Source organism: Ruegeria sp. CDSA141 (assembly GCF_059612005.1).
The window spans coordinates 1-56053 of record NZ_JBXWPT010000018.1 but is presented as its reverse complement, the minus strand read 5'-3'; the positions used below and the strand labels follow the sequence as shown (position 1 = coordinate 56053).

At 54.9% G+C, this 56053-nt stretch carries 55 protein-coding genes and 1 tRNA gene (1 of these 56 cut by a window edge); 32 read left to right on the top strand and 24 right to left on the bottom strand.

Annotated elements, in window-relative coordinates:
- The 4 genes from AC2FLP_RS18865 to AC2FLP_RS18850 all read left to right on the top strand — a co-directional run.
- Positions 1-1153, top strand: partial view of an NAD(P)/FAD-dependent oxidoreductase gene (locus tag AC2FLP_RS18865; RefSeq protein WP_117869612.1) — the 3' portion only. 110 nt of this gene lie to the left of the window's left edge; 1153 of the gene's 1263 nt are visible here — the last part of the coding sequence; its start codon lies off the left edge, out of view; it ends in the stop codon at positions 1151-1153.
- 81 nt (positions 1154-1234) lie between these two features.
- Positions 1235-1669, top strand: coding sequence for a DUF302 domain-containing protein (locus AC2FLP_RS18860; protein ID WP_117869611.1), 435 nt, complete (start codon positions 1235-1237; stop codon positions 1667-1669).
- Position 1670: 1 nt separating this feature from the next.
- Entirely contained in the window at positions 1671-2894 is a 1224-nt protein-coding gene (gene hemA, locus AC2FLP_RS18855; RefSeq protein WP_117869610.1) for a 5-aminolevulinate synthase, read from the top strand.
- 58 nt (positions 2895-2952) lie between these two features.
- The gene (locus tag AC2FLP_RS18850) at positions 2953-4011 is read left to right on the top strand and encodes a YeeE/YedE family protein (RefSeq protein ID WP_496685463.1); all 1059 of its coding nucleotides are present in this window, start codon (positions 2953-2955) and stop codon (positions 4009-4011) included.
- 1 nt (position 4012) lies between these two features.
- On the opposite strand, the gene AC2FLP_RS18845 is transcribed toward AC2FLP_RS18850, so the two are convergent.
- Together AC2FLP_RS18845 and AC2FLP_RS18840 are read right to left on the bottom strand one after the other, a co-directional pair.
- A complete protein-coding gene (locus tag AC2FLP_RS18845) occupies positions 4013-4957 on the bottom strand; it encodes an MBL fold metallo-hydrolase (protein ID WP_496685465.1) in 945 nt (314 codons plus the stop codon).
- Positions 4954-5880: an MBL fold metallo-hydrolase gene (locus tag AC2FLP_RS18840; protein WP_299898778.1), complete on the bottom strand. Its 927-nt coding sequence runs from the start codon at positions 5878-5880 to the stop codon at positions 4954-4956. The genes AC2FLP_RS18845 and AC2FLP_RS18840 overlap by 4 nt, the downstream gene beginning before the upstream one ends.
- A 581-nt stretch (positions 5881-6461) precedes the next feature.
- Here AC2FLP_RS18840 and AC2FLP_RS18835 point away from each other — a divergent pair.
- Positions 6462-6547: transfer RNA gene (locus tag AC2FLP_RS18835), tRNA-Leu, on the top strand.
- Positions 6548-6872: 325 nt separating this feature from the next.
- Here the strand turns inward: AC2FLP_RS18835 and AC2FLP_RS18830 are convergent.
- The gene (locus tag AC2FLP_RS18830) at positions 6873-7097 is read right to left on the bottom strand and encodes a helix-turn-helix domain-containing protein (protein ID WP_496685467.1); all 225 of its coding nucleotides are present in this window, start codon (positions 7095-7097) and stop codon (positions 6873-6875) included.
- A gap of 516 nt (positions 7098-7613) precedes the next feature.
- Here AC2FLP_RS18830 and AC2FLP_RS18825 point away from each other — a divergent pair.
- From AC2FLP_RS18825 to AC2FLP_RS18780, 10 genes are all read left to right on the top strand, one after another.
- On the top strand, positions 7614-7805 hold the full coding sequence (locus AC2FLP_RS18825) for a terminase small subunit (protein ID WP_299898782.1): 192 nt from the start codon (positions 7614-7616) through the stop codon (positions 7803-7805).
- Positions 7806-7853: 48 nt separating this feature from the next.
- Positions 7854-8351: a hypothetical protein gene (locus AC2FLP_RS18820; RefSeq protein WP_299898783.1), complete on the top strand. Its 498-nt coding sequence runs from the start codon at positions 7854-7856 to the stop codon at positions 8349-8351.
- Between the two features lie 144 nt (positions 8352-8495).
- Complete coding sequence (locus AC2FLP_RS18815) at positions 8496-10055, top strand: acetolactate synthase large subunit (RefSeq protein WP_496674067.1); 1560 nt, start codon at positions 8496-8498, stop codon at positions 10053-10055.
- 383 nt (positions 10056-10438) lie between these two features.
- Positions 10439-11560: an aromatic ring-hydroxylating oxygenase subunit alpha gene (locus AC2FLP_RS18810; protein ID WP_299898787.1), complete on the top strand. Its 1122-nt coding sequence runs from the start codon at positions 10439-10441 to the stop codon at positions 11558-11560.
- Entirely contained in the window at positions 11557-13083 is a 1527-nt protein-coding gene (gene betC, locus AC2FLP_RS18805; RefSeq protein ID WP_496685473.1) for a choline-sulfatase, read from the top strand. Before AC2FLP_RS18810 ends, betC begins: the two co-directional genes overlap by 4 nt.
- A 5-nt stretch (positions 13084-13088) precedes the next feature.
- Positions 13089-13883 (top strand): SDR family NAD(P)-dependent oxidoreductase, encoded by a 795-nt coding sequence (locus AC2FLP_RS18800; protein WP_496685476.1) that lies wholly within the window; start codon positions 13089-13091, stop codon positions 13881-13883.
- Positions 13883-14815 carry a 3,5-dioxohexanoate:acetyl-CoA acetone transferase gene (gene kce / locus AC2FLP_RS18795; protein ID WP_109312331.1) on the top strand — a complete coding sequence of 311 codons (933 nt, stop codon included), beginning with the start codon at positions 13883-13885 and terminating at the stop codon, positions 14813-14815. The genes AC2FLP_RS18800 and kce overlap by 1 nt, the downstream gene beginning before the upstream one ends.
- 10 nt (positions 14816-14825) lie before the next feature.
- Positions 14826-16244: a gamma-aminobutyraldehyde dehydrogenase gene (locus AC2FLP_RS18790; RefSeq protein ID WP_299898797.1), complete on the top strand. Its 1419-nt coding sequence runs from the start codon at positions 14826-14828 to the stop codon at positions 16242-16244.
- Positions 16244-16984 carry an SDR family NAD(P)-dependent oxidoreductase gene (locus AC2FLP_RS18785; protein ID WP_058273722.1) on the top strand — a complete coding sequence of 247 codons (741 nt, stop codon included), beginning with the start codon at positions 16244-16246 and terminating at the stop codon, positions 16982-16984. Before AC2FLP_RS18790 ends, AC2FLP_RS18785 begins: the two co-directional genes overlap by 1 nt.
- The gene (locus tag AC2FLP_RS18780) at positions 16981-17916 is read left to right on the top strand and encodes a 3-hydroxyacyl-CoA dehydrogenase NAD-binding domain-containing protein (protein WP_496710068.1); all 936 of its coding nucleotides are present in this window, start codon (positions 16981-16983) and stop codon (positions 17914-17916) included. Before AC2FLP_RS18785 ends, AC2FLP_RS18780 begins: the two co-directional genes overlap by 4 nt.
- Here the strand turns inward: AC2FLP_RS18780 and AC2FLP_RS18775 are convergent.
- The 10 genes from AC2FLP_RS18775 to AC2FLP_RS18730 all read right to left on the bottom strand — a co-directional run bounded on the left by AC2FLP_RS18775 (position 17894) and on the right by AC2FLP_RS18730 (position 24864).
- Positions 17894-18925 carry a GlxA family transcriptional regulator gene (locus AC2FLP_RS18775; protein WP_117869596.1) on the bottom strand — a complete coding sequence of 344 codons (1032 nt, stop codon included), beginning with the start codon at positions 18923-18925 and terminating at the stop codon, positions 17894-17896. The genes AC2FLP_RS18780 and AC2FLP_RS18775 overlap by 23 nt on opposite strands.
- A 485-nt stretch (positions 18926-19410) precedes the next feature.
- The gene (ureG, locus tag AC2FLP_RS18770) at positions 19411-20040 is read right to left on the bottom strand and encodes an urease accessory protein UreG (protein WP_299898805.1); all 630 of its coding nucleotides are present in this window, start codon (positions 20038-20040) and stop codon (positions 19411-19413) included.
- Positions 20037-20702 (bottom strand): urease accessory protein UreF, encoded by a 666-nt coding sequence (locus AC2FLP_RS18765; RefSeq protein ID WP_299898807.1) that lies wholly within the window; start codon positions 20700-20702, stop codon positions 20037-20039. The genes ureG and AC2FLP_RS18765 overlap by 4 nt, the downstream gene beginning before the upstream one ends.
- On the bottom strand, positions 20674-21126 hold the full coding sequence (locus AC2FLP_RS18760) for an urease accessory protein UreE (RefSeq protein WP_299898809.1): 453 nt from the start codon (positions 21124-21126) through the stop codon (positions 20674-20676). Before AC2FLP_RS18760 ends, AC2FLP_RS18765 begins: the two co-directional genes overlap by 29 nt.
- A gap of 28 nt (positions 21127-21154) precedes the next feature.
- Positions 21155-21379 carry a DUF1127 domain-containing protein gene (locus tag AC2FLP_RS18755; protein WP_117869592.1) on the bottom strand — a complete coding sequence of 75 codons (225 nt, stop codon included), beginning with the start codon at positions 21377-21379 and terminating at the stop codon, positions 21155-21157.
- Between the two features lie 121 nt (positions 21380-21500).
- Complete coding sequence (ureC, locus tag AC2FLP_RS18750; RefSeq protein ID WP_117869591.1) at positions 21501-23261, bottom strand: urease subunit alpha; 1761 nt, start codon at positions 23259-23261, stop codon at positions 21501-21503.
- The gene (locus tag AC2FLP_RS18745; RefSeq protein ID WP_299898812.1) at positions 23236-23568 is read right to left on the bottom strand and encodes an urease subunit beta; all 333 of its coding nucleotides are present in this window, start codon (positions 23566-23568) and stop codon (positions 23236-23238) included. Before AC2FLP_RS18745 ends, ureC begins: the two co-directional genes overlap by 26 nt.
- Positions 23565-23726 (bottom strand): hypothetical protein, encoded by a 162-nt coding sequence (locus AC2FLP_RS18740; protein WP_299898814.1) that lies wholly within the window; start codon positions 23724-23726, stop codon positions 23565-23567. The genes AC2FLP_RS18745 and AC2FLP_RS18740 overlap by 4 nt, the downstream gene beginning before the upstream one ends.
- 18 nt (positions 23727-23744) lie before the next feature.
- Positions 23745-24047, bottom strand: a complete 303-nt coding sequence (locus AC2FLP_RS18735; protein WP_299898816.1) for an urease subunit gamma — start codon at positions 24045-24047, stop codon at positions 23745-23747.
- Between the two features lies 1 nt (position 24048).
- Positions 24049-24864, bottom strand: a complete 816-nt coding sequence (locus tag AC2FLP_RS18730; RefSeq protein WP_496685490.1) for an urease accessory protein UreD — start codon at positions 24862-24864, stop codon at positions 24049-24051.
- Between the two features lie 395 nt (positions 24865-25259).
- On the opposite strand from AC2FLP_RS18730, the gene urtA reads away from it, so the two are divergent.
- The 5 genes from urtA to urtE are packed head-to-tail and all read left to right on the top strand — an operon-like array spanning position 25260 to position 31221.
- Positions 25260-26540 carry an urea ABC transporter substrate-binding protein gene (gene urtA / locus AC2FLP_RS18725; protein ID WP_496685493.1) on the top strand — a complete coding sequence of 427 codons (1281 nt, stop codon included), beginning with the start codon at positions 25260-25262 and terminating at the stop codon, positions 26538-26540.
- Positions 26541-26599: 59 nt separating this feature from the next.
- Entirely contained in the window at positions 26600-28552 is a 1953-nt protein-coding gene (gene urtB / locus AC2FLP_RS18720; RefSeq protein WP_496685495.1) for an urea ABC transporter permease subunit UrtB, read from the top strand.
- Positions 28553-28555: 3 nt separating this feature from the next.
- Complete coding sequence (urtC, locus tag AC2FLP_RS18715) at positions 28556-29785, top strand: urea ABC transporter permease subunit UrtC (protein ID WP_496674101.1); 1230 nt, start codon at positions 28556-28558, stop codon at positions 29783-29785.
- Positions 29782-30522, top strand: coding sequence for an urea ABC transporter ATP-binding protein UrtD (gene urtD, locus AC2FLP_RS18710; RefSeq protein WP_496674104.1), 741 nt, complete (start codon positions 29782-29784; stop codon positions 30520-30522). The genes urtC and urtD overlap by 4 nt, the downstream gene beginning before the upstream one ends.
- Before the next feature lie 3 nt (positions 30523-30525).
- Complete coding sequence (urtE, locus tag AC2FLP_RS18705) at positions 30526-31221, top strand: urea ABC transporter ATP-binding subunit UrtE (RefSeq protein WP_299898827.1); 696 nt, start codon at positions 30526-30528, stop codon at positions 31219-31221.
- 801 nt (positions 31222-32022) lie between these two features.
- Here urtE and AC2FLP_RS18700 read toward each other — a convergent pair.
- The 4 genes from AC2FLP_RS18700 to AC2FLP_RS18685 all read right to left on the bottom strand — a co-directional run bounded on the left by AC2FLP_RS18700 (position 32023) and on the right by AC2FLP_RS18685 (position 35881).
- On the bottom strand, positions 32023-32403 hold the full coding sequence (locus AC2FLP_RS18700) for a hypothetical protein (RefSeq protein ID WP_170337130.1): 381 nt from the start codon (positions 32401-32403) through the stop codon (positions 32023-32025).
- A 114-nt stretch (positions 32404-32517) separates the two neighbouring features.
- The gene (locus tag AC2FLP_RS18695; protein WP_496685498.1) at positions 32518-33696 is read right to left on the bottom strand and encodes a carbohydrate porin; all 1179 of its coding nucleotides are present in this window, start codon (positions 33694-33696) and stop codon (positions 32518-32520) included.
- Positions 33693-34457, bottom strand: coding sequence for a DUF3299 domain-containing protein (locus tag AC2FLP_RS18690; protein ID WP_170337125.1), 765 nt, complete (start codon positions 34455-34457; stop codon positions 33693-33695). Before AC2FLP_RS18690 ends, AC2FLP_RS18695 begins: the two co-directional genes overlap by 4 nt.
- 26 nt (positions 34458-34483) lie before the next feature.
- Positions 34484-35881, bottom strand: coding sequence for an amidohydrolase family protein (locus tag AC2FLP_RS18685; RefSeq protein WP_170337131.1), 1398 nt, complete (start codon positions 35879-35881; stop codon positions 34484-34486).
- 132 nt (positions 35882-36013) lie between these two features.
- Here AC2FLP_RS18685 and AC2FLP_RS18680 point away from each other — a divergent pair, with 132 nt between their 5' ends.
- A complete protein-coding gene (locus AC2FLP_RS18680) occupies positions 36014-37021 on the top strand; it encodes a helix-turn-helix domain-containing protein (RefSeq protein ID WP_496685500.1) in 1008 nt (335 codons plus the stop codon).
- Positions 37022-37506: 485 nt separating this feature from the next.
- Here AC2FLP_RS18680 and AC2FLP_RS18675 read toward each other — a convergent pair whose 3' ends face one another.
- Both AC2FLP_RS18675 and AC2FLP_RS18670 read right to left on the bottom strand, forming a co-directional pair.
- Complete coding sequence (locus AC2FLP_RS18675; protein ID WP_496685502.1) at positions 37507-38610, bottom strand: linear amide C-N hydrolase; 1104 nt, start codon at positions 38608-38610, stop codon at positions 37507-37509.
- Positions 38611-38925: 315 nt separating this feature from the next.
- Positions 38926-40128 (bottom strand): alpha/beta hydrolase, encoded by a 1203-nt coding sequence (locus AC2FLP_RS18670; protein WP_299898835.1) that lies wholly within the window; start codon positions 40126-40128, stop codon positions 38926-38928.
- Between the two features lie 135 nt (positions 40129-40263).
- Between AC2FLP_RS18670 and AC2FLP_RS18665 the strand changes: the two genes are divergently transcribed.
- Positions 40264-40653: a nuclear transport factor 2 family protein gene (locus AC2FLP_RS18665; RefSeq protein WP_299898837.1), complete on the top strand. Its 390-nt coding sequence runs from the start codon at positions 40264-40266 to the stop codon at positions 40651-40653.
- A gap of 189 nt (positions 40654-40842) precedes the next feature.
- On the opposite strand, the gene AC2FLP_RS18660 is transcribed toward AC2FLP_RS18665, so the two are convergent.
- From AC2FLP_RS18660 to AC2FLP_RS18645, 4 genes are all read right to left on the bottom strand, one after another.
- Positions 40843-41244 (bottom strand): tyrosine-type recombinase/integrase, encoded by a 402-nt coding sequence (locus AC2FLP_RS18660; RefSeq protein WP_299898839.1) that lies wholly within the window; start codon positions 41242-41244, stop codon positions 40843-40845.
- Positions 41245-41262: 18 nt separating this feature from the next.
- A complete protein-coding gene (locus tag AC2FLP_RS18655) occupies positions 41263-42039 on the bottom strand; it encodes an integrase arm-type DNA-binding domain-containing protein (protein ID WP_496685505.1) in 777 nt (258 codons plus the stop codon).
- Between the two features lie 268 nt (positions 42040-42307).
- A complete protein-coding gene (locus AC2FLP_RS18650) occupies positions 42308-42805 on the bottom strand; it encodes a hypothetical protein (protein WP_299640899.1) in 498 nt (165 codons plus the stop codon).
- Entirely contained in the window at positions 42798-43388 is a 591-nt protein-coding gene (locus tag AC2FLP_RS18645) for a helix-turn-helix transcriptional regulator (protein ID WP_299898843.1), read from the bottom strand. Before AC2FLP_RS18645 ends, AC2FLP_RS18650 begins: the two co-directional genes overlap by 8 nt.
- Positions 43389-44151: 763 nt before the next feature.
- On the opposite strand from AC2FLP_RS18645, the gene AC2FLP_RS18640 reads away from it, so the two are divergent.
- From AC2FLP_RS18640 to AC2FLP_RS18615, 6 genes are all read left to right on the top strand, one after another.
- The gene (locus tag AC2FLP_RS18640) at positions 44152-46434 is read left to right on the top strand and encodes a hypothetical protein (protein WP_496685509.1); all 2283 of its coding nucleotides are present in this window, start codon (positions 44152-44154) and stop codon (positions 46432-46434) included.
- A 130-nt stretch (positions 46435-46564) separates the two neighbouring features.
- The gene (locus AC2FLP_RS18635; RefSeq protein ID WP_496685512.1) at positions 46565-48505 is read left to right on the top strand and encodes a type I secretion protein; all 1941 of its coding nucleotides are present in this window, start codon (positions 46565-46567) and stop codon (positions 48503-48505) included.
- A 39-nt stretch (positions 48506-48544) separates the two neighbouring features.
- Positions 48545-50767 (top strand): type I secretion system permease/ATPase, encoded by a 2223-nt coding sequence (locus tag AC2FLP_RS18630; protein WP_496685515.1) that lies wholly within the window; start codon positions 48545-48547, stop codon positions 50765-50767.
- A 2-nt stretch (positions 50768-50769) separates the two neighbouring features.
- Positions 50770-52122, top strand: a complete 1353-nt coding sequence (locus AC2FLP_RS18625) for an HlyD family type I secretion periplasmic adaptor subunit (protein ID WP_298855778.1) — start codon at positions 50770-50772, stop codon at positions 52120-52122.
- Between the two features lie 79 nt (positions 52123-52201).
- The gene (locus AC2FLP_RS18620) at positions 52202-52579 is read left to right on the top strand and encodes a rhodanese-like domain-containing protein (protein ID WP_496685518.1); all 378 of its coding nucleotides are present in this window, start codon (positions 52202-52204) and stop codon (positions 52577-52579) included.
- A 93-nt stretch (positions 52580-52672) separates the two neighbouring features.
- The gene (locus AC2FLP_RS18615; protein WP_117869568.1) at positions 52673-52858 is read left to right on the top strand and encodes a hypothetical protein; all 186 of its coding nucleotides are present in this window, start codon (positions 52673-52675) and stop codon (positions 52856-52858) included.
- Here the strand turns inward: AC2FLP_RS18615 and AC2FLP_RS18610 are convergent, their stop codons facing one another.
- Positions 52859-53617 carry an alpha/beta fold hydrolase gene (locus AC2FLP_RS18610; RefSeq protein WP_496685521.1) on the bottom strand — a complete coding sequence of 253 codons (759 nt, stop codon included), beginning with the start codon at positions 53615-53617 and terminating at the stop codon, positions 52859-52861.
- 91 nt (positions 53618-53708) lie between these two features.
- Here AC2FLP_RS18610 and AC2FLP_RS18605 point away from each other — a divergent pair, with 91 nt between their 5' ends.
- The 4 genes from AC2FLP_RS18605 to AC2FLP_RS18590 all read left to right on the top strand — a co-directional run bounded on the left by AC2FLP_RS18605 (position 53709) and on the right by AC2FLP_RS18590 (position 55835).
- Positions 53709-54083, top strand: coding sequence for a hypothetical protein (locus AC2FLP_RS18605; protein WP_299898859.1), 375 nt, complete (start codon positions 53709-53711; stop codon positions 54081-54083).
- Positions 54084-54139: 56 nt separating this feature from the next.
- Positions 54140-54730: a TetR/AcrR family transcriptional regulator gene (locus tag AC2FLP_RS18600; RefSeq protein WP_496685523.1), complete on the top strand. Its 591-nt coding sequence runs from the start codon at positions 54140-54142 to the stop codon at positions 54728-54730.
- Positions 54731-54822: 92 nt separating this feature from the next.
- Positions 54823-55506, top strand: coding sequence for a PspA/IM30 family protein (locus AC2FLP_RS18595; RefSeq protein ID WP_299898863.1), 684 nt, complete (start codon positions 54823-54825; stop codon positions 55504-55506).
- Between the two features lie 44 nt (positions 55507-55550).
- A complete protein-coding gene (locus tag AC2FLP_RS18590) occupies positions 55551-55835 on the top strand; it encodes a YiaA/YiaB family inner membrane protein (protein WP_299898865.1) in 285 nt (94 codons plus the stop codon).
- The last annotated feature ends 218 nt before the right edge of the window (positions 55836-56053 follow it).

Sequence of the window (56053 nt, the reverse complement as noted above, 5' to 3'; positions counted from 1 at the left end):
CGGCGCAGGCGGCGCTACTGCAGCCCGCTATATCGCCAAGGACAGCAAAGGTGAGATCGACGTGACGCTGATCGAGCCGTCACGGACCTACTACACCTGCTTCTTCTCAAACCTGTATCTGGGAGGGTTTCAGGAACTTTCGGATATCGCCCACAGCTATGGCACGCTTGCAGCTGAATACGGGATCAACGTGGTCCACGATTGGGCCGTCGGCGTGAATCGCGATGCCAAGACTGTTTCGCTGGCGGGTGGTGGCTCAGTTCCGTACGACAAGCTAATCCTGAGCCCTGGTATCGATTTTGTCGACGGGTCAGTTGAAGGCTGGGATGTCTCGGCGCAGAACAAGATGCCGCATGCGTACAAGGCGGGCTCTCAGACGGAACTTCTGAAGGCACAGATCATGGCGATGCCGGAAGGCGGTACCTTTGCGATGGTTGCTCCACCAAACCCGTACCGGTGCCCGCCCGGGCCCTATGAACGGGTCTCGATGGTTGCGCATGTTCTGAAAGCAAACAACCCAACTGCGAAAATCATCGTGGCAGATCCGAAGCCGAAGTTTTCGAAGATGGCATTGTTCCAGGAAGGCTGGGCGAACCACTATGAAGGCATGGTCGACTGGATCGGCGAAGACTTCGGTGGCGGCAATGTCTCGGTAAACCCGGACGCGATGACGGTGACCATCGACGGAGAAGAGACCAAAGTCGACGTCTGCAACGTGATCCCGGCGATGAAAGCCGGACTTATTGCGGAAATGGCCGGAGTGACCGACGGCAATTGGGCGCCGGTGAACGCCGCGGACATGTCCTCCAAGGCTGATCCGGACATCTATGTCCTTGGCGATGCCAGCCAGCAGGGTGACATGCCGAAATCCGGTTTCTCGGCCAACAGCCAGGCGAAAGTCTGTGCGAATGCAGTGCGGGGCGCGTTGACCGGATCCAAGGTGTTCCCGGCCAAGTTTTCCAACACCTGCTGGTCGCTGATCGACACAGATGATGGCGTCAAGGTTGGTGCAACCTACGAGGCGACGCCCGAAAAGATCGCCAAAGTCGACGGCTTCATCAGCCAGACCGGCGAAGATGCCGATCTGAGAAAAGCAACGTACGAAGAGTCGCTGGGTTGGTATGCCGGTATCACCTCGGACATGTTCGGATAGAAGTTTTCGGGGGTTTTGACACTGGTCAAAGCCCCTGAAGTTCAATCTGAGAAAATGCGGCTCAGGAGGAGGATCAAAACCATGAAGCATTTTATCGTTACGGCCGCTTTTTTTGCAGTCTCCGCAAGTCAGGGACTCGCGGAAGAGATCATCACTGCTCCCTTTGACGGAAGTTTTGATGATGCCACCTTTGCCGTCGAATCCGCCATTGTCGGGCAGGGGCTGGTCATCGACTATGTGAGCCACGTTGGGGAAATGTTGAACCGAACGGGCGCTGATGTCGGCAGCGACAAACAGATATTCGCGGCAGCGGACATCTTTATTTTTTGCTCGGCAAAGATTTCGCGTGAGGTGATGGAAGCTGATCCGATGAATATCGGCTATTGCCCATACGGGATTTTCGTGACCGAGGGCGATGACGGGGTGAAGGTAGGATACCGAAGCTATCCGGACGGCCCAATGCAAAAGGTCCAGACCCTGTTGTCCGAGATCGTTGAAGAGGCTGTTGGGGACTGAAATGAACTACCGGCAGTATTTTCGTGATCAACTTGGTCACCTGAAAGAAGAAGGAAACTACCGGGTTTTCGCGGACCTCGAACGTCAGTGCGGCGCGTTTCCAAAGGCGCGCAGTTACACAGGGGATGGTCCCGAAAAAGTCACTGTCTGGTGTTCGAACGACTATCTGGGAATGGGTCAGCACCCAAAAGTCCTCGCAGCCATGCACGGGGCGATTGACAAAAGTGGTGCTGGGGCAGGGGGAACGCGGAATATCTCGGGAACCACGCACGAACATGTGCTGTTGGAGCAGGAGCTTGCGGACCTTCACGGCAAGGACGCGGCATTGCTGTTCACGTCCGGTTACGTATCCAACTGGGCCGCCTTGGGAACCCTGGCGTCCCGCATTCCTGGCATCACGGTTTTGTCCGACGAATTGAATCATGCCTCGATGATCGAGGGGATTCGTCACAGTCGTTGCCAAAAGCGGATCTGGAAGCACAACGATCTTGCGGACCTTGAAAGACACCTTGCGGACTTGCCTGCAAATGCGCCCAAGCTCATTGCGTTTGAAAGCGTCTATTCCATGGACGGCGACATTGCACCGATTGCCGGGATCTGTGATCTGGCGGACCGATATGGCGCGATGACTTATCTGGATGAAGTTCACGCGGTCGGGCTTTACGGTCCGCGCGGCGGAGGCATTGCCGAGCGCGAGGGCCTGATGGACCGCCTGACCGTGATTGAAGGTACGTTGGGCAAGGCGTTCGGCGTGGTCGGAGGATACATCGCGGCGTCGAAGGAACTTGTCGACTTTGTCCGATCTTTTGCCAGCGGCTTTATTTTCACCACTGCTTTGCCTCCGGCCGTGGCAGCAGGTGCTGCGGCTTCGGTTAAGCACCTGAAGCAAAGCAATGCAGAGCGACAACAGCACAAAAAGCGGGTGCGCGAAGTCCGGGACAGGCTGGACGATCAGGGTATTCCCCATACTCCAAACCCAAGCCATATCATTCCGGTCATGGTCGGCGATCCGGTCAAGTGTCGCTTCATCTCTGATATACTGATGCGTGACTATGGGATTTACATCCAGCCCATCAATTATCCAACTGTTCCCAAAGGAACGGAGCGTCTGCGGATTACGCCGTCGCCGGTGCACACCTCTGAAGACGTCGACCGTCTGGTATCCGCATTGGGTGAGTTATGGACGCAATGCCAATTGGCGCGCAGGCCGATGGCCGCGCAATGACGAGGATAACTTGACCGAAGACAAGGACGCACACGCAACCAAGTGAGAATTTCTGTTCATGGAGAGGCTCATCGATCTACTGGGAGACCCGGGCGCCTTGGCATTTGCCGGAGTGCTCGTCGGTATCTTGTTCGGCGTGACGACTCAGATATCTCACTTTTGTTTGCGAGCGTCGACTGTCGAAGTCGCCGAAGGTAAGTTTGGTCCCCGTTTGGCGGTTTGGCTGATCGCCTTTACCGCAGCACTAACGCTGGTACAGGCGCTTGTCTCGCTTGAATTGCTGGACCTTTCAGTAGCACGCGCCATCGCGTCAACCGGAAGCCTTAGCGGCGCGGTAATTGGTGGGGCGATGTTTGGCATAGGCATGGTTCTTGCGCGCGGATGCGCATCTCGCCTGCTGGTCTTGGCCTCCTGCGGCAATCTGCGTGCCCTCGTGACAGGACTGGTTTTGACCTTGGTGGCCCAGGCGGCCTACACAGGTGTTCTCAGCCCGGTCCGTGAAGCGATTTCCGGTCTGTGGACCATCTCAGGAGGCGCACAGCGCGATCTTTCAGAAATAATCGGACTTTCGCCACCGACCTATGCAGCCGTTGCCGCAATTGGATTTGTTCTGGCAATTGTTTTTGCATTTCATAGGAATGTCGCACCTGCAAAGATCGTGACAGCCGCAGGAGTTGGCGGGGCAGTGGCGCTTGGGTGGTTTATGACATATTCCATCGCGCAAGCTTCTTTCGAACTCGTACCTGTGTCTTCAGTGACGTTTACCGGCCCTGCCACAGACACGCTGATGGCGTTGGTTTCAGAGCGAAATGTCGTGCTGTCTTTCGGTATCGGCCTTGTTCCCGGCGTGGCCATTGGCGCAGCAGGATCTGCTATTGTTACTGGCGAGTGGAGGATTGAACGCTTTGGCTCGGATACCCCGATGGAACGGTACCTGGTCGGAGCTGTCCTCATGGGGTTCGGAGCGATGCTGGCCGGAGGCTGCGCCGTGGGCGCCGGACTTTCAGGCGGGTCCGCCCTGTCATTGACAGCCTGGCTTGCCGTTTTCTTCATGTGGGTTGGGGCGATAGGCACGCACAGGTTTTTGATGCGGCTACCGGTACTGCAGCATTCCTGAGTTACTCGAACTCCATCTGCTCGAAAACGTGCCCGGCATTCTTTGTTGCCAGCTCCTCGTACGTGTCCAGATGGGCATAGGGGGACTGATCGACATAGTAGGCTTCAGTCAAATCGCCGCCCGCGTCCATATGCTCCTGGATTTTGGTTCGCAGGTATAACAGGTAATCCCGTGTATAGCGGCGCACCTGATCCATGTTCGTAGGATGACCGTGTCCGGGTACGACATATGTGGCATTCAAAGCCTCGAACTCGTTGTCCCATGTTTCAAGCCAATCCGCGGTATAGGTATTCTGAAAGATCGGCAGCATGCGCTCGTGGAACGCCATGTCACCCGCGATGACAAGGCTTTGGTTTGGCAACCAGATCGAGATATCGCCGGGACTGTGGGCCGGTCCGAGGTATTTGGCTTCGATCCGGAAGTCGCCCATCTCAACCACGTATTCATCATCGAATGTCTCGGTTGGGCCTGCCAGAAACGTTCCCTCTGCCTTGTCCTGATTGTATCGTTTCATTCCCTCCAGAATTTGAGGGCCATACTCCTCGAACTCAGCTGCTGCATCCGAATGGGCGACGATTGGAACGCCGTTTTCTGACCAGTAGGCATTGCCAAGCATCGCGTGCCCCTGACCGTTCTCGTTGAAGACAAGCGTGACCGGCTGATCCGTAATCGCCTGAATTTCCTTGTGAAGCGCTTCGGCAAGGACATAGGCCGCGCCGCCGTTGACAACGACCACGCCCTCACCGGTCACGATGAAGCTCAGGTTGTTGTTGTGACCAGAGTTTTCGTAGGTCGGTGGAGCGGTTGCGCCAATGGCGGAATAGACGCCAGGGATGAATTCGACCGGCTTGGAATACAGAACACTTTGCGGATACTGGTCTGCAATATCCTCGCTTGCCCAAGCTGGTGTGACGAAAGCAACCGCAATCACGAGTGATCGAATCATGACGCCTCTCCAATGAATCTGTAGGCCGAGCCGGTCTTTTCGACGCGGCCAATTCCACCGTTCGGCAGGTGGAAGCCAACTATTCTCATTTTCTCTTCCGAAACCTGATCCAGCAATGAGTAACGCGCAGCTGCGGCGATCTGGGGATCCTGATCCGTTCCACTGTGCCAATCGGGGTGTTCAAAAGCCACGTGAGGATTTCCGAGCGCGTCGCCGACAACCATCACCGACTCATTCCCATTTCGAAGCTCAAAGGCCATGTGACCGGGCGTGTGCCCAAAGCTTGCCCGTGCAGCAATACCCGGAAGTATTTCATGCCCATCCTCAAAGAACGCGACCTGATCCTCAATTGCTTCCAATCGCCGCTTGGCACCGGCCGCGAACGCGGTGCGATCTTCGCCAATCGTGTCCACCGTTGAGGGGTTCCACCAATAATCCCATTCTTTACGCCCAATGTGGTGCGTCGCATTTGGGAAAAGAAGGTCGTCGAAATCATCCAGAACACCCCAGATATGATCAGGGTGTGCGTGGGTGAAAACCACATGCGTGACACTTTCGGGTGACAGGTCGATTTTTTCAAAAGTTTCCGCCAGTTTGCCGGACGTGGGCATGAAGTCTGGCCCCGCTCCAGCATCGAAAAGCACGGTGTTTTCATCATCTCGATAGAGCGTGAGGTTGCACTCTGGCTCGTACTTGGTGGCGTCCGCTTGACTGCGGATCAGGATTTGTTCGAGCTCTTCTTTGGGCATGGCTCCGAAAACAACATCAGGTGGCAATGACAGGTGTCCGTCTGACAGGGTTGTAATTCGGGCTGAAGGACCGAGCTGCAACTCTGCCTGTACGATCCTGGCTTGAGCTCCAAGTGCCGCGAGGCACGTGGCATTGAACATGAAACTGCGTCGAGAAAAAGAAATTCGATCCATTCACAATCATTAAAATGAATGTTATTATTTGTAAACGATGAAAGTTGTGAAATGGATGTCATTCTTCGACCCTATGGAATGTAGAATGCCTGGGTAATTTGAAGCGATTTGCAGTTGTCTCGCAGATCGTTTTTACCTGTGAGACCGCAATTGCAGAGGGCGTTTGGAAGACATATTGCAGGCGCTCATCTCCTGATCAGCCTCATTCGAATGATTCAGTTTGGTTGTTGCTTCGTGACCTTGGTCGGTCGACACGAAGGTTTCCTACGCTGGCGGGCGGTGCCCCATTGCACCGTCCGTGCGTCTTGTGTTGCTGTGTTTCCTCCGTTCTTCGATCCTGTTTCGTGCCCGGTCTGGATTGTAGAAGATTCCGCTGAGGAAAAGACGGTGTCGGATAGATCCATGAATCGCTTGGTATGTGACTTCTGATCAGAGGAGGGGCTCTGCCGCTCATTGACGGCGGCGTCAGACAGGGGGCACGGCTTTCCACCAAAAAATCCTGCCCCATCTGTGTCAAAGCGCATTGTTCTCATCCCGCTGTGCTAGTAAGGAAATTGCACGTTCTTTGGGGACTGCGCCGTGCGGGCGTGATGGAATGGTAGACATATCAGACTTAAAATCTGAAGGGCGTATGCCCGTGTGGGTTCGAGTCCCACCGCCCGCACCAAAACTTTATTTTAAACGCCTGTAAAATAAGGAAATTAAAAAGGGAAACCTAAGCTGCCCCACATTCTGCCCCACATCTGGGTTTTCATACCCGCCGATTATGCGGCCTTTCCTTCGATCTGGTTTTCCAGATCTTCGACCTTCACCTTCTTGCAGTCCGTGCCCCGGTGAATCTTTAATTTGCAGTTTTTCTCGGTGCACAAGATCGGTTGGTCCAGTTGGCATTGCGTATAGAATATTCACTCTTTTTCCAGGGCGGACCCCTTAGCTATATTCGCCCATTCGAGCCAAGCTTTTCGCTGTTCGGGGGAAAGGGCACGGAACGCCTAGAGAAAAAGCGCCTCGTCGTCTTTGTCGGGTGCGCTGAAATCTACGATCTCAGTTGGCTCCACATCAAGGGCTGCGGCAATAATAGGCTGCTTCTTGGTGGAGAGTTGACGTGTCCCCTTATCTAATTGCGCCAAATAAGATCGAGATAAATCAACTTTCACTGAAAGTTCGTCCTGAGTAAGCCCTTTGGCTTGCCGGATTTCTTTAATGCGTATCTTCATGATCGATCTTTGGAGCCATTGTGGAGCCCGCATTGGCGGTTTCTACGGGATTTGCTGTGCGGTGAGCCGTATCTGCATTGGAGCCTGTCAATTGGGCCTTGTGGGAGATTGCGTAGCATCGGTTGAGAGCTGCAGGTTCGACGAACCTTGTTGGGGGTTGATCCGTTTGATGAGTGCCATTTCCACGCTTTGTTGCATTGGTGGATCGTAAGCTCAGGGCTAGACACTTTCTCGACCAATGGCCTTTCTCATGTGCCGTTCTCCTTTGTCTCATTCAAAAAGTAAACGTGTCGCAATATGCAGCAACGAAGTGAACATGACGCAAATAAAAACGCACCATCCGAGTATTCGGTCGGGAAGTCAGGTCGGAAGTCAGTCGGAAGTCATTAATGAAAGAGCTAGACAAATACATTGGTGGTGGTGCTAAGGTTTTTGCGTTTACATTTTGTTGCTTAATGCAGATTTTTTGGCCTGTTTTGCGGGCGGTTTTGAGGCGCAAGAGGCACCACCCCCGGGATGAGCAGCCCAACAGGCAATCCAGCACTGGCAGACACCGCCTGGCTCGACAAATTCGGCCTGAACCCGCGTCAGCGGGCCTTTGTGCTTGCCTACATCGCTGATCCAAACGCGAAACAGGCCGCAACCGACGCCGGATATGCAGAGGGATCAGCAGAGGCCCAAGGTTCGCGATTGTTAAGCAATATTTAGGTTGCCCGCGCCATCGCTGAGGGCCGCAAACAGGTCGAGAGCAAGGCCATGCTGGATGCAGAGGGCATTGTGAACCTCTGGGCCCAAATCGCCCTCGCAGACCCCAACGAGCTTACACAGCACATCATCGCGCCTTGCCGCTACTGCTACGGCAGCGACCATCAGTACCAGTGGAAAACAGAACGGGAGTTCACGGAGCGCAAGGCCGAAGTGATCTTCTCGATGTTCTCGGACGGCGACCTGCGAGACGCCGCCACGTCAGGTACAATCGCAGATCCGCGCATCCCTGACGACGCTGGCGGCTACGGTTATCGCCTCACAGATCCACCAAACCCGGCCTGTCCCGAGTGTTCCGGCATGGGGATGGAAATCACCCGCATGGCCGACACCCGCAAGTTCAGCCCTGCTGCGCGCCTCCTGTTCGATGGCGTGAAGGAAACCAAGCCGGGCGTTGAGATCAAGATGCAGGACCGTGCCGTGCCTATCTCACCTCAAGTACGATTGCTTTCGCTCCAAGTTCTGGCTCCGCCAAAAGGAATGGCCTGAAGTCCGGAGACTGCTCCACGTCGCGAACGGCTGCGGTACCTTTCGTGGCGAAGGGTCGTGCCGAGAGGAAAAAATGTTTAGAAAGAAGGCCTTTTCGTGCGAGCATTGTCCTCAATTGAACTATTGAAATCAGGCTAAGGAAATATGAACGGCGCTCAATCACTCGTAAAAACCCTTTTGAACAATGGCGTGGATACAGTCTTCGCAAATCCCGGCACCTCGGAAATGCACTTTGTTGCTGCCTTGGATGAACACCCGGAGATGAATTGCATTCTTTGCTTGTTTGAAGGCGGAACAACGGGTGCGGCGGATGGGTTTTTTCGCATGAAACGTGATGTTGCGGGCACGCTGCTGCATCTTGCGCCTGGCTTTGGCAACGCATTTGCCAATCTGCACAATGCCAGGAAAGCGGGGTCCGGGATCGTGAACATCGTGGGTGATCACGCAACGCATCACCTCCGGTACGAAAGCCCTTTGAAGGGAGACATCCTCGGTATCAGCCAAGCGGTCAGTCATTGGACGCGCGTGTCATCCAATTCCACCGACGTGGCTATGAATGGAGCGGCTGCGGTTCAGGCCGCCCGGTCGCAAAACGGCCGGGTCGCGACGCTTGTCTTGCCTGCCGACACAGCTTGGAACGAAGCGAACGCAGCGGCAAACCTTTTGGACATCGGAGAAAGCCTCCATCGACCGTCAATAGTCGACATAGAGGCCGCGGCAGCCCGTCTTGTGACGCCGAACGCCGCGCTGATGATTGGCGGATCAGCCCTGTTTGGGCTGCAGCGTGAACTGGCTGGAAAAATTTCTGCCGAGACAGGGTGCCGGTTGTTGGCCGATACTCTGATACCGCGCATTTCCAAAGGCGCAGGAACAGCAAAGCTAGACCAACTGGTCTATCCGATATCGCCCAAGATCGCTCAGCTTGATGCAACGTCTTCGATCACTCTGCTTGGCACAGACAGGCCAGTCGCCTTTTTTGCCTATCCCGGGAAACCGAGCGTGCCCGAACCGCCGAATTGCCCCATTACGGACCTGTGCACGCCCACAGATGATATCGAATGGACGCTGCAAGCGCTCGCCGACGCGGTTGGGGTCACAAGCAAAACGGTGGCAGAAACCCATCCGCTCGATCTGCCGGACGTTCCCAGCGGGCAGTTAACCCTCGAAAAAGTTGGTTTGGCGTTGGCAGCATTGATCCCGGAAAATGCGATCATCTGCAATGAATCCGTGACGTCCGGGTTTTACGTCATTCCACCGACAGCCACCGCTCGCCCGCATGATCTGCTTGCTGGCACCGGCGGCGCGATTGGGCTGTGTTTGCCTTGCGCAACGGGTGCGGCCACCGCCTGCCCGGACCGAAAAGTCATAGCACTGACTGGGGATGGGTCGGCCATGTACACGCTACAATCACTGTGGACTATGGCGCGGGAAAATCTCGACGTCACGGTGATCGTATTTGCAAACCGCGGGTATCAAATTCTGCGGGATGAACTCACAAATGTCGGTGTGGCGAGCTATGGTCAGAATGCACAGGCTATGTTTGACGTGGAGAACCCGACACTGGACTGGGTATCTCTGGCGAAAGGCCACGGTGTTCCTGGGACACGCGCAGATGACATGGACAGCTTTGCAAAGGCGCTCTCTGCCGGTCTCTCCAGCGACGGTCCATCTCTGATCGAAGTTGTGTGTCCCCCGCCAGCATGAGTATTGTGACACGGAACCTGAAGAGCAGATGAGACTAGGGGTGCAATGTGCGGATCGGTATAAGTTGATGCTGTGAAAAGACTTTGCGATGGTTCAAACGGCGGTGAAATTGCCGCTTTGTCCGCGTAGAACTCGTTCACGCCGAGTGCAGCGAAAGACTGCAGTGAGCCCATTTTGCCGATTGCTGCAATGTGCACGAATGACCGCTGAACAAGTGCAGGCAAGTACGCAGCATTCGCTTGTCAGCTAAATGCAATGCTGATGGAATAATACGGTGTCCCCGAAAGCCAAATGCTTGGCGAAAATAATCAAACTAGCGGCTGATAAAACATAGCTCCGAATCCCACTTGAAATAGGTTTAACCTAACATCGGAGACGCAATCATGACTGATTCAGATACAATTTTCTTTGGCTATCATGCTGATCCATCGCGCTCCAGCTCATTGCAGGCTGCTGCCTATACCGAGCGCAAGTGGTTTGACGCAGACCTTTGCGCCATCCTCTCCAAAACTTGGCAGTGGGTATGTCATGTCGAGAAAACACGTGAGCCGGGATCTTATGTAACAGTGGATATTGCCGGCCAACCCATTGCAGTTGTGCGTGATAAAGAGGGTAAGCTTCGTGCCTTTTATAATGTTTGCAAACACCGTGCGCATGAATTGCTGTCGGGCGAAGGCAATACAACGCGGATCATGTGCCCCTATCATGCTTGGGTCTATAAGCTTGATGGGCAATTGGCCCGTGCACCACATACCGAAAACCTCGAAGATTTCAGGAAAGACGAGATTTGTCTCGATGGAGTGCAGGTCGAGGAATTTTGCGGCTTTGTTTTCGTCAATTTGGATCCAATGGCAGCTTCTTTGTCAGAACAATCCGGCAACTTGGAAACCGAAGTGCGCCATTGGGCACCGGATGTGGATCAGCTCACTTTTGGCCATCGTCTGACCTATGACATCAAATCCAACTGGAAGAACGTCGTGGACAACTTCCTAGAGTGCTATCACTGTCCTACAGCGCACAAGGATTTTTGTGACCTCGTGGATATGGATACCTACAAGGTTACGACCTACGGCATTTACTCCAGCCATATGGCTGACGCGGGCACAAGTCCGAATTCCGCTTATGACGTGTCGAATGCCACCGTGAAAACCCATGCGGTTTGGTGGCTCTATCCGACGACCTGCCTGATGCGGTATCCGGGACGGTCAAGCATGATCGTGTTGAACATCATCCCAGTTGGGCCAGATCGGACGCTTGAAACTTATGACTTCTTCCTTGAGACGCCGGAACCCGACGCGATGGAGTTGGACGCAATTCGTTATCTGGACGAAGTTCTTCAGGTCGAAGATATCAGCCTTGTCGAAAGTGTGCAGCGCGGGATGAACACACCTGCGTTCACCCAAGGTCGGATCGTCAATGACCCGGATGGTTCCGGCAAGTCCGAGCACGCCGTACATCACTTCCATGGCCTAGTCCTGGATGCTTACGCAAAAGGTGCTGCGTGACGCGGCCAAACATCCTCGTGATAATGGCGGACCAATTGGCACCGCACTTTACTGGGGTATACGGGCACAAGGTTGCCAAGACACCCCACCTTGATGCGTTGGCCGCGCGCGGCATGCGCTTTGATGCGGCTTACTGCAATTCTCCACTCTGTGCACCTTCACGGTTTGCTTTTATGTCGGGCCAGCACATCAGTCGCATTGCAGCTTATGACAATGCATCTGAGTTCAGAGCCTCGGTGCCAACATTTGCGCATTACCTTAAATCGCTAGGCTACAGGACCTGCCTTTCAGGCAAGATGCATTTCGTAGGCCCAGATCAAATGCATGGGTTCGAAGACAGGGTAACAACCGATATCTACCCCGCAGATTTCGCATGGACCCCGGATTGGGAAGCGCCTGATGAGCGGATCGATAAGTGGTATCATAATATGCAGACCGTCAAGGAAAGCGGTTTGGCCCATGCGACCTTCCAGATCGACTATGACGATGAAGTTGGCTTTGCCGCCAATCGCTGGCTCTTCGATGTTGCCCGAGACAAAGCACGTGGGAACGATGCGCCCTTTGCGATGGTGGTAAGCTTCATTCACCCGCATGATCCTTACGTTGCGCGGCCCGAATGGTGGAATCTTTATTCGGACGATGAGATCGACATGCCGTCCTTTACACCCGTGACGGAGGATCAGGACCCGTTCTCGCGTCGGTTGATGGATGGGATCGAAGCATCATATGTGCCGCTCAGCGACGAAGAAATCCGTCGCGCGCGTCATGCTTACCTGGCCAATGTCAGCTACTTCGACAGCAAGATCGGGGAGCTGATTCAGACCCTCGAAGAGACGGGCGGGTTGGACAACACCATAGTGTTTGTAACTGCGGATCACGGCGACATGCTGGGAGAACGTGGGCTGTGGTATAAAATGAATTTCTTTGAACACTCTGCGCGCGTTCCACTGGTCATGGCCGGGCCGGGCGTTGTAGTGGGGACAACGCAGAATGCAGTGTCACTGGTTGATTTGCTGCCGACCTTTATCGATATTGGCGGCGGTAATGAGACGATGATCGGAGAACCGATCGACGGGCGCAGTCTAATGCCTTTGGCCCGTGGCGAATACGACCCAGTTGATGAAGCCATCGGTGAGTATTGTGCCGAGATGACAGGCTATCCCGTAATCATGATCCGGCGCGGCCCTTTAAAATACATTCATTGCGACAGCGATCCGCCGCAGCTCTACGACCTAAACGCTGACCCGCTGGAAACAAAAAATGTCGCCACAGAACCTGACTATGCTGACCCGGCAGCCCGCTTTGCAGCCGAAGTCGCGGAACGGTGGGACGGTAGTGAATTGCGAAAGAAGATTATCGCCACGCAGAGATCACGCCGCGCGTTACATGCCGCGATGGAAGCAGGTGCCAGCGAGCCATGGGATTACAACCCACCATCTGATGCAAGTCAGCAGTATGTCCGCAACAACTTGGATTGGACGGTGGCCGCGAGTCGCTACCGCTATCCGCCTTCGAAGGATTGAAGCCAATGATGCTGAACGGAAAAATTGCCCTTGTGACCGGCGCGCGCGGTGGCATCGGGCGTGCAATTGTCGTGCGGTTCCTAAAAGAAGGGGCAACAGTATTTGCAGCTGACCTCACACCGGAAGGATCGTTAGACCAGCACGACGAAGATGGCAGTCATTTTGTTAAGCTGGATGTGACTCAAGAGGCAGACTCGGTTGCGGCGATGGATCATGTGCGCGCCACACACGGAAAGTTGGACATCCTAGTAAACGCGGCCGGGATCGAGATCGAAAAAACGGTTGAAGAGACCACGCTGGAGGAATGGAACCAAAGCTTTGCGGTTAATTCCACGGGCACGTTCCTGACCTCGAAATATGCCATCCCGTTGATGCGCGCAGCGGCGAAGACAGGGAATAGCGCAAGCCTCATCAATTTTGGCTCCTACGATGGGTTCATCGCTGATCCGGGCCTTGCGGCCTATTGCGCAACCAAAGGTGCAGTACACGCTTTGACCCGCGCAATGGCTTGCGATCATGGCCCCGAAGGTATCCGCGTAAACGCCATCTGCCCCGGCTATATCGATACCCCAATGTTGCAGAGCTTCTTCAACGGAGAAGGATCTGGTGGCGGCGGCGGCAATATTGAAACGCTGCAACAGGCCGTGCGCGATGTTCATCCGATGCGGACCTACGGGACGCCACAGGACATTGCAAACCTGGTCAATTGGCTTGCTTCCGACGAAGCACGGTATGCCTCTGGCCAGTTATGGGTTTTGGATGGGGGGCTGTCTGCACAAGTGCAGCAGATGAAGCTCTGATGCCCAAATCCGTCATCATCACCTGCGCACCCACAGGGGGCATCCATACACCGTCGATGTCACCACATCTGCCGATTACGCCCGCCGAGATCGCGACAGCAAGTATTGAAGCGGCACAAGCCGGCGCGTCGATCATTCACTTGCACGCACGGCATCCAGAGACCGGCAAACCCGACCCCCGACCCGAGCTATTTCAGCAGTTCCTGCCTGTGATCAAACAGTCCACTGATGTGGTGATGAATGTCTCTACCGGCGGCGGTTTGGGTATGTCGATGGATGAGCGCCTGCTGGCGGCGACCTCAACAAGCCCAGAGATGGCATCTCTAAACATGGGTTCCATGAACTTTGGCATCTTTCCGATGCTGCAGAAATACACCGAGTTTCAGCACGATTGGGAACAGCCATTCCTGGAGATGACAGAGGACTTCATCTTTCCCAACACCTTCAAAACAATTCGTTACGCCATTGAAAAACTTGGTGGTGATCATGGCACCAAGTTCGAGTTCGAATGCTATGATCTTGGCCATCTCTACAACGTCAAATGGTTCGTGGATCAAGGCCTGATCAAACCGCCTTTTTTCATTCAGATGGTGTTCGGCATCTTGGGTGGCGTTGGCGCCGATGCAGACCATCTAACCCACATGCACAACACGGCGGACAAGCTGTTCGGGGCAGAGAATTACGAATGGTCTGTCCTTGCCGCTGGCCGTCACCAAATGCCTTTTGCAACCCAAAGTGCATTGCGCGGCGGAAACCTTCGGGTTGGTCTCGAAGACAGCCTGTTCATTGGAAAAGGTGAGTTGGCCAAATCCAACGCGGAGCAGGTCACGCGCATCCGATCAATCGTAGAAAACCTTGGCCTTACGGTCGCGACGCCAGCAGAAGCGCGCATGCGGCTCGCACTAAAAGGCGGCGATCAGGTTGGGTTTTGAGGAGACGCTTATGCAGTCGAAAATGTTGATCAATGGCGAATTGGTCGAAGGCACCGAAGGGACGTTGGAAATCCTGAACCCTGCAACAGGCGAAATCATTTGCACAGTAAATGAAGCCAGCGATGCACAGATCGAGGCCGCCGTGCGTGGCTCACAAGAGGCATTTGAGACCTTTTCGGGTACGACCCCCGCGGAACGCGCTGCGATATTGCTTCACATAGCTGAAGTTATCGAGGCGCATGGCCAGGAGTTGGCAGAACTTGAGAGCTTGGATGTGGGAAAACCCTGGCCATCGGCTCATGATGACGAAATGCCGCTGACGATCGATGTCTTTCGCTTTTTCGCCGGGGCTGCGCGCACCATGATGGGGTCTGCCTCTGGAGAGTATGTCGCGGGTCATACCTCGATGATCCGGCGTGACCCCATTGGCCCTGTCGCGGCCATCGCCCCCTGGAACTACCCGCTGATGATGGCATCCTGGAAAATTGCTGCACCAATTGCGGCAGGATGTTCGGTGGTGTTGAAACCTTCCGAGATCACGCCGCTATCTACTCTGCGACTTGCAGAATTGTTACAAGATGTTCTGCCAAAAGGCGTGCTAAACGTGATTCATGGTCGCGGGCTCGGCGTGGGAAATACCCTGATGAACAGCCCGCAGATGGAAGGGATCAGTGTTACGGGCTCTCCGGCGACAGGCATGGCTGCAATGCGGGCTGCTTCCCAGAAAATTAAACACGTTCATCTGGAATTGGGCGGCAAGGCGCCGGTCATTGTCTTTGATGATGCTGATCTTGATGCTGTGGCCGAGACGATCCGATATGGCAGCTACTTCAATGCCGGTCAGGACTGCGCACAGCCTTGCCGCGTGATGGTTGCAGACAGTGTTTACGACAAACTTGTGGCCGCGATTGCCGATCAAGTTGGCCAGATCCAGACTGGTGCACCGAAAGCTGAAGGAACGGAAATGGGCCCGCTTGTCTCTGCGGCACAGCGGGATCGTGTGGCTGGTTTTGTCGATCGCGCACGCTGCAGCTCTGAAATCGTTTCCGGTGGGGCGTCTGGCGAAGAAGACGGCTTTTTCTACCAGCCGACAGTCATTGCCAATGTCGACAACACTGCAGAGATTGCCTGCAACGAGGTCTTTGGACCTGTTGTAACTGTCTCTCGTTTTTCCGAGGCAGAAGATGCGTTGAAGATCGCCAACAACGGACCTTACGGGTTGGCCTCATCGGTTTGGACACGAGATGTTGGGAGAGCAATGCAAATGACGTCCAAGTTGCGCTATGGATTCACCTGGGTAAACACGCATGGGGTTGCGACGCCCGAGATGCCATGGGCCGCGATGAAAGGCTCGGGAACAGGCAGTGATATGTCGGTCTATGCATTGGACGCTTATACTGCGATCCGTCATGTCATGGTGGCACACTGATGCGGTTGGCTGGAAAACGCGCCTTTGTCACAGGCGGCAAGCAGGGCATTGGGCGGGGTATTGTTGAGGCGTTCTTGGCTGAAGGGACCGCTGTCACTACCTGCGGGCGCGGCCCTCAACCCGATGATCTGCCGGAAAATGTTGTTTGGTACACACTGGATGTGTCCGACGCCGAAGCGGTTGCAGAGATCGTCAGTATAGTCGGTGGGACTGATATCCTTGTAAACAACGCCGGCGTTCAGGTCGAAAAAACTGTTACCGAAAGCTCGGACGCGGATTGGGACTTGGTGATGGGCGTAAATGCGCGAGGCGTTTTTAACTGTTGTCGCGCCTTCATTCCAGAAATGTCGCAAGGTGGCTCGATCATCAACATCGGGTCGATCTCGGGCAATGCCGCGGACCCGTCGATGGCGCTCTACAATGCGTCAAAAGCGTTTGTGCATGGGCTCACACGCTCTATTGCAGTGGACCACGGACCAGCGGTGCGCTGCAATGCGATCTGCCCGGGATGGATTGAAACGGGCATGCTGGACGCAGCGTTCGACCTCGCGCATGACCCAGAAAAGGCCAAATCCGACGCGCTGGCCCGCCACGCGGTCAAACGCTTTGGCAAACCTGCCGATATTGCAGCGATGGCTGTGTGGCTGGCCTCTGACGACTCGTCTTTTGCAACCGGCCAGTTGTTCACAGTGGACGGTGGCCTGACGGCGGCCTCCCCCCTTAATCCGGGACTGTTATGATGTCAGAAATTGAAAGAACCGCCATTCTTGGAGCCGGTGTGATAGGGGCAAGCTGGGCAGCGTTGTTTCTCGCCTCGGGCCGTAGCGTGACGGTCTTTGACCCCGATCCGAATACCGAAGCATCCGTTCGCTCTTATATCCAAAAGGCCTGGCCGGCATTGGACGAATTGAATCTCACAGATAGGGCCACACCTGACGCTATCACTTTCGTTTCAACCGCCGAGGCGGCTGTCCAGGGCGCACAATTCGTTCAGGAGAACGTGCCAGAAAGACTGCCAATCAAGCATTCGACCTATGCCGGGATTGAGCCAGAGTTGAACCCTAACGCAATAGTTTCAAGCTCAACTTCCGGCCTAACGCTTGAAGCTTTGCAAGAGGGATGGCGCGATCCCAGCAAATTGATCCTAGGTCATCCATTTAACCCACCGCATCTCATCCCACTAGTCGAATTGACCGTCAACGAATCCACCGGATCAGATGTTTTGGACCGCACAGAAGCTTTCTACAAAGACATTGGTAAAATTACGATCCGGATCAAGAAAGGCATGCCAGGACATGTCGCGAACCGTTTGCAAGCCGCGGTTTGGCGCGAGGCCGTTCATATGGCGGTCGAAGGTGTCGCCAGTGTCGAAGACATCGATAAAGCGATGTGGGCTGGCCCGGGACTACGGTGGGCCGCGATGGGTCCGACAACCCTTTTTCACTTAGGCGCAGGCGATGGTGGCCTGCAGGCTTTCTGTGACCATTTCAAAGACACATTCAATGGCTGGTGGGACGACCTGGGCGACCCTCGTCTTGATGAGGATGTCATCAATAAACTGGTCGATGGCATTAACGATCAAACTCAGGGGCAAAGTACCGAAGAGTTATCAGCGCAACGCGACAAGATGCTTACAGCGATGCAAAAAGCTACCCAACACCTTCGGACTTGATGTCGGGATTGAACATTGGCCAAGCGCGAAACTCGAACGGGGTGCGGCCTTCAATGCGATCCGCACTGGGTGTCAATCCAAATCGTTTGCGGTATGCCCGGCTGAAATGAACCTGTCCATTAAACCCTGATGCTTCCGCAATCTCGCTGAACTTAAGCTCAGTTTGCGTCACTAATCCGCGCGCGCGATCAAGGCGAATGTCGCGGTAATACTCGATCGGCGACTTATGGACAAATTGCTGAAACAATCGGCTAAGTTGTCGTTGCGAAATCTTCAACCTCGCTGATATTTCAGGGATCGACAAAGTGGCTTCCAAGTGCGCCTCCATCAAATCGATCGCGTCCCTTACCACCCCAGAGGTGACGTACCCCAGCGGTTCCATGTCTTTGGGGTTCTGTGATTGGCCTTCTCCGCGCACATTGTGATGAAAAAGGTATCGAGCAGATGCATTGGCGATACTCTCACCAGCGACAGAATGTACAAACCGCAATCCCAGATCGGTTGCTGCAGAACCCCCGCAACAAGTGAAAATCTTTCCATCCATAATAATCATGTTCTCTGACACGGTGGTGTCATGGGCCGTTTCGGCAAAGGCGTCGATGTGTTCATAGTGAACCGTTGCGGTCTTTCCTTTGAGTAGTCCAGCCGTCGCAAGAACAATCGCGCCAGTATCCAAACCTCCAACGATTGCTCCACCCGATTCCCATTTCTGTAGTGCTACCTTGAACTGAGGTGTCCCGTGACGCTCAGGTGTCCAACTTGTACTCACCAGAACCATCCAAGGCTTGCGCCTCACCACCTCCGCCAATGGGGCAGTGTCAACGACCAAGCCGCTGCTCGATTCAATTGGACCACCAGGGTCTGAGACATAGGTCCAAGAAAATCGAGCTGAACCCGTCAGGTAATTTGCTACTCTGAATGGATCCACGAAAGACGTTGTCGCCGAAACATTAAAATGCGAACTCACCAAAACAACTATGTCTAACTTGCGATCTATTGGCTGCGTCATAGCCGATTTTGTAAAACAGCGTCCAAAATTGTCAATTATGTTTCGGAAATACGCAATAGACACCAAAGTGCTGAGCCAAGCACTGCCTAAGTGCTGAGGCTAGGCCGAGGGGATCAGATCTCAATCAGTTTCTGAAGCTAGAAAGCCGAGATTCGCTCCAACGCAGCGAAGGCTCACTTTGTCCGCACAGCAGACGCTCACGAGTACTTTGCGAATAACCGAACCGAGCCCACAACAGACGTCGCAGTTTCGCGCATCACGCAGGAATATCCGAGGGCGAAAGTCGCGTAGCGCGCAACAAATCGGCACCGAAGAATGTTATGGTTACGGATAGTTGTCTAGGTTGGCTAGTGCGCTTCCTATACGGACAGCCGATGAGTGAAGACAAAACACAACATCCAGACAAACGTGAAAATAAAAGATTGTACCTTCGGCCTCTCCAGTCGGGTTTAGGTGCCGACAATTTGGCATCTCCGTTCTGGGAGCTAATTCACTTCTGAAATTATTACCCCACCCCGCTTCACCAAGAGGTCAACAATTGCGTCGACCCCTTTTTTGTGGCGAAGGGACGAGAACAAAAATGGCCGTCCTTTGCGCATTCTGGCTGCATCTCGTTCCATTACCTCCAGTGAAGCGCCAACATGCGGCGCCAGATCGGTTTTGTTTATGACCAGGATGTCGGATTTTGTTATTGCCGGTCCGCCTTTTCGCGGGACTTCCTCTCCAGCGGCGACGTCGATCACATAGATTGTAAGGTCTGCGAGTTCCGGGCTGAAAGTAGCCGACAGATTGTCGCCGCCGCTTTCGATCAGAACGATATCAAGATCGGGATGGCGTTCCTGCATTTCAGCGACAGCTGCAAGGTTTATCGATGCGTCCTCGCGGATTGCTGTATGTGGGCAACCGCCCGTTTCGACGCCGATAATCCGATCTTGGGGAAGGACCTGCATGCGCACCAGCGCTTCGGCATCCTCCTGCGTGTAAATGTCATTGGTGATGACGCCCACTGAACAAGCATCGCGCAGGGCTTCAGACAAGGCAGCGGTCAAAGTGGTCTTTCCGGCTCCAACCGGACCGCCGATGCCAACGCGAAGAGGGCCGTTCATAGTTCTCATGTTCGGAATATCCTTGAATACTGTATTTCGTGTCTCATCGACGCGATGTCCGTCAGGAACGCAGTCGAACTCAATTCTTCCAAGCCTGCCATTTGCGCCTTTTCGGCGATATGAGCACATAGCGGTGTCAAATTACGGATCAGTTTCTGAGCGTCGGTTTGCCCCAATGGTACAAGGCGCGTTGCGCAAGCGACCAAGTTGCTTGCGAATGCTTGTAGATACATCTTTGTCGTCAGTAGTAGGGGGAGGTTTTGTAGACGCGCGGCGTGGCCCACCGACACTGGGTAGGAAAGCTGTTGGATGTCTAAATCCCAGACATCTCCTGTGACAGTCCCGAATGCCTGTCCCAGCAGTTCGGTTTCCATTTTCCTTTCGGATGACGCGCAGATAGCCCGTGCCTTGGCATCGATGCTTACAAGTTCATCTTTGTCCTGAGCGTTGTATGCGGACACTACGAACAGAGCATCATTCCATCCAGATCCGTGTTCCAGCGCATCTGAAATCCAGGCTTCGGCGTCTTGGGAACTGGCGACCGCTCCTTCGTCAATTGCAGCTTCCAACCCATGAGAATAAGCAAATCCCCCCACAGGGTATGCCGGAGACAACCACTGGGTCAGCGTCAGGATATTGGCGTCAGTGGGCGTGGCCATGTGTCCTGCCATGGCCATAGGCTCCGCCTTCGGGGTTGAACGGTTCGTGCACCTCGCGCACTGTGGCTCCGATTTTCAATAGCATATCTCGGATCACATGATCGATCTGGATCAGCAGACGATCCTTTTCGATCTGGCAGGGCGTGTGGCGATTGCCAATATGCCACGCGATGCGTGTCAGGTCCGGAGCGGAAACCTCAAGCAGTGCTTCGGGTGCAGCCTGTATTTCCACTTCGCGACCGTCGTCCAGAATCAACGTGCCACCGTGGTTCAACGAGGTGGTTTGCACCAGATCGACGAGTATTTGTTCGCCACTTTCACAGGTCAGAACCTTGCGACGCAAAAAACGATCGTCATAAGTCAGCGACAGGCAATCTGCGGAGTCGCTGTGCATATGATCCGAGTAACGGCGTGCGGTGCAAAGCAGGGCGGTCATACCGTCGCCTCCTCTGGAGCAGAAATAGTCAGAGCCAGATTGAATCCGCAAACACCCGGTGCACGATCCGTTCGCGTGATAGGCCGCGTTTTTTCAACTCTTCGTCGCTGAGCGATTGCAGGAATTCGACTTGCCGAACGCGCGATTGAGCTTCGGCCACACTGATCAGAGCCCCGTAGACTGATGCTGTGATGGACGCGATCAGACCGGGCAGCGAAAAGCGTGCGTGAGATTGTGTTGCTGAGTGTGCCATTTGGACCCTCGTAAACGTTGGTCCTCCCTTGGGCATTAATATCTGTCATATCGGCCTCACATTGAAGTGGGTGTTTGGTCATTTCTGCGTTGCGCGCTGTGCAATGCAGCATAATTTTTAGTCAGAACATAAAGTATCGCTGTGCCATGGGCAGTACTTCGGCGGGTTGGCAGGTCAGCAATTCGCCATCTGCCCGGACTTCGTAGGTTTCTGGATCAACTTCGACATGAGGTGTCGCGTTGTTGAGCAGAAGATCCTGTTTGCCAATCTCTCGCGTGTTTTGGACAGCCACGGTCTGCTTTGCCAATCCTAGTGTATCACCGATCCCGTCCGCCAGCGCGGCTTGCGACACAAAGGTGATTGCTGAGTTTTCAACGGATCGACCATAGGCACCGAACATTGGCCGACTATAAACCGGCTGCGGGGTGGGTATCGAAGCATTGGGATCACCCATCTGTGCACAAACGATGGTGCCGCCTAGCAAAACCATCTCAGGCTTCACTCCAAAAAAGGCAGGGTCCCATAGGACCAGGTCGGCGCGTTTTCCTTCCTCGATACTGCCAATCTCGTGGCTGAGGCCATGGGCAACCGCAGGGTTAATCGTGTACTTGGCGATGTAACGGCGAACGCGCAGGTTGTCGTTGTCACCGGATTCCTCCGGCAGGCGGCCTCGCTGTTTCTTCATTTTATCAGCCGTTTGCCAGGTGCGAATTAGAACTTCGCCAACGCGCCCCATCGCCTGACTGTCAGAAGCGATGATGCTGAAGGCACCCATGTCGTGCAGGATATCTTCAGCCGCGATGGTTTCACGCCGAATGCGGCTTTCAGCAAAAGCCACATCCTCGGGGATGGATTTGTCGAGGTGATGGCAGACCATCAGCATGTCGAGATGTTCCTCTACCGTGTTCACCGTAAAGGGCCGCGTCGGGTTGGTAGAGGAGGGTAGGACATGGTCCTCACCGCAGATTTTGATGATGTCGGGGGCGTGGCCGCCGCCCGCGCCTTCGGTATGGAAAGCGTGGATAGTACGGCCCTTTATCGCGGCAACTGTATTTTCAACAAACCCGGATTCGTTGAGCGTGTCGGTGTGGATCATCACCTGAACGTCCATCGCATCAGCGACCGCAAGGCAGCAGTCGATGGCCGCCGGAGTCGTGCCCCAGTCCTCGTGCAGTTTCAGGGCACAAGCTCCGGCTTTTACCTGTTCCTCTAGAGCAGCGGGAAGCGAAGCATTTCCCTTGCCCGCGAAAGCAAGATTCATGGGAAAAGCATCTGCCGCCTGCAACATCCGGCCGATATGCCATGGGCCCGGGGTGCATGTGGTCGCCAGAGTGCCATGTGCCGGGCCAGTGCCGCCACCAAGCATGGTCGTCAGGCCAGAATGCAGCGCGTCCTCTATCTGTTGAGGGCAGATGAAGTGAATATGGCTGTCGAACCCGCCAGCCGTCAGGATGCGACCCTCGCCAGCGATGGCCTCGGTGCCGGGGCCGATGATGATGTCTACGCCGGGCTGTGTATCCGGATTTCCGGCTTTGCCAATCTTGGCGATGCGCCCGTCCTTTAGGCCGACATCCGCCTTGTAGATACCCGAGTGATCCACGATCAGAGCATTGGTGATCACCGTGTCCACGGCGCCTTCGGCACGCGTGGCCTGAGACTGCCCCATCCCATCTCGAATGACTTTACCACCACCGAACTTGACCTCTTCCCCATAGACATCTTCGCGGTGACCGGTCTCGCTGAAACGCGCAGTCGTTGCGCGCTCCACGATAAGGTCTTTTTCTACTTCGATGATCAGATCGGTATCTGCCAATCGTACTTTGTCGCCGACCGTGGGGCCGAACATGGAGGCATAGTCACTCCGACTGATCTTGCCCGGCATCTTTCAACGTCCCCATGATATGCATATTGAAACCGTAGATGTGCCGGCGCCCCTCAAATGGCACCAGCATAACTTCGCGAGTTTGCCCTGGCTCAAATCGCACCGCAGTGCCCGCCGGGATGTCCAGCCGCATACCCAAAGCTGCATACCGATCAAAATCCAGAGCCGGGTTTGCTTCGGAAAAATGGTAGTGGCTGCCGACCTGTATTGGTCGGTCGCCGGTATTGGCGACAATAACAAGACGGCTGCTGCGTCCTGCGTTCAGCGTCAGTGAGCCTTCGGCCGGAATGATCTCCCCCGGGATCATTTCGGCAGCTTCAAAATCACGGTAATGGCGATGAACGCGATCAAAGCCAACCCAACTGCGAGCGCGGCGTAATCACTGCCATGGGCGTGAACTTGGGTATCCGAATGGGCCATGGCCGGACCAGCCAGAATGAGAGCGGGAAACAGCATACGGTTCATGGGTGACTCCTTTGGAAATTAACGAATGGGGTTGTGGACAGTCACAAGTTTTGTGCCATCCGGGAAAGTGGCTTCAACCTGCACCTCGTGGATCATCTCGGGCACGCCTTCCATGCATTGGCCCCGGGAGATCACTTCAGCCCCGGCTTGCATCATGTCGGCGACCGAACGGCCATCGCGCGCGCCTTCGACCACGGCGTCGGTTATCAACGCAATGGCCTCGGGGTGGTTCAGCTTGACGCCGCGGGCCAGTCGTTTTCGAGCGACCTCGGCTGCCATGGCGACCAGCAATTTGTCTTTTTCACGAGGGGTCAGGTTCATGTCAGAGCATCCAGCATCGGGGCAATGTGTCTTTGTTCAGACGGTGTAGAACTGGTATCAGCGTTCGACGCAGTGCAAAGCTGTTGTCTGCCAGAATGCGAATGACCAATAGGTCTTTCCGGATCACGGTTGCCCCTGCGGTGTCCGGTAGCATTGCCCGCACAGGTTTCAGATGACCTTCGGCAGAACTCGACGCTAAGACGATTAGCGCCATCGCCCCCGCGCCGTTTGTAATATGCGGCTTGGATACGTGCGTATGCCAATCACCAGAGAACCTAATCGTATCGAGAAACACTGGCGTGTCCTCGCGCCGAATCTCGATCCGATCGCGCAAGCGGATGCCGGTCAGCGTCTCGCCCATGGCAATGCGCCCAAAGACCAGCGGCTCGACCATCAGCATTTCAGCATTGAGCGCCAAGTCGATCCTAAGGCGCCGGTCCAAAGCGCTGCCGTTGTACAGAATGGTTTCTTGCGGCAACCAGCTCAGCCGGGCACCAGATTCAACCGTCAAATGATTTGTAATCTGGCCCCATTCTTGGGGCTGGGCTTTGTAGGCGCGCTCGCAGGCTTGTGTCGTCAAGGTCAGCGCCGTGCTTTTTGCTGCCTTGCAAGAAAATCGGAATGCATCGCCTCCGGTCACACCGCCCGCCGTGTTCAGAAGAACCGCATCAAGATCAGGTGTGATCGTTCTTGGGAATAGGCATTTAAAGGACCCAGACTGGCGAAATCTGTCCAGCACAGTCCTGTTGCCCAATTGCTTGGTGCTTAAGCTGACGGTGCCTGCAGCACGTGGCGGTACCGTGCTATGCGTGGGCAATATGGCTGCAACTTGTGTAATAGGGCACCTTTAGCGCGTCGTTTGGTGCCACCTGTTTCTCTGTTGAAGTGTCGGAACACTAATCTGCAGTGTCGGAATCAGCTTATTTCCACATCGTGTGTCTAAATTTTAGACAGCAACCTTCGACTTAGATGAAAAAATATGCGCTTCTCGCCGATTTCCCAAATTGGGCTAAAGGTAAGTTGCCAACCTTGCTGCAATGCAGAAACCGTATGGGTGCCACCGCGGAAATGACCCGGGGGTGTGTGACGGCTGCGCGAATTGGACCTCGAACACAGCCGCCACACGGAACGCAACAACAGTTGCGGGGATCAGGTAGAAGAAGAGTATGCCTTTGCGCAAGCCTTCTCTGCCGGCCCCGCCAGGAGGATTGTATGAAATCGCTCAAATCCACGCTCACCGGATCGGTTGTCTTTGCTACCATAGCCACCGCTGCGTTGTCGGACGAAGACACGATCAAGGTCGGAGTGCTGCATTCACTGTCGGGCACGATGGCAATCTCAGAGACTACTCTGAAAGACACCATGCTGATGCTGATCGACCAGCAAAACGCCAAAGGTGGTCTTTTGGGCAAGCAGCTTGAGGCCGTTGTTGTGGATCCCGCATCGGATTGGCCGCTGTTCGCGGAAAAAGCGCGTGAGCTGCTGACCGTCCACGAGGTGGATGTAATCTTTGGCAACTGGACTTCGGTCAGCCGCAAATCAGTACTGCCTGTGATCGAAGAGCTGAATGGTTTGCTGTTCTATCCGGTTCAGTATGAGGGCGAAGAAAGCTCCAAAAATGTCTTTTATACCGGTGCGGCCCCGAACCAGCAGGCGATCCCTGCGACCGATTATTTCCTGGAGGAACTGGGGGTTGAGAAATTCGCTCTGCTCGGCACGGACTACGTCTATCCCAGGACCACCAACAATATTTTGGAAAGCTACCTTAAGCAAAAGGGTATTGCGGACGCGGATATCTTCGTCAACTACACCCCCTTTGGCCATTCTGACTGGTCCAAGATCGTATCTGACGTCGTTGCACTGGGCGAAGATGGCAAAAAGGTTGGTGTGATCTCGACGATCAACGGAGACGCCAACATTGGTTTCTATAAAGAACTGGCCGCAGCTGGTGTTTCGGCAGATGACATTCCTGTCGTGGCCTTTTCGGTTGGTGAGGAAGAACTTTCCGGTCTAGATACCACCAACCTCGTCGGCCATTTGGCGGCTTGGAATTATTTCCAGTCGGCGGATACTGATGTGAATGCCGAATTTGTCGAAACCTGGAAAGCCACCATGGGTGACGAACGGGTGACCAACGATCCTATGGAGGCGCATTACATCGGCTTCAATATGTGGGTGAATGCCGCGACCGAAGCCGGCTCGACCGAAGTAGACGCTGTGCGCGCCGCCATGTACGGGCAGGAATTCCCGAACCTGACCGGCGGTACTGCTGTGATGTTGCCGAACCACCATCTGGCTAAGCCGGTTCTGATTGGTGAGATTCAGGAAGACGGCCAGTTCGATATCATCAGCGCAACCGACGTTGTGCCGGGCGATGCATGGACCGACTTCCTGCCTGAATCGTCAGTGCTGAAATCGGATTGGAAAGATCTCGGCTGCGGTATGTACAACACCGAGACCGAGAGCTGCGTTCAAACCTTGTCGAACTACTAAATCGTACGCAAGGCGGGTGTGATCGCCCGCCTTGCCCAAAGACACGCGGGTTTCAACACATGTTAAGACTATTCCTTGCGGGCCTGGCAATTCTCTTCGCCTGCCTGAACGCCAACGCGCAAGAGGGTGGCCTGCAGCCGATCTTGCAGGATCATCAGGAGATCATTGTCAAAAGTTCGCGCAAGACGATCAAACCGGCGATTGATGCGCTTGCCGCCAGTGGGCTGCCGCAAGCGCAGGTGATGCTTGAAACATGGGCCGCCAAAGACATGTGGATGCGCAAGTCTGATGGTCTGTTCTTTGCCGGAAGAAAGGTCGAAGGGCGTTTGTACGACCTGACCGATTTCGACACAGGCAGAGTGGTCGGTACCTTTGAGAAATCCGACCTGAAGCAATTGAAACCCAACAGCGGTATTCGCGCTATGATCGGGACAGCACTGGTGCAGTTCCAGTTGACCGACCCGGACCGAAAGAAACGCCTGGCCGCACTGAAATCCATTCAACGTGACCCCGAAGGCGCGCTGCTCGAACCTCTTCGTGCCTCGATCGAGGATGAGCCAGATGTGGATTTGAAGGCCCAGAAGCAACGGCTCGAACGGCTGCTGACTATTGGATATGACGAAGACGTTGCGGCCCGCGTGGCTGCAATTGAAGAAATGTCGAACGATCTGGGTGTCGACGTCCGCGCGGCGTTGAACCCATTACTCGTGACCTCACGAAAGACCGCTGCGGACGTGCCATCGGATGTTAACGTCGCCATCGTTCTGGAACCCGGATCAGACGCCTTGTCCCGGGACGACGCATACCACCTGTTGGTCGCGAGTGACTTGGCTGCGCCCCCTGTGTTGCCTGACGACATCCGCCTGGATTTGGCCGCGAACATTGATGGTGGCCGTGTAGGGGGCATCCCGGTCGCGCAACTGAACGAGAATACTGCGCGCGCGCAAGCCTACAGCACTCTGGCCGAAGCCGGACTTGTTCCTGCGTTGGTAACTGAGGCCGATATCGACACGGCGCTGGGTGCGCATGTGTTCTTTGAGACTTATGCCGAGCCGTCCACCGAAGTAACCGCCGCTGCCGAAAAAGCGTTAAAGAAGATCGAGCTGAAAGTTGGCCTAAACCAGACGCTCGACCTGACGTTGGACGCAGTCTCTCTGGCCTCGATCTATTTCCTTGCCGCCATTGGGTTGGCCATCACTTTCGGAGTGATGGGTGTAATCAACATGGCCCATGGCGAATTCATCATGATGGGCGCCTATACGGGGTACGTCGTTCAGCAGTTCGTCCCCGACCATACGGTATCGATCATCCTTGCCATCCCAATGGCCTTTGCCGTCACGTTTGCCATGGGCGTTGCCATGGAGCGCCTGGTGATCCGCTGGCTTTATGCCCGCCCGTTGGAAACACTGCTGGCGACCTTTGGTATCTCGATTGCCTTGCAGCAACTGGCCAAGAATATCTTTGGTACACAGGCCCGCCCTCTGACAGCTCCGGGTTGGCTGGACGGGGCGTGGGTGATGAACGATGTGGTTTCGATCAGCTATATCCGCATTGCGATCTTCGTACTGGCGCTGATCTTTCTGGGGCTGTTCCTTTACATTATGAAACGGACAAGGCTGGGGCTTGAGATGCGTGCGGTCACGCAGAACCCGCGCATGGCCGGATCAATGGGTATCAACCCGGGGCGGGTGAATATGCTGACCTTCGGTCTCGGCTCCGGCATTGCTGGCATCGCGGGTGTCGCCATTGGCCTTTTTGCCAAGGTCACATCGGATCTGGGCAACGACTACATCGTGCAAAGTTTCATGACCGTAGTTGTCGGTGGTGTCGGCAACATCTGGGGCGCGCTGGCAGGCGCGGGGATGATCGGGTTCCTGCAGAAAGGGATCGAGTGGATGAACCCGTCGAACACGCTCGCGGCGCAAACCTACATGATCATCTTCATCATCATTTTCATCCAATTTCGACCACGAGGCATTATTGCCCTCAAAGGTCGCGCGGCGGGGGATTGAACCATGGAGCGTAGTTTTGTTGCTAAGAACCCATCTGTACTGGTCTTTCTGGCCATCCTGTCGCTGTTCACGCTGGGTGTAACTGTCCTGTCCGAAGGGTTCGGGATCGGTGTGATCTCAACCAGTTTCGTCAAAACGCTGGGCAAGACCCTGTGCCTGTGTTTGATCGCTGTCGCGATGGATCTGGTTTGGGGTTTCACCGGCATTCTATCACTAGGCCATTTCGCTTTCTTCGGGCTCGGTGGCTATATGATCGGCATGTGGCTGATGTATGAACGCACCCGGCTGATCGTGGTCGAGTCATTGTCACAAGCCGACATTCCGGCAACGCCTGCCGAAGTTGTGGACGCCATCGGCACTCAGATTTTCGGCGTAGTCGGATCATCCGAATTCCCGCTGATCTGGGCGTTTTCGCACAGCTTGACGCTGCAGTTGATACTGGTCGTTGTGGTGCCTGGCCTGCTGGCACTGATCTTTGGCTGGCTGGCCTTCCGCAGTCGAGTGACCGGCGTCTATCTGTCGATCCTGACGCAAGCAATGACGCTGGCTCTGGCGCTGTATCTGTTTCAGAACGACAGCGGTTTGCGCGGCAACAATGGCTTGTCCGGCTTGCAGAACCTGCCCGGTGTCACTGTCTCTCAGGACGTTGTTTCGCTCTGGTTCCTGTGGGCTTCGGCTTTGGCGTTGGGACTGGGTTACATGCTGGCGGCATGGATCGTGTCGGGCAAGTTCGGCTCAGTCCTGCGCGGTATTCGAGACAACGAGGCGCGGGTTCGGTTCCTCGGCTATTCGGTCGAAGCCTACAAGTTGGCTGTCTTCACCCTGACGGCTTGCATCGCCGCAATCGCGGGTGCGCTATATTATCCGCAGGCTGGCATTATCAACCCCGAGGAGATGGCCCCCATCGCCTCAATATATCTGGCCGTCTGGGTCGCTATCGGCGGCCGGGGCCGCCTGTATGGTGCGGTCATCGGCGCGGCTTTTGTCAGCCTGCTGAGCACGTGGTTCACGGGCGGGCAGGCCCCGGATATCCTGCTTGGCTTTTACACGATCAAATGGGTCGACTGGTGGCAAGTGCTGCTGGGTGTGTCCTTTGTGCTGGTCACGCTGTTTGCTCCGCAAGGTATCGGAGGTTTGTTCGACTTGTATACCAACCAGCGTCATCCTGATCGGCATGGTGCCAATCTGGGACCGGATGAAGGCGCTTTGCGTGAGAAAGAGGCCAGCCAATGAGCACCTTGTTAGAAGTAAGTGGCGTATCGGTTACCTTCGACGGGTTCCGCGCTATCAACAACTTGTCCTTCCAGATTGGTGAAGCGGAGCTACGTTCCGTGATTGGCCCGAATGGGGCTGGCAAGACTACGTTTATGGACATCATCACCGGCAAGACCCGGCCGGATGAGGGGCGGGTCATATGGGGTGAAAAGTCCGTATCTTTGTTGGATATGACCGAGGCAAAAATCGCGCAGGCGGGAATCGGGCGGAAGTTTCAGAAGCCCACGGTTTTCGAGGATCAGTCCGTGCGCGATAATCTACTAATGGCGCTAAAGAAAAATCGTGGCTGGGTTGGTGTGCTGCTTTACCGTCCGTCCAAAAGTGATTTGCAGAAGGTCGAGGACCTAGCCACCGAAATTGGGCTTTATCTGGAACTGAGCCGGAAGTCAGGTGAACTGAGCCACGGGCAGAAGCAATGGTTGGAAATTGGCATGCTGCTTGCGCAGGACCCACGTCTGCTGTTGGTTGACGAACCCGCCGCAGGCATGACCCCGCAAGAGCGTGAACATACCACAGACTTGCTGGTTCAAGCTGCAAGGACCCGCGCGGTTGTGGTCGTTGAACATGACATGGAATTTGTCAGGCGCCTGAACTGCAAAGTAACGGTTTTGCATGAAGGATCAGTATTAGCCGAGGGCAGTCTTGATCACGTGACATCAAATCAGGACGTCATCGATGTCTATCTGGGGCGCTAGAAAATGTTGAAGCTGACCGATCTGACTTTGCACTATGGGCACTCGCAAATCCTCAACGGGATTTCCATGGAAGCTTTACAGGGTGAAGTAACGTGCGTCATGGGGACCAACGGTGTCGGAAAAACCAGTCTGATGAAGGCAATCTCAGGGGCGCATCCCCGTTCCGGTGGCGAACTGGAGCTTGACGGAAAGCAGATGGGTATCTTGCCTGCTCATCAGATGGCCTGGAAAGGTGCGGCATATGTCCCTCAAGGTCGCGAAATATTCCCATTGCTCACGGTTCGAGAAAATCTGGAAACAGGCTTCTCCTGTCTGCCTGCCAGCGAACATTTCGTTCCAGATGATATTTTTGATATGTTCCCGGTCCTCAAAAAAATGCAAAACCGGCGCGGGGGCGACCTTTCCGGCGGGCAGCAGCAACAGTTGGCCATCGCACGTGCACTGATCACAAAACCGCGCCTGCTGCTGCTGGATGAGCCAACCGAAGGTATTCAGCCGAACATAATCCAACAGATTGGCGAAGTGATCCGGCACCTCAGAAAGACGAGCGGAATGGCAATTGTCTTAGTCGAGCAGTATTTCGACTTCGCATATGATCTTGCCGACAGGTTTGTTGTGTTGCGACGTGGCGAAGTCATGGTCAAAGGCACACGAGATGACCTGACGCGTGATCAAGTGTTGCGGGCCGTAACAGTTTAGCACTGCTCGGTGTAGTTGGCTTTGGTATGGGTGCATCAAACCCAAATCATGTCCTGCATTAAGGCTCGGGACATGGTTTGATCCTACAAAAACGTACAATTTGAGAGGTATTTTTTTTAAATACGGTCCTTCGGTACCTCTTGCCGTGATATGTGAGTACTTTCGGACAGATCGACAGGCTTGGTGTTGTATCAAGGTTCGGCTTGAGCTTGAACCTTTCCGCAACGTTGCGCTCCACGATGGTCAGTGCTGACTGCAGTGAACGGGCGGTTTGGACTTTACCGGTTTATGCCCGTGCAAACGCTCGCAAATAGGTGTCCGCTGCATTGCCGAAAACACATTGCTGCGGGCGCGAACGCTTTCTGCGTCACCAGCATGCGAAATCCCAAAAGTCCGGTTTGTCCCGCAAGGCAGACATTCACTGAATTCTGCCGAACGTCTGTACCGAGCCCAAACCAACCGATGCTGTTTAAGGCACCAATGTCAGCGATGCGCAGAAAGCAGACTTTGCAAAGTCCGGTTGACCACATTGTCCACCAAAGGCGACAGTTCTGCTTCGCGACTGGGCTATACATAGCCCTCAAAGCGTATTGTTTGCGGGACTTCAGTTGCACCGTTTTCCTGAGCGAGTAGGGCGCGTGCTGACGAAAAGGTAGCAAGCGCAAAAAGAACAAGAAGGGCCTTTATCATCGTAGCGCCTCGGATCCGGGTTTTGAACTTGGGCCGGGGTTCACAAATGATCGCCCCGGCCAGCGTCAGGGCAAACGAGGTAGTTCTTGCCCTGAAACATCGTACTTTCGCCTAATTTAGAAGATCACCGACGATGCCGACGGCATCGACCACGGTAGACAGGTCATTCGTAACTTCGAGGACTTCGTCATCGACCAGAATGTAGCGGTTTCCTTTGCCCGGCTCCCCAAGCTTCCATTTGGAAAGGTCCCCAATATCCTCGAACTCCAGGTCAGATGGGAGCTTGGCACCGCGCGTGTAGCGCTTGATCTGTCCAGGTGGTACAGCTTTTGGGCCTTTGCCGGGTTTGTCTTCTATCTGAATGCTGACATCACCGTTCTTGCCCCCCTTGTTCGGCTTTTTACCCTTGTTGTCTTTGGCATGGGCATCGCTGCCTCCAAGGATGAAAAACACAACTGCTAAGGCTGCAAGAATTCCGTATGCAATCTTCATAGATTGTTCCTTTGCTTCCCAACTTCATTCGACCGGCGTTGAAAATTCCGGCACGCGCTTGATCTCTCTTAGTTGCCCTTTGGCACACCCCTTAGTGACTGCCTTCACCCCGCATCAGAAAACGATCCGGGTTCTTAGGCCGAACAGCGTAATGCTATCCTGAGCGGGATTCAGCAGCGGGTCGGAAATGAACTGCAGTGATGGCGTGATCTGCAGTCCGGGCGAGATTGAGAACCGATAGAATGCTTCGAGCGTGAACTGGTCACCGTCTATGCCTCTTGCCTCAGCCCAGTTCAGGCCCAGCCCGGCCAAATCGGTATTGCGACCATAGTAACCCAGTCCGGCAGAGACGGACCGGTCATAAAGCGCAGCGGTCCCCTTTGAGGCCCCGGCCCGAAAGAATGGCATCCACTTATTATCAACAAACCATGCGGCAGAGAACGCAGCGCCGTAATCTTCCGCTCGACTGCCATCGTCAGCCGCATCCGCATGCCAGAGAGTCAAATGGACATTGTCCAAGTAGATGCGATCAAAGCCGGAGGTGTAACCAAGTTCAAGTGATTTGAAGAGATTGCCGTCGCTAAACACATCAAAGTTTGGATCAGACGGGTCGGCGTTTGCGTCTGAGACGCTGGCTACGGCGTAAAGGTTCTCGCTCAGCTTTACCCCACCGGCAATACCAAGGCCTGGATTAGGCGCGTTAAGTGTAGGGTTGGTGTTGAAAGACAGGTTTTGGAAACCGCTGTAGGGGCTTACCAACCCATAGATATCCACAAAGTCTGTTACATCAATCTGCCCGACTTGCAGCGTCCACGAACCGTTCTCCGCCCTTTGGGTCCAGAACAGATTGGTCAATAGCAACCCATTATCGTTGAAGGCTGTCCCTGTGATTGAAAGCGCTCCACCATCTAGCCCAAGGAATTGCGGGGCAACATCGGTATAACTGTGCCGGTCTTCGATCTTGAATGTCAGAGACCCCCGTTCAGTTGCCTGCCAACTGCCGTAGAACCGCGCAATTCCGCTGGCTGCTTCGCCGGTTCCCAGATCAGCATCCGTGGTTTGGCCCAATGCCAGGTAGTCAATGTTGAACCGAAAACCACCCTCAGCCAGTCGGTCTTTCCACTGAAACCAACCCGGTGCGATGTTGCGTGGAAAATCGGAACGATATTGCGGATCGGTGAGCCCGTCTCCGGGCGCAAGATCGGCTTCGACTGAAGATGGCCCGGATAGTCCCTGAGCCGACGCTGCGCCAGCAAATGCAATGCTCAATGCGGCAACCAGAAGTCTTATCATTTTGACGCCTGTGCCCCACCGGTCTTGCGATTTCCTGCCGCGCGGATGCGATCAGCAGCACGCTGCTTCCATTCCAACCTGTCTGCCTCGGTTTCCAGAGTTTCGACACGTTCCGCCTCTAGCTGGAAAGTCGCATTCATAGGCATGAGGCCATCCACAACCATCATATTATGAACGGAAGGATCGATAGTCAGCGTGCCTGTCAGCCGAACGGGTTCGTGGAAATAGCTAGGCGCCCAGTCCCCGTTCAACCGCACACGGATCATCTGGTTAGGCGGAGGTGGAGGCATGTGGCTGCACATCCCTCTTTCTGGCACCAAATACGCCACAGGCCGGCCGTCCGGATCGCTTGGAGCAGGAATGGCAAAGCCCGCGAGTGTGATTGTTCTGCCGTCGAATTGCGGGTTTCCGCTCGTTCCAGCCTTTCTTCGACGTTCAGTCACAACCTCGCGCTGATCGAGTAACCAGTCGACGTCAATTCCGTCTGACACCAAGGCGTCTTCGGTCTCTGCTAAAAGCAATTGCCATTTCTGCCGTTCTTCGGCGCTGCCAACCTCCTGCTGCAACCTGCCGCGTATACGCACAACGAAAAGAACATCGTCGAACTGTTCGGGGCTGAGTTCACGATAGGGGTCATCAAAGACCTGCGCAGACGGATCTGGCAGATCTGCCCAGTCCAACGCGGTTCCAGGCGTCGCCGCAGCATCATAACCGCACAAAACCAACCCTGCGAATACTGCGGAGCAAAACCAATTTCGCATGAATGCTCTCCGGCTGCTTTATCTGGTCAATCCAGTGTGTTTTTGTAGATCACACCGTCCTTCATGATCAGGCGGATTGTTTCCGGGCTGTCCGGCCTCGGGTCCGCACCGAACCACTGATCGCCTGTTCCAACGACAGAGAAGTCTTCGAGGGGGTTGCCGTCTATCAGCAGGATGTCGGCATAGGCGCCTTCTTCGATCACACCCAGTTTGCCTTCCGGATAGGGGTTCATGAAATCACCGCTAAGTGCCGCGATCTCGCCACCTACCGAAGTTAGGGTTACCATCGACGCATAGGGGCCGAAGAAATGGTTATTCAGATGTTTCTCATAGGCGATCTGGATGTTGCACGCTTCGACCGAGCCGACGCAATCGGTTTGGAAACCGCGCGGCGCCGGGCATTCCTTCATACTTGGAATGTAGGCTTCGAAGGTCGCCGAGGCCGATTTGGCCTTCCTCAAACTGTTGGGGTTGTTTTTCACGGAAGGAACATCAAGTAGGCCTGGATCAAATGCTGTGATGTTCGTCGTGATGTACGCTCCTTTTTCTTTCATCAAAGCAGAAATCTCGCAGTCAAAGTGAAATCCGTGTTCAATGGTTCTGACCCCTGCATTCAGGGCATTGATGATCGCTTCTTTGCGGTAGGAATGTGCCATGACATAGGTGCCGTACTCGTTGGCAACCTGAACAGCGGCCTCGATCTCTTCTTTCGAACCGGCGAGCAACTGCCATGGATCGAATGCCGAAATCACCCCACCTGATTGCATGAACTTCAATTGCGTGGCACCCATGCGCAGGTTGTTGCGGCCATACATGTAAATTTCGTCAACACCGTTGACCTGTTGGGCCATATTCAGAGTCCCAAAGTTGGTCACCCCACCCGGCGGAGATGTGAAGGATGCGAAATCGGCGTGACCACCACGTGTTCCGAGAAATGCCCCGGAAGGATAAAAGCGGGGGCCGACGATCTGGCCGGCGTCAATTGCGCGCCGCAGCCCGCCGCCAGCGCCCCCGGCATCGCGAACGGTCGTGAAGCCCTGCATCAGGTACATTTCGGCCATCCGGGTCCCGTGGATGGCGAAATCCTCCCAGGTCGAGTTGGTTTCCATCTCGGCAATCGATGGCCCCATGAGCATCAGGTGCGCGTGATTCTCTATAAAGCCCGGTGTCAGAGTGCGCCCACCGCCGTCGATAACCGTCGCGCTCGGCGCATCAATGGCATCGGTTGAGACGGACTTGATCAGATTGCCCTCGACCAGAACACTGGCATTTTCAATGCGTTGCTCATTCACACCGTCGAAGACATGCACGTTGGTAAACAGCGTTTGGGGTTCTTCTTGATCCTGAGCCTGCGCGGTCGCCGAAAAAGAAAGAACTGCCGCGACAATTGCCGTCGAGCAAAGAGACATTCGTAAGCCGGACATAAGTACTCCCTTCATATTCATGTTTTGCCAACTATAGTCTGGAATTCATTGGCTCGGTTGCCCCTTTTGAATTAGGATGTACGAATGTGACTGCAAAAATGGCCACTTCTTAAAGCTAATCCAACAAGGGTTATGAGCTTGCCTTTCAACTCCACCTCCCGAGAGCATAGCGAGGGCTTTGTTCGCCTCTCTTTAGCCGCTCCCTTTCTGCAATATCTCACCGAACGTAAGATCAATCCGCAACCAGCATTGGATCAGGTCGGCTTGAAAGCTGAACTGATGACTAACCCATCCGTGTTCGTTCACTCCGAGTTGGTTTACGGCTTGGTAAATGCTTTCTCAGAAGTATCAGGGGATCGATACCTAGGACTGAATGTAGGGGAAGCGTTTGACCTACAAGGATGGCCGCCCTTCGCTCAAGCCTTGCAATCTACAAAAACGCTGTTCGAGTTTTTTACCCGCTTTGTTGAGCTCGTGCCGCAGGAGTCCAATTCTGTGCGGCACAGCCTTGTCATTGAAGCAGACAAAGCGACTTATCGTATCGAGAGGCAACAGGAACCAACCGTCCCACCCATTCAGGTGACCGGTTTTGGTGCCGCAATCTATGTACGCCTATTGCAGACCGTCGTCGGAGAGTCCTGGGACTCTTCCCGTGTGCGATGGGAAAGCAGATACATCAATGGGCTGCCTATCGACTACAAAGGGATCGAGGTTGGCCTTGGGACTGATCCCGGAATGCAAATTAGTTTTCCTGTGGAATGGTTGTTTTTGCACCACGTCTCTGAGGGTTCTGCCAAGCCCATAGCATCACTTCGACAAGATGAAGAAGTAACCGTGGTGGCAGCTTTGCGATCTGTCTTACGCGACAAACTGGATGAAACCGATTTGGGACCAGAGATGGTGGCTGGAATGCTGGGAATACAACCGGAACGGTTTCTGAAAGCGCTTCAAAAACAAGGCACAACGCTACCCCGTGAAATCAAACGGCTGCGTGTCGATGTCGCCAAAGAGCACCTCAAAGAAGACCAGATGACAATTGCGGAGATTGGTCTGATGCTCGGCTATTCCGACAAGTCCCATTTCACTCGCTTTTTCCGAGGTCAAACCGGAATGACACCGACCAAGTTCCGAAGCAAGTAAATGTGGTCGAGCCAAATGAACGCTTCGAAGATTAGGTCCTCGTGGGATCAGTTCGGAGAAGTTGTAGTGCGACGTTGAACAGGTTAGTCGACGACATGAATGGTTGGTTGCCACCGCCGATACAACCTCTGCAACTGGCCGTTTCGTTGTGTATTTCGGAGTTAGCAAAGCTTGGTTGCGAAGGTCCGCTTCGGGCTGAGACCGGTCCTCAGCAACCAAAGAGCCAACGGCAAACTTGTCCGCATTGCGGTCGCTCGCGATATTTGGGCGAACGTCTGCACCGAGCCCGGAGCAGTCGTTACAGCGGGCAGATATTTTGCCTAAGTCTTCGATCTCATGAGGTAGTGAGTACCGGTTGCGACCAAAATTTGACCGTCAATTACGGGGTTCGTATTTCGATGCTGTCGCATTTGCCTCAGATGCCCTTGGCGGAGCCGAGTCCACCAATCGGGCAATCAAAAAAAGAAATTTACCAGTCATCGATATTAAAACTCACCCGTTCTGTCACGGACCTTGAAACCACTTTCCATGATAAGCGTTGTAGGCTCTTTTATCGACGACACAGCTTTTTTAACGTCAATGCTCTCAACGCTTTGGGTCAAATACGTTTTATAAAAGTAACGCGCGTTGGTTATGTCAGCTGCTGACGTCCATAGTGTGTAGTCAGTGTGTATGCCATCGCCAACTGCCTCGCGAATAGAGCCCTTTGGAATGTCAAAAACGTTCAAGATGTGGAATGCTTTAAATATTGCGTCGTCAACGTCATCAGACGGAAGAGATGTGTTCGCGAAAGCAACAGCTCGGACAAATCGAGCTGGAGATGAATGGTCACCCGGCAAGCCCAACAGGCCGCTGCCTTGTCCGAATGGCGCGATGTTTTCTGAGCCTACTGTCATCAAACCGCGATTTTCACTTTGGAGGCCAACATAATTTCTGAGATTGGTCAGGTGCCAATCGTAAGATGGGTTGTTTGTGACAGCATTAACTGTGTTGTCATAAACTGTAAGGCCGCTCTTGGTGTACTCAATAACAATTGAGGCGCCCGTTGAGTCTGTCACCGCATAGTGAAACGGCGCAAATCCGTCAATTTCGGCCACGTACGTACCCACGACGTCAATGGATGGAAGTGCCGCTTTAACTTCAGCGACTGTGGAGAACTGGCCAAGAATCCAGTTTCCCATTTCTTCGGATGAAACGGCACGGTCGCGATTTTCACCCGTCAATTCAGAGAATACCGCGTCACCGGCAAAGTAAAAAGCGCCAAAGTATAAGCCTTCTGTGTTAACGCCATCAAACACAATTGGCATGTCCAATCCGTTTGCACCTAGAAAGCCGTATTTTGCCTCGTACGCGAAGCCCGTCACATCAGGATTCAAACCGAGTGTTTCAATCGATGTCCCGGATGGAACCGCAAAAATATTTGACTGAATGTCAAAACCAAATTCCATGGTCCGCGCAGGCACTGTTGTGCCGTCTGCCGACTTAAGAACGATTCCTGTGCATGCCAAGGCGCATTGAGTCGTTATAGCCACGGCCAACAACGCCGAACTCACAAGCTTACTTAGCTTCAGAACACTAACTTGTTTCATTGGCCTACTTCCTTTTTTAACCTTGCGCTGTTTTAGTTACGGTAGCGAAACTGAATCGGATCGAAATGACAGCTGACATGCAAGATTCAAGTTCAAAGCCATCATTCGCTGCGATGATCGTGAATGACAATGATTTGGCCATTCGGGTGGATAAACACATTAGGTGCGAACGTCGGGCAAGTCCGCATGGCAGACATTCATCGCAGATACAGCGAAGGTCCACTTTGAGCCCAAAGCAACTGATGCCGCGCGTTGGGTGAATGTCTGAAGTTGTTAAGTAGCTGTGCACAGATTGGGTAGAAGTAGCGCTGATCGCTACTGAGTATTTGGCTTTCTAAAGTGATCCATATTCCCATTTAAGAAGCTCAGCGTGGCCTCCAGAAATGCGTTCCAATCCGGGCTTTTGGGCATGGGAACGTGATTTGCCGAATCCAGAACCAGTAGTTCAGAACTTGCGATGCCTGCGGCCAATTTGCGGGCCTGGGACAGCGGGTGGATTGAATCGTTGCGGGCATGAACGATTAACGTTGGGCATTGCACCATGGGCAAGAGGTCAGCCACCGACGCATCGCTATGCGATTTCCGCATGCGCAACATGTTTTCTGCCGGACAGGACTTTTGCAGGATCTCGACGATATCCTTGGCCAGATCCAGCGGGCCTTCTGGGAAGTAAAGCAACGAATAGGCCAATAGGAAGCTGCTATCCGGCTTATTCCACCCTTCGGAGATCATGCCCAGCATTTCTGGGGTGCCAGTGGTATTCTGCCGCACATTCCGGCCTTCAACATAACCGCCATTCAAAACCATGGATTGAACCCGGTCTGGATAGTGCGCGGCCAGAAATACCGCGGAAAGGGCCGAGCCCGATTGGCTGAACAAGCTGAACCGGTCCAGCCCGATGGCATCGGCAACACTCAACAGATCATAGGCGACGGCCTCGACCCCTGCGGAGTCCATTTCAAGATCAGAATGGCCGCTGCCCATTTCGTCGAAGCGTACCAGCGTGTTATTCGCGCGGATTGCGTCGAGCAACGGGCGAAAAAACGGGGAATTCCAGTCGGCTTCGATACTGGTTCCGCCAAAAGTCGTGTAGATGATCGGAGGCCCTTCGCCTGTTACGGTATAGGCGAGAGACTTGTCTTCGCGGTTTTTCGTGAACTGGAGCCGTAGCGAAAGCTCTCTGGATTGGGCATCATCAGCGGTTTCAACAACCTCCACCTCGGCACAACATAAAAAGCCGCGCCGCGCCACGGTTCGGATTACTGCCTGAGATTGCCCGTCATCGCCGACCGCGCGTCGCGCTGCGGCAACGCAGGCGCTGATCGCAGATTCTGAGACAATACGCCCTTGCCAGATGCGTTCGATCAATGTGTCGCGGCTGATCAACTCACCTGCGTTTTTCACCAAAAGCAACAAGAGATCGAACACCTTCGGTTCAATCGAAACCGGTGCTCCTGAATGCATCAGACTGTGCTGCTCGGGGTCGAGAACAAAACTGCCAAACTTATACTTTTGCATAGCTCGCACTGTGTCTTCTTTCGCAATTGGGTCAATCACAGGAAAATCCTAAGAGTTTCCCAAGGTCTTCCTCAAGCGCAAACGTAGTGGTTCGGTGACATTCCTGAGACAACTGAAGTCACAGAGGAAGTTAAGATGGACACCATGAAAATCGCGCAAATGGCACAGGATTACACAAATGCCTGGAACTCGAAATCCGCTGAGGCCGTTGCTTCATTTTATGCCCAGGACGGCGAGATCGTGATCAATCTGGGTGAGCCGTGGTCCGGTCGGGACCGGGTGCAGGATATGGCAGATGGCTTTTTCAGAGATGTGCCAGACCTGACGCTCACCTGCGATGACGTGCGCATTTCCGGGCAGCACGCGCTCTTTCTGTGGACTTTCACGGGGCATGACGCAACCAGTGGCAATCCTCTCAAAATCCATGGTTGGGAGGAATGGGATTTGAACCATGAGATGGAAGTTCAGGCTTCACGAGGATGGTTTGACGCAGATGCGTACTCACATCAAACAGGGAATGGATGACAGCCTGGCAAAAGCAGGCCTTGGCGCAGCCGCAGCGACTTGGTGCTTCGTCCGCAATTCGGTCTCAGCCAAAATTCAGCCGACCGTCCGCAATTTGGCGTGAAACTGCAGTTAAAATATGCTTGTTTCTAGGTCTAGCCCCCAGAGTGTACAAAAATTGTGTCGTAGACGAACCGAGCCGCCGCCGATCTAACCGCGAAGCTGCACGACCTTTGCCTCAGTCTGGCTCACGTAATCGGCCCACTTCTGCATGAGGATGCGCCGCTTATCCAGCAGATCCGAGCGCGCATAGGCCCGCTCGACCTTGTTGCCGACTATATGGGCCAGCGCAGTTTCAGCGACTTCGAACCCTGCCGCCTCGGTATCCTGCACCCACGTCCTGAACGACGTGTGGAAGCCATTGACACGCCCGGCTTCATTCAAATGCTTCAATACCATTGACATTGCTACGTTGCTTACACCGCCCGCAGCGCGCGGGCTGGGAAAAAGGAAGTCGTTTCGGGCCGTGGATCTGCATTGCTCGACGACGTTCAGCGCTTCGTTTGAGAGCGGAATGCGGAAATCTTGCACCTTGCCCCGTTCTCCCTTCATCCGTTCTTGCGGGACAGTCTACATGTCGCCGTCAATCTCACTGAAACGAGCCCCGCGCACCGGCATTCCCCGCGCCGCCGTCAAAATCGTGAAGTGCAGATCCAGGTAAGAGGGGTGTTCTTTGTCGAGCCTCGAATATAGATCAGGAACTTCTTGCCATGGTGTCGCGGGAAGGGGCTGTGAAACCCGATCTGCATATCCGAGCATATGACGAGCTTTGTCACAGATGAACGGTTTTGCCTCGTAGTCCATAAGCTTCGCCTGACGTAGCACCATCCGTTTTCGATAGAGGGCTTTGTCTGCGGTTTCGTGTTTGATGCGCCAGATCGGTTTCAGCGCGTCGTGAATGTCACGCGCAGCTAGGGTGCTGACACGGCGCTTGCTAATCTTGACGTTACATAGAGCTTTCAGGGGAGAACCAGCGTCCGCGCACACCATCACCGCGAAGACTTTCCTTCCGCGCCTCAAACACCATTGCCGCCACTTCCTCAAAGGTCGGGTCGTTTGGCTGTTCTCCGCTTCAAGCCTCTGACGCTCACGCTCTGCAATCGGATCTTCGCCGCGCTCAGCATAAGCGGCCCACTTTGAACGCTCCCTGCGCGCGTCCGATAGCGACATGTCAGGATACGAACCCAACCCCATGTCCCGACGCTTGCCGTTAATTTGGAATCGGTAAAAACAGCGCCCGCCATTCTTTGACGTTTTTAGGGATAGCCCGCCGCCGTCTTGAATGACGCTGCCGGAAGGCGCGTTCTTTACTTGAGTTGCGGAAAGCCAGTTATCGCCTCTTGCCATATCTGCCCCACACTTGCTGTGGGTTGATTTGCAACATGTTGACACAAGTTGCTACAAGTGAAACTTGCAAAACCCAACACTAGCAACAGAGTTCGTTTGATTTGCACCATGTTGCGACGGAAACATGGTGCTCACCGCCCGCACCACACAAGAATTCCAAAATTGTGCAATGACTTACATGTGCTTGGTCGAATGCGCGGCGGCGATCTTGCGGGCGCTGCGATGACCCCACAGAACTCCGCTGTTCAATTGTGCCATAATGGTTAGCCTAAACCGGAAACCCCAATTGTCGGATCAGTTTCCAAATGTCCCTGTTTGCGGCTGACAGCTGTTCAACGACTGCTTCGATCTGGCGCAGGGCATTCTCGTCGACGGTGTCTTCACGGCCAAGTTTTATGTCGGTTTTGCGGTCAGCAATCCGCATTAGGATTGTTTTCGGGTTTCCGCTTTCAGGGTCGAAGGAATAGATGCAATGGTTGTACTTGTTGCGAATACCAGAAAGCTTGGCCAGCCGTTGTGTATGCTCAAGGATCGGATCGCGGATCAGGGCCGGACGCCCTTCCATTTTTGCAAGTCTTTCAACCAGATCGATTCGCGCCCGGGTGGTGTTCAAAGTCAGGAAAATGATGACGGCAACGTCCTTCGACGTGTCGGTCAGCCCGGCGATCAGGTGGATCAACAGGCTCTCGGTGTTGGTCCACATATAGTTCAGCCTGCCGACCAAAAGGATCAGGCGGTCGAACCGGGCTTCAAAAGGATCAGTCAAAGGCTGTCTGCTGCGCCTCATGAGGCGCAACCTCGAAATAGAAATGAGCCGCCGCCGTCCGGTTGCTGACACCAATCTTGCCGACAACATTATGCATGTGCAGCTTGACCGTGTGTTCTGTGATGCCCAGCTTGGCCGCAATCAGTTTGTTGCTTTTGCCTTGTGAGACCAGTTGCAGAACCTGCTTTTCGCGGCGTGTCAGCTTGGAGTATTGTGCATGCCGATCCACGCCGTTCGATGCAATAGTTTCCCGGTCCCGAGGTCTATCAGTCGCTTGTTGACAGGGGGAAGAGACACAGTCAGCCAGAAAACTGGGAAGATATAGTTCTTCATGCATCAGCAATCTGAGGATGGCGCGCCACGCGTCCGGTGCGACATTCATCGGCAGAAAGCCAACATCTCCAAACTGCGCACGGTTCCAGCTTTCGAACATGTGTCTGGCCGAATCCTCCTTGCGATAGGCAAAGGCAAGGCAACCGGAACCTGTACTATTGGTATATGCCCTGGGACGCGCCAGCAGGTCTTCGATCAACATCTGATCCACAACGACGATCTTGCCGCTGTCCGGAACATGTTCGCGCATGGCCTCGAGTGTTTCGAAGCGAAAAGCGCAGATCCCATATTCAGTTTGAACGCTTCTTAGAGTTTGATTTGAATAGAATAGTTCCTTTCCGAGGAAGATAATCGGAAAATCTTCTGAACAAATACCGTGACTGCCAGTTTTATTGATCAAAGACTCACTCATTACACTCCCTCACAAAGCGGGGTTAACCGGAAATTGCGTTATTGAAATCTAATTACCGGAGCAAAAGTAGTTAACTAATCAAAGAATTACGTATGTTTAATTGTAGCAGAAAGCGTGAATTTCTACAACCAGATGGTATAGTTCGTGTGTCGGGAATATAGAACTATTGGTTAGGTTTTCTTGCGCGAATTTGTGTAACTGGCGGAAACAATTGCACTTATTTTTTGTTACTTTCTTCATATAGAACTTTTGGGCGTGGTTTGGCGGCAGCCTCAAATTCTTACAAAATAAATATTAAAAACAACAAGTTAACCTTATCAGAACTTTCAGTTAGCTAGTCGCGAACGCATACCGCTGCAAACATGGGCGGGCTTTAATTGTCAAAGCGTCTGTCCCTGTCGTGTCCGTTCCTTGCGCATTTCAGCATTGATTGAGAGCGGTCGCGTTTTCGGCTTAGCCGGGAAAGGAGGTGGCCTCAGGAAAACTAATGTTTACCGCATTCAGTGTGTTCGAACGCTGTGTGGGGAATTTTGTTTCAATCACGCCCGTTGCCGCTTTGTAGATGAATGGCGGTCAGGCGTTCCAGAAATGGGAATTAGTTATGAGACGCAATGTAAACAATACCAATGTAACGACCGTTGACGAAATTATTGTCGAAAACTTGGATGCTCCGGTGGATGTTGAAATTCAGGTTGATGAGGCTCTTGTCGAAGCCGACGTGACTGCGCAACAGCAGCAGCAGGACCAAAACGTAGAAAACGCCAACGAACAGGGTCAGGACCAGGGCCAGGATCAGAGTCAGGACCAAGGCCAAGACCAAGGTCAGGACCAGGGTCAGGATCAGGACCAAGGTCAGGATCAAGATCAGACGCTTAATGCCGGAGACAACACCAACGACAACTCCAACAACAACGAAATCAACATTGATTTCGGCGGCGGCGAGTGGATTCCGCGCGACGACGATCAGGTTGATCTGGATCTCGGCGACTCGGCCACAGTGGGTGACGTGATCACGGCTGGCCGTGATCTGACCTATGATCCCGGCGATGACATGAATCTGGATGTCTCGATGGATGGCGCCGGAACAGCGATGTCATCCGTGAACAGCCAGGTCGCCAGTCTGAGTGATGATGACACGTTGGATTCACCGAGCGTATCCAACAATGCCGACTTCTACCAGAACGGCGACGCCAATGGTGGCACGGCAACTGCGGCTGAAGGCATCAGTTCGGATGCTACCGGCGGTAAATCGGGTGACGGCGGAACCAGCTATGGTGGTGCGGCCGATTCATCAACGCTGGGTAGCCACGCGTGGGCTGACGGTGGTGACACCGGCAGTGCCGATGCCGATTCCAGCGGCGGCCGGGGCGGATCGACCGGTGACGCGAGCAATGCCAGCAATGGTGTTGGTATGGCGGGCGCAGGATCCGACGGTGACAGTGCCGGTGGAGATGGTGGTGCCGCGGATGGCTCAGCGTCGTCTGACAACGATGGCAGCACAAGTGCCGATGGTACGGGAACCGGCGGAGCCGGCGGCAGTGCGGATTCGTTTGGTCTGGGTCTGGGGCTGGGTCTGTCCGGTTCGAATGCAGCCGGTAACGCAAACGGCGGCGACAGCGACTCCGACTCGACTGGAACGGGTACCGGGACGGCGGATAACGCCGCGGACGCGTCCGGAGCGGACGGTGGTGATGGTAACGCTGCGGCAGATGGTTCGGCCTCGAACACCAGCGACAGCAACACCGACGCAAATGATGCCACTGCTGGTGACAACACAGCGGATGGCACTGCTGACAGCGGCGCGGACAGCTCGGCTGACGGCTCTGGTGGAACCGGAACCGGTGGCGACGGAACTGGCGGTGACGGCACTGGCGGTGACGGAACTGGCGGCGACGGCACCGGCGGCGACGGTGAAGGTGGCTTCGGCGCGATGGTGGAAGCTGCAATCATGGCTCTGCAGGAAGAGCTAGGCATGATTGACGCTGAAGCAGGCGAAGGCGGTGACGGAACCGGCGGTGATGGAACCGGTGGCGACGGAACAGCCGGCGACGGTTCCGGCGGCGACGGCTCGGGCGGCGACGGTTCTGGTGGAACCGCTGACGCGAATTCCGATGCTCAGGGCGTTGGTGATCAGTCGGCAAGCGGGCCGGATATTGACCAGAGCCCGGGTGACGTGAACGGCGCAGCCAGCAATTCGCAAGATACCGACGGCAGCGGCGGTAACGGAGGGTCAAACGCGGCCGACGGCGCTGCTGATGCGGCCGGTACCGGAACGTCAGCTGCTGACGGCGACGGCGGCGCGGGCGGCAGTACAACGCCAACATCGACGTCTACCGGAAACGGAGCAGGGTCTGCCGATGCCGCAAATACCGCGGGCGATGGCGGAGCAGCGGACGTCTTCGGAGATGCCGATACAAACGGCGCGGCTGACAGCCTGGCCGAGGCAATTGCCGGATACGGTGGTGAAGGCAGTTCCGACAATGATGCCACATCGACCGGCTCCGGCGACGCGACCGGTTCGGCCGACTCGGGCTACGGTGGTGCCGGTGGCGCATCCGCCGCAGACGGCGGAACCAGCGGAGCTTCGATGGGCAGCGCAACGTCAGGTGATACCATGGGTGGCACGATCACCGGTGGTAACGGCGGCGGCGCCTATTCAGGCGACGGTGGTGCCGGCGGCAATGGTGGTGCCTGGGGCGCGAACAATGGTGGCGATGGCATCGTAACCGGAGAGTCCTATGCATCGGCTGCAGCAGTCGTTGATACGTCTGCGTTCAACCAGTCGATCATCATGGGCGCCAACGTTCTGGGCAACACGGTCGATACGACCATGGTGGGTGGTTCGATGACCATGTCCCACGCCAGCGACGACACAGACGTTTAAGTCAAACGGCAGGGCTCGCATTTTCGGGCCTTGCAACTTTCGAAAATGCCGGGGCCGCAAAACGCGGCCCCGGCCCAACTGAACCCAAAGCGGAAATTTCGAGCCGTTGCGGGCATAAAGGATAACCGACATGGCACTTGACGGTATTACAGAAACGATAGCGCATTTTGTTGGAACTTTTGAAATTACGATTGAACAGGCCCGACTGAGGGATCAGTACGAGGAGTTCAGCGCGCTGAGGCGGAAAGCTGAAATAGATGGGCTAGAGGACCCGACCTCGATTCACATCAAAGCTGATCTGGATATCCCGTCGGGCGAGTATAAAGCCCTGCCATTCAATTTCCTTCCCTCTCAACCAGAATTGCCATTACCACAAGCACCTGATGGACCGGTGTATGAGTCAGCGGTCATCCTAAGTGGTGACAGCGCGGTGTCTCAGCGATTTGTTCCGGACAGCATATCCGGCCCGTCTTCTGCGCCGGAGCTGATTGTTCTGCGGCCCGAGACAGTGCCATTGGGTTCGGCAATGACCTTCACCGTGCAAAAGGTGGTCATGCGCGACAACGATACGGTGGGCGAAGGAGACTTTCGTGATACCGAGGCGCTGATCGCTCAGGGCGAAGAGGTTCTGGACCTGGCGTTGTCGTTTCATGGCGTGGCAGCCCCATCGTTTTCACTCGCGGATTACAAATCAACCGAGATGGTTGAGGCGCTGGCCCAGCAGATGCTGACCCCGTTGAGCGCGAACGTGGACGGCGTTACCGTGCATCAGTTCCATGGCGATGACGCGTTGGGTGCGATCGTCAATGGCAAGTATGTTGACGAGGCCCCAGTCTGGACGGACATTCTGCCTGAGTTCCATCAACAGGACGAAGAAGGCGAGGACGTGGCAGAGGCCATGCTTCCGGACGAGTGGGATCAGTCGAAGGATCCTGAATTTGACGACGGACACCTTGTCGTGACCGGAGGCAACCTTGCGATCAATGCCTTCTCGGCATCCGTAGGTTGGGTTGATGCCCCCTATATCGCCGTCGGAGGGCAGGTGATCAGCCTTACCGCCATAAGCCAGGTTGCGCTTGTATCTGATTGGGATGTGGGGGCGCCGGGCGCGGGCAGTGGCACCGATGTGATTCAGTCCTCGAAGATCGAAGTCGAAGGCCGCGTTGCTCCCTGGCTTGATGACGCCGCCGGAACCTCCGGACAACCCGAATTCATCGTTGTGGATTGGGTGCACGGTGATCTGGTTGTGGCAAACTTCATCAAGCAGGTTATCGACGCCACGGATGTCGACAACATTCAGACAGAGATTTCGGCCGCATCGACGTTGTACGCGATGGGCGATAACGAGATGTTCAATGTCACCGACATAGTACAGCTGGGCAGCTTTTATGACCTGATCATGATCGATGGAAACATGATTTCCGTGGATATGTTGTATCAGACCAGCGCCCTGATGGATGATGATATCATCAGCGGTGGTATGCCCGGGGCAATGACCGGAGATGATGAAAACCTGATCATGAATGACGCGTCCGTCAAAACGATAGGCGAAGATACTCATCAGGATTTGCAACAGAACCTGTCCGACGCCATGGCGCTTGAACAAACGGATATGGATGCGCTGGAGGATGCGTTGCTCAACGATCCCATGTTCGCCGGGATGGAGCAGTTGCGCGTGCTCAAGATCGACGGAGACTTGTTGCAGGTGAACATCGTTGAGCAGGTCACCATGATGCTGGATCAGGATCAGATTGACCTGTCCGGTCCAAATGCAGCCGATACCGAGGTCGTCGCTGGCAGCAACGCCCTGTTGAACGCCGCGAACCTGACCAAAATGGGTGTGGATTCAACTGTTATGGCCGCTGACGGGTCTTACTCTGACCTGCTGCTTCATCAAGCCAGCCTGATTGACGTTCCAAACAACGAAGAAATCACCGAGATGACCAATGAGGCAATCGCTGCAATCATGGACGACATGTCCATGCCGCAACCGGATGCCGCACTGGCATTGAACGCACCATCCACTGACGCAACGACACCAGATGATGGCCTGCAAACCATGCTGGCCTGACCCTCCCGAATTGTTACCGAGTGACCAGAAGGTTTGTAAATGTCGATTGTTTTTTCGTCGCGCCGTCCATTCTTATCCAGTCCATTGGACAGGCAGGGCGGTTTGGGTCCACAGCGTCAGTGCGCTGGCGATGGCCCGGATCCTACGACACGGGCACAAAAGGTCAAAGCCCGATTGCACCTGACGCAGGAGATGCGTGTGCCTGAGCCAGATCAAAATGCGACGGTTGAGACTGAAGAGTCGCAGCAATCCGTAGACCAAAAACACGCACGCGAACAACGGCGCGCTGATCCTCCCCATCAGCGTGCACAGCCGCAGCCCGCGCAAGATGAAGACCCGGTGGGTGGTGGCAATGGGGTGGCCGACGCCGACGGCCTGGATCCGACATCCGCCGGTGACTCAACTGCGCGCAAGACCCCCTCTGCGCGCGCACCCGGTGAGAGCGGCATAGGCACCACGATCGAGGCCAAGGCAAACCAGCCACTGTTGCAAACGAAGACCGGCGGCGGTGATGGGAACGGGCCACCCCAAACCTTCCACAAACGCACCCCGCCCGAGGATTTCCAGCGCACGTTACGCGTTTCGACACGGGCAATCTGGCGCAATCTTGCGTTTGTTCTGGTCCTGACCTGCGCCACGAATGTCCTGATCCTGGCGATTCCGATTTATCTGTTTCAAATCAGTGACCGGGTCCTGACCAGCCGGTCGCTGGACACGCTGATCATGCTGACGGCTATCGTTGCGGGGGCGGTGGTTTTTCAGTCTGCCTTCGATGCGGTGCGGCGGTTCATGCTTATGCGCACGGGCGTTGAGGTGGCGGCCCGGCTGGGCGCACCAGTACTTAGCGCGGCGGCCCATGCGTCGTTGCATGGAAACGGGCGCGAGTATCAGACGTTGGGCGATCTGCAACAGCTTCGTGGTTTCCTGGTGTCCGGTACGCTGATCTCGTTTCTGGACGTGCCGTTTGCGCCATTGTTCATCCTGATGATTTTTCTGGTGCATCCGGAACTGGGGATGATCGTGGTGGTTACTGCGCTGATCCTGATGACGATTGCGCTGATCAACCAAAAAATGACAGCCAAGCCGTTTGCCGAGGCAAATAAGGCGCAGTCCATGGCGAACCTGCATCTGGATTCGATGTCGCGCAACAGCCAGATCATTAACGCTTTGGCGATGATCCCCGAAGCAGTGCGAATCTGGGGGCGGGACACAGCCCAATCATTGACCTGGCAGGTACGGGCACAGGACCGAAACGTGATCTTCGCTGCAATTTCGCGCGCCGTTCGCCTGCTGACGCAGATCGGAATACTGGGCTGGGGCGCGTTTCTGGCCCTGCAGGGAGAGATCACGGGTGGTATGGTGATTGCGGCCTCGATCATTGCCGGGCGCGCCTTTGCGCCAATTGAAGGCTCGATTGAAGGGTGGAACAGCTATCTGCTGACACGCGGGTCTTATGGGCGGATCAAGGCGCTGCTATCGACCTCGGCCCTGCAATACGAAAAACTGCGCTTGCCTCGCCCCGAAGGTCGTCTGGATGTCGAACGTCTGCTCTATGTGCCGGGCGGAACCAAACGCGTGGTTCTGAACGGTATTACGTTCTCGCTGGTTCCCGGCGAAACACTGGCCATTATCGGCAATTCAGGTGCGGGGAAAACCACGCTTGGGAAAACTCTTGTCGGGTCCATTCTGCCCACATCGGGTAGTGTAAGGCTTGACCTGATGGACATCCGCAACTGGGACCCGCGCCAGTTTGGCGAAAGCATCGGCTACCTGCCACAGGATGTTCAGCTATTCCCCGGCACGATCAAGGACAATATCGGACGGATGCGGGTGGATGCCACAGACGAACAGATTCACGATGCCGCCGTTCTGGCCGATGTTCATAACATGATTGCGACCCTGCCGCAGGGATATGAGACCGTGGTGGCCGCTGATGGGTCGCCCTTATCCGGTGGTCAGAAACAACGTATCGCACTGGCGCGGGCATTCTTTGGCAACCCCAAAATGGTTGTGCTGGATGAGCCGAACTCAAACCTTGACGTCGCTGGGGACAAAGCGCTTGCGCGTGCCATTGAGCAGGCGCGTGCGAGCAAGATCACCGTGGTTGTTATCACGCAGAAACCAACGCTGTTGAATGTTGTCGACAAGATCATGCTTTTGACCGACGGGCGCGTGGCCCTGTTCGGTCAGCGAGACCAGGTTCTTCAGCAGCTCAATGGGCCGCGCAAACAGACCGGCATTGAAGGCCGGCAGGGGGGCTGACCATGAACGACCTCGTACCTGTGAACAACTCCGACAATGATCCAGATGTGTGGTATGCTGAGGTTCCACGCTCGATCAACAGGTTCATTGTGATCGGGCTGGTCATGCTTGTCGTGTGTTTCGGCGGTTTCGGGGTCTGGTCCTTCAGCGCTCCGCTGGCCGCTGCGGTCATCGCGCAAGGCAGCTTCGTCGCCACGGGTCGGAACAAGATAGTACAACACCTTGAGGGCGGCATCATCGAAGACATCAAAGTTGTGGAAGGTCAGTCGGTTCAGGCGGGTCAGGTGCTGATGACGTTGGATCAGACTTCGGCCCAGGCCAATGAGCGTGAGCTGTTTATTCGCAAGCTGCGCCTTCAGGCTATGACCGAGCGGCTGCTGGCGGAGTACGGGGAACGCGACCGCCTCGTGTTTTCGCCGGAACTGATCGAAGCCGCCAAAGATGTTGAAATAATGGCCATTCTTGACGGGCAAAAGCTCAGCTTCGATGTGTCGCGCAAAACTCTGCTGAATGACTTGGCGCTGTTGGAACGCAACATGGAAGCGCTGAAAATCCGGGCCAGCGGATTTGAGGCTCAGCTGGACAGCATGACCCGGCGAGCCGAGATATTGCAGGAGGAGTTTGAGGCCAAGAGCCAGCTGTTCGAGAAAGGCCTTGTTCGCAAAGGGGATTTGAACACTATCCGTCGTGTTCAGGCCGAAGCCGAAGGGCAGCAGGCCCGGTTGCAGGCGGAAGCCGCCGAAATCAACCAGATGCTGCTGAAATATGACGAGCAGATTACGCGTACGCGGTCCGCCTATCGTGAGGCCGCGCTGGACGAACTGGGCGTTATCGAAGCCGATCTGGAAAGCGTCCGTGAAAAATCCCGTCAGGCCCGCAGCGTTCTTGACCGGGCCGTAGTGCGCGCGCCTGTGACCGGAACGGTGGTGCGATTGCACTATCATACGCCGGGCGGTGTGATTGAAACCGGGGAACCGATAGCCGAGATACTGCCCGCAGATGCACCCCTGATCATCGAGGCACAGATTCCGCGCACCGAGATTGACAGTGTTGTTACGGGACAGACCGCCACTGTACGCCTGATCGCATTGAATCAGCGCACGACGCCTGTTTTGTACGGAGAAGTCTTCTATATCTCGGCCGATTCACTGCTTGAGGATTCGACCGGTGTTCCGCAAGAAGTCTATCTTGCGCGGATCTCACTCACTCCGGATGAGTTGCACCGCGTCAGCGGCTTTGTTCCGACCCCGGGGATGCCCGCTGAAATCATGATTCAAACCGAAGAACGCACCTTTGCGGCCTATATCGCCAAACCGGTATCAGACAGCATGTCGCGCGCGTTTCGGGAGCAATAACGCGGTCGCTCTCCTTCACGCCTACACCTTCTAATTCTCGCATGTTAACCTCTGCGCGGCGACGTAGAGGAGAACTTGCATGCCGGTGACGGTCAAAGACATGATGGAGGCCGCCAATGCGGTGGTCGAGCGTATCGATACAGCCCAGGCAAAGGCCATGATCGAACTGGGGGGGCTGCTGCTGGATATTCGCGATGCGAATGAGCTGGAAAACACTGGTCGCGCCGCCGGGGCGCATCATATACCCCGTGGCATGCTGGAATTTCGGGCAGACGATGCATTGCAATCACATGACCCCGAACTGCGCAAGGAACGCCCCATCGTGTTGTACTGCGCATCAGGTGGGCGCGCGGCTTTGGCCGGAAAGCTTCTGAAGGATATGGGATATCAGAAGGTGTATAATCTCGGTGGGTTGGCCGACTGGGTGAATGGAGGCGGTGAAACCGTCAAATCCTAGGTCCGGAACAGCCTGCATCTGACACAAATCAAAGTGCAACACATTCGAATCGTGAAACATTTGGCCGGAAGTCATCAGAAGGAAAACCCGGCCATGTTTCGTCTTGCCGCTATGCTGTATTCACTGATTGCAACTGCTCTGTCAGGTTCGGCCATTATCGCCGTGCTGTCGGCTGGAATGGTGTCTGTCAGCGCGATCGTTGGCGCCGCAGCCGCAGGGGCTGTACTCGCTGCTCCGGCATCCTGGATGGTGGCCCGGCGGCTGTATCAAGGCGCGTGATCAGGCGTTCAGGAATGTCCTGACGGCAGCTTCGAACTCACGCGGTTTTTCGGCATGCAGCCAATGTCCGGCACCGGGGATTTTAGCAAAACGCGCTCCGGGAAACAACGTGCGGATTTTATCGCGATGCTCAGGCAGGACGTAGTTTGACGCGCCCCCTGACAGGAACAGCGCGGAACCTTGCCACAGGGCGTCCAGATCTGGAAAGCCCATGATATTTGGCATCTGGTCTGCCAACACATCCAGGTTCAGCAACCAACGCTTTCCCTTGATGTCCAGCGATTGGGTGAAAAAGCTCCGCAATGCTTTTTCAACGCCCTGCTCGGCCAATTGCTGCTCGGCATCCGAGCGGCGTGCAATGCGCGAGAAGTCCACGGCACGCATGGCTTCGATAAACTGAATTTGGCTGTGCGTGTATTTCACCGGCGCAATATCTGCGATCACCATTTTGTTCACCAGGGCGCCGTGTTGCAGCGCAAGTGTCATCGCGGCCTTACCGCCCATTGAATGCCCTAGCACATCTGCTGTCCCGCCAATCTGCTCGATGACCTCGGCAATATCCTGCGCCAGATGGGGATAGTCATGGCAAGGATCCCACGCACTGTAGGCGTGGTTACGCATGTCGACTGCAACAACTTGCCGCTCGTCCGATAACCGTCTGGCAATCACGCCCCAATTTCGGGCCGATCCATATAGGCCATGGGCAATCACAAGAGGCGGTCGGGCGGTTGGTTCACCATGTACTATCGTGTTCAGCATGTTTCGCGTGATACAAGTCACCGCTGGAAACGACCAGCCCCATTGTAGGTCTTTGTAGCTGCCGTTAGATTGCCCCCGCAGGAGGCAACATATGTCGCAGGACCCAGACATTCAAACCCGGATCGCCGAGACGGTTGTTTTGCTGCGCGCAAAAATTGGAGTGCGCGACAGGACGCTCGAGGCGTCGATCCGCAAGGCCAAACGCCGACTGCCGCGCCGCGTCTACAAGCAGGCGCTGTTTCTGGCCCGGGCCGAGGCGATGGCATCTCATCCCAAGCTGAGGCTGGTTCTGGATAATCCCAAGCTGATCAAGGCGTCCGATGTGGTGCAGGATCATCTGGGGTCCATCAACCTTGCCGACCGCAGATGGGGCTGGTTCCTCGGCCTGTTGGGAGGGCTGGCTTTCAACATGCTGGCATTGGCGACACTGCTGCTGGTCTTTCTGTGGTGGCGCGGCTTGATCTGACCTTGCATTCTGGACTATGCGCTGAGTTCTGAACGTGGTTCAATCCCGAGGGCGCGATGTCAACGAAAGCACAGATCCGGCGTGAACTGCTCCGCGAAAAGCTGGTCGAGGCGGCAGAAACCCGCATTGACCAGAATGGCCTGAGCGACCTTCGGGCACGGGATCTGGCCAAAGATGCCGGATGTGCGCTGGGCGCGATTTACAACGTATTTGAGGATCTCAACGCAATTGTCATGGCCGTGAACGGGCGTACGTTCAAACGTCTGGGGCAGGCAGTCGGTACGTCTTTTGACGGCAGTGAACCTCCGGTGCAGCGGTTGATTGTCATGAGCACGGCTTATCTGTATTTCGCCGATGAAAACGCGAACCTGTGGCGGGCCTTGTTCGACTTGCAGATGTCCGATGATGGCCCTGTGCCCGACTGGTATCGCAACGCGTTGAAAGAGTTGTTTTCCTTCATTGCTGAGCCGGTCAGCGAACTGTTTCACGAACTGGATCGGGTTGAGATGGATCTGATGACGCGCGCGCTGTTCTCGTCGGTTCACGGGATCGTCACCCTTGGGCTTGAAAACCGCATTTCAGGTGTGCCGCCAGAACAGATCGAACGCATGATCGCGCAGGTTCTTTCACGTATTGGAAACAAATAGTTTCCTGAACGGTGTTCACAAAAATACTTGAACGGCGTTCATTGGGTTGTTATCTCCATGATGTGAACGATGTTCATGAAATGGAGGAACACATGTTCAGTACCCTGAAGACCTTGATTGATGGTGCAAACGCCAAGGCCGAAAACCGCTTGAGGGACAGTTTTTCTATTGAACTGATTGATCAGAAAATCCGCGAAGCAGAACAGAACCTCAAGGCGGCAAAGCTGACGCTGGCCAGCCTGATTCAGAAGCAGCGTAGTGAAATCCGACAGGTCGAGACCCTGCAAGCCCGTATTGACGACCTGATGGCGCGGGCGTGTCAGGCGTTGGAGGACGATCGACAGGATCTTGCCCAAACCGCGGCGCAGGCGGTTGCAGATCTGGAAAACGAATTGGCGCTGCGCAAACAGACCGAGGGCCGGCTCGAAACGCGCATCCTGCAATTGCGCCATTCAGTTCAGGCGGCGAGCCGCCGCATTCTGGATCTCAAGCAAGGTGCAATCTCTGCACGCGCCGTAAAACGAGAGCAAGGGCTGCAAAAGTTGCTGAACCGACATCTGGGCGGCGACAGCCCGATAGACGAAGCTGAGGCGCTGATTGCTCGCGTGATGAAACAGGATGACCCGTTCGAGCAATCCGAAATCTTGCGAGAGATTGACGCCGGGATGGACCACTTAAACCTTGCTGCCCGAATGGAAGAAGCCGGATATGGCCCCAAAACGCGGGCAACCGCATCAGATGTTCTGAAGCGCCTCAAGGCGCAAACAGACAATTGAAAATCCGACCAATATCAACATGCTTTGACAACAGGAGACTTCCAATGACCAATCGAAACGAAAATGCCCTTATTCTCATGTTGAACGGCGCAGGCGTTGCTGTTGCCTACGCTTTGCTGGCTATTTCACTGTACCTGTCGACCGATGTTCCGCTGGCTACCAAGGGCTATTGGGGCATGGGTATCGTTCTGCTGACACTTAGCCTGATAAACGTGGTCAAATATCGCTTCGACGCGCGCTCGGCCGAGGATCGCATCAATCGGATTGAAGAGGCGCGAAATGAAAAATTGTTGGAGGATGTACTTAATGAGCCGTCATCTGACGGTTGATCAAAGCCGCGCCGTGTAACCACGGCGCTTGGCCCAACGGTATCTCTGACGCCAGCATTCAGTCATATGGGCAAGTGGTCTGAAAAAAAGAACGGCGCCGCCGGGACGCCGTTTTTTGTTAGAAGATGGGCCGATTACAAGTTCGGATAGATCGGGAATTTGGCGCAGAGGTCTGCGACTTCGGCCTTGACCTTGGCTTCGACAGCGCTGTTGCCGTC

What these genes read in the sequence shown, in the direction of transcription:
- AC2FLP_RS18860 (WP_117869611.1), top strand. Translation starts at nt 1,235, where the DNA reads ATGAAGCATTTTATCGTTACGGCCGCTTTTTTTGCAGTCTCCGCAAGT.
- hemA (WP_117869610.1), top strand. Translation starts at nt 1,671, where the DNA reads ATGAACTACCGGCAGTATTTTCGTGATCAACTTGGTCACCTGAAAGAA.
- AC2FLP_RS18850 (WP_496685463.1), top strand. Translation starts at nt 2,953, where the DNA reads ATGGAGAGGCTCATCGATCTACTGGGAGACCCGGGCGCCTTGGCATTT.
- AC2FLP_RS18845 (WP_496685465.1), bottom strand. Translation starts at nt 4,957, where the DNA reads ATGATTCGATCACTCGTGATTGCGGTTGCTTTCGTCACACCAGCTTGG.
- AC2FLP_RS18840 (WP_299898778.1), bottom strand. Translation starts at nt 5,880, where the DNA reads ATGGATCGAATTTCTTTTTCTCGACGCAGTTTCATGTTCAATGCCACG.
- AC2FLP_RS18830 (WP_496685467.1), bottom strand. Translation starts at nt 7,097, where the DNA reads ATGAAGATACGCATTAAAGAAATCCGGCAAGCCAAAGGGCTTACTCAG.
- AC2FLP_RS18825 (WP_299898782.1), top strand. Translation starts at nt 7,614, where the DNA reads ATGAGCAGCCCAACAGGCAATCCAGCACTGGCAGACACCGCCTGGCTC.
- AC2FLP_RS18820 (WP_299898783.1), top strand. Translation starts at nt 7,854, where the DNA reads ATGCTGGATGCAGAGGGCATTGTGAACCTCTGGGCCCAAATCGCCCTC.
- AC2FLP_RS18815 (WP_496674067.1), top strand. Translation starts at nt 8,496, where the DNA reads ATGAACGGCGCTCAATCACTCGTAAAAACCCTTTTGAACAATGGCGTG.
- AC2FLP_RS18810 (WP_299898787.1), top strand. Translation starts at nt 10,439, where the DNA reads ATGACTGATTCAGATACAATTTTCTTTGGCTATCATGCTGATCCATCG.
- AC2FLP_RS18800 (WP_496685476.1), top strand. Translation starts at nt 13,089, where the DNA reads ATGATGCTGAACGGAAAAATTGCCCTTGTGACCGGCGCGCGCGGTGGC.
- kce (WP_109312331.1), top strand. Translation starts at nt 13,883, where the DNA reads ATGCCCAAATCCGTCATCATCACCTGCGCACCCACAGGGGGCATCCAT.
- AC2FLP_RS18790 (WP_299898797.1), top strand. Translation starts at nt 14,826, where the DNA reads ATGCAGTCGAAAATGTTGATCAATGGCGAATTGGTCGAAGGCACCGAA.
- AC2FLP_RS18785 (WP_058273722.1), top strand. Translation starts at nt 16,244, where the DNA reads ATGCGGTTGGCTGGAAAACGCGCCTTTGTCACAGGCGGCAAGCAGGGC.
- AC2FLP_RS18780 (WP_496710068.1), top strand. Translation starts at nt 16,981, where the DNA reads ATGATGTCAGAAATTGAAAGAACCGCCATTCTTGGAGCCGGTGTGATA.
- AC2FLP_RS18775 (WP_117869596.1), bottom strand. Translation starts at nt 18,925, where the DNA reads ATGACGCAGCCAATAGATCGCAAGTTAGACATAGTTGTTTTGGTGAGT.
- ureG (WP_299898805.1), bottom strand. Translation starts at nt 20,040, where the DNA reads ATGAGAACTATGAACGGCCCTCTTCGCGTTGGCATCGGCGGTCCGGTT.
- AC2FLP_RS18765 (WP_299898807.1), bottom strand. Translation starts at nt 20,702, where the DNA reads ATGGCAGGACACATGGCCACGCCCACTGACGCCAATATCCTGACGCTG.
- AC2FLP_RS18760 (WP_299898809.1), bottom strand. Translation starts at nt 21,126, where the DNA reads ATGACCGCCCTGCTTTGCACCGCACGCCGTTACTCGGATCATATGCAC.
- AC2FLP_RS18755 (WP_117869592.1), bottom strand. Translation starts at nt 21,379, where the DNA reads ATGGCACACTCAGCAACACAATCTCACGCACGCTTTTCGCTGCCCGGT.
- ureC (WP_117869591.1), bottom strand. Translation starts at nt 23,261, where the DNA reads ATGCCGGGCAAGATCAGTCGGAGTGACTATGCCTCCATGTTCGGCCCC.
- AC2FLP_RS18745 (WP_299898812.1), bottom strand. Translation starts at nt 23,568, where the DNA reads ATGATCCCGGGGGAGATCATTCCGGCCGAAGGCTCACTGACGCTGAAC.
- AC2FLP_RS18740 (WP_299898814.1), bottom strand. Translation starts at nt 23,726, where the DNA reads ATGAACCGTATGCTGTTTCCCGCTCTCATTCTGGCTGGTCCGGCCATG.
- AC2FLP_RS18735 (WP_299898816.1), bottom strand. Translation starts at nt 24,047, where the DNA reads ATGAACCTGACCCCTCGTGAAAAAGACAAATTGCTGGTCGCCATGGCA.
- urtA (WP_496685493.1), top strand. Translation starts at nt 25,260, where the DNA reads ATGAAATCGCTCAAATCCACGCTCACCGGATCGGTTGTCTTTGCTACC.
- urtB (WP_496685495.1), top strand. Translation starts at nt 26,600, where the DNA reads ATGTTAAGACTATTCCTTGCGGGCCTGGCAATTCTCTTCGCCTGCCTG.
- urtC (WP_496674101.1), top strand. Translation starts at nt 28,556, where the DNA reads ATGGAGCGTAGTTTTGTTGCTAAGAACCCATCTGTACTGGTCTTTCTG.
- urtD (WP_496674104.1), top strand. Translation starts at nt 29,782, where the DNA reads ATGAGCACCTTGTTAGAAGTAAGTGGCGTATCGGTTACCTTCGACGGG.
- urtE (WP_299898827.1), top strand. Translation starts at nt 30,526, where the DNA reads ATGTTGAAGCTGACCGATCTGACTTTGCACTATGGGCACTCGCAAATC.
- AC2FLP_RS18700 (WP_170337130.1), bottom strand. Translation starts at nt 32,403, where the DNA reads ATGAAGATTGCATACGGAATTCTTGCAGCCTTAGCAGTTGTGTTTTTC.
- AC2FLP_RS18695 (WP_496685498.1), bottom strand. Translation starts at nt 33,696, where the DNA reads ATGATAAGACTTCTGGTTGCCGCATTGAGCATTGCATTTGCTGGCGCA.
- AC2FLP_RS18690 (WP_170337125.1), bottom strand. Translation starts at nt 34,457, where the DNA reads ATGCGAAATTGGTTTTGCTCCGCAGTATTCGCAGGGTTGGTTTTGTGC.
- AC2FLP_RS18685 (WP_170337131.1), bottom strand. Translation starts at nt 35,881, where the DNA reads ATGTCCGGCTTACGAATGTCTCTTTGCTCGACGGCAATTGTCGCGGCA.
- AC2FLP_RS18680 (WP_496685500.1), top strand. Translation starts at nt 36,014, where the DNA reads ATGAGCTTGCCTTTCAACTCCACCTCCCGAGAGCATAGCGAGGGCTTT.
- AC2FLP_RS18675 (WP_496685502.1), bottom strand. Translation starts at nt 38,610, where the DNA reads ATGAAACAAGTTAGTGTTCTGAAGCTAAGTAAGCTTGTGAGTTCGGCG.
- AC2FLP_RS18670 (WP_299898835.1), bottom strand. Translation starts at nt 40,128, where the DNA reads ATGCAAAAGTATAAGTTTGGCAGTTTTGTTCTCGACCCCGAGCAGCAC.
- AC2FLP_RS18665 (WP_299898837.1), top strand. Translation starts at nt 40,264, where the DNA reads ATGGACACCATGAAAATCGCGCAAATGGCACAGGATTACACAAATGCC.
- AC2FLP_RS18660 (WP_299898839.1), bottom strand. Translation starts at nt 41,244, where the DNA reads ATGAAGGGAGAACGGGGCAAGGTGCAAGATTTCCGCATTCCGCTCTCA.
- AC2FLP_RS18655 (WP_496685505.1), bottom strand. Translation starts at nt 42,039, where the DNA reads ATGGCAAGAGGCGATAACTGGCTTTCCGCAACTCAAGTAAAGAACGCG.
- AC2FLP_RS18645 (WP_299898843.1), bottom strand. Translation starts at nt 43,388, where the DNA reads ATGCGCGAACATGTTCCGGACAGCGGCAAGATCGTCGTTGTGGATCAG.
- AC2FLP_RS18640 (WP_496685509.1), top strand. Translation starts at nt 44,152, where the DNA reads ATGAGACGCAATGTAAACAATACCAATGTAACGACCGTTGACGAAATT.
- AC2FLP_RS18635 (WP_496685512.1), top strand. Translation starts at nt 46,565, where the DNA reads ATGGCACTTGACGGTATTACAGAAACGATAGCGCATTTTGTTGGAACT.
- AC2FLP_RS18630 (WP_496685515.1), top strand. Translation starts at nt 48,545, where the DNA reads ATGTCGATTGTTTTTTCGTCGCGCCGTCCATTCTTATCCAGTCCATTG.
- AC2FLP_RS18625 (WP_298855778.1), top strand. Translation starts at nt 50,770, where the DNA reads ATGAACGACCTCGTACCTGTGAACAACTCCGACAATGATCCAGATGTG.
- AC2FLP_RS18620 (WP_496685518.1), top strand. Translation starts at nt 52,202, where the DNA reads ATGCCGGTGACGGTCAAAGACATGATGGAGGCCGCCAATGCGGTGGTC.
- AC2FLP_RS18615 (WP_117869568.1), top strand. Translation starts at nt 52,673, where the DNA reads ATGTTTCGTCTTGCCGCTATGCTGTATTCACTGATTGCAACTGCTCTG.
- AC2FLP_RS18610 (WP_496685521.1), bottom strand. Translation starts at nt 53,617, where the DNA reads ATGCTGAACACGATAGTACATGGTGAACCAACCGCCCGACCGCCTCTT.
- AC2FLP_RS18605 (WP_299898859.1), top strand. Translation starts at nt 53,709, where the DNA reads ATGTCGCAGGACCCAGACATTCAAACCCGGATCGCCGAGACGGTTGTT.
- AC2FLP_RS18600 (WP_496685523.1), top strand. Translation starts at nt 54,140, where the DNA reads ATGTCAACGAAAGCACAGATCCGGCGTGAACTGCTCCGCGAAAAGCTG.
- AC2FLP_RS18595 (WP_299898863.1), top strand. Translation starts at nt 54,823, where the DNA reads ATGTTCAGTACCCTGAAGACCTTGATTGATGGTGCAAACGCCAAGGCC.
- AC2FLP_RS18590 (WP_299898865.1), top strand. Translation starts at nt 55,551, where the DNA reads ATGACCAATCGAAACGAAAATGCCCTTATTCTCATGTTGAACGGCGCA.